This window comes from Micromonospora sp. WMMA1923, assembly GCF_049179195.1.
GTDB classification, from domain to species: domain Bacteria; phylum Actinomycetota; class Actinomycetes; order Mycobacteriales; family Micromonosporaceae; genus Micromonospora; species Micromonospora yangpuensis.
In genome coordinates, this window is the sequence record NZ_JBMHLZ010000001.1 from 1198140 (window position 1) to 1255810 (window position 57671).

At 72.7% G+C, this 57671-nt stretch carries 41 protein-coding genes, 5 tRNA genes and 2 pseudogenes (2 of these 48 cut by a window edge); 24 read left to right on the plus strand and 24 right to left on the minus strand.

All coding sequences use genetic code 11. The features are described from left to right. Positions 1-714, plus strand: partial view of a hypothetical protein gene (locus ACN28G_RS05455; RefSeq protein WP_421478578.1) — the 3' portion only. Its footprint begins 159 nt before the window's first position; only the last 714 of its 873 coding nucleotides appear in the window; its start codon lies beyond the left edge, outside the window; its stop codon occupies positions 712-714. 105 nt (positions 715-819) lie between these two features. Here ACN28G_RS05455 and ACN28G_RS05460 read toward each other — a convergent pair whose 3' ends face one another. Beyond that, complete coding sequence (locus tag ACN28G_RS05460) at positions 820-3765, minus strand: M36 family metallopeptidase (protein WP_421478579.1); 2946 nt, start codon at positions 3763-3765, stop codon at positions 820-822. A 178-nt stretch (positions 3766-3943) separates the two neighbouring features. Next, the gene (locus tag ACN28G_RS05465) at positions 3944-4546 is read right to left on the minus strand and encodes a TetR/AcrR family transcriptional regulator (protein WP_091446193.1); all 603 of its coding nucleotides are present in this window, start codon (positions 4544-4546) and stop codon (positions 3944-3946) included. A 277-nt stretch (positions 4547-4823) separates the two neighbouring features. Here ACN28G_RS05465 and ACN28G_RS05470 point away from each other — a divergent pair. From ACN28G_RS05470 to ACN28G_RS05485, 4 genes are all read left to right on the plus strand, one after another. Next, a tRNA-Gly gene (locus tag ACN28G_RS05470) sits at positions 4824-4896 on the plus strand. Between the two features lie 33 nt (positions 4897-4929). Then, positions 4930-5000, plus strand: a tRNA-Cys gene (locus ACN28G_RS05475). Between the two features lie 12 nt (positions 5001-5012). Next, positions 5013-5087 (plus strand) — tRNA-Val (locus ACN28G_RS05480). 280 nt (positions 5088-5367) lie between these two features. Further along, positions 5368-7467, plus strand: coding sequence for a family 43 glycosylhydrolase (locus ACN28G_RS05485; RefSeq protein ID WP_421478580.1), 2100 nt, complete (start codon positions 5368-5370; stop codon positions 7465-7467). Positions 7468-7734: 267 nt separating this feature from the next. On the opposite strand, the pseudogene smpB reads toward ACN28G_RS05485, so the two are convergent. Continuing rightward, positions 7735-8208, minus strand: a pseudogene (smpB, locus tag ACN28G_RS05490) (SsrA-binding protein SmpB); the annotation flags it as partial. Positions 8209-8480: 272 nt separating this feature from the next. Beyond that, positions 8481-8726 (minus strand): DUF6458 family protein, encoded by a 246-nt coding sequence (locus ACN28G_RS05495; RefSeq protein WP_091435775.1) that lies wholly within the window; start codon positions 8724-8726, stop codon positions 8481-8483. A 148-nt stretch (positions 8727-8874) separates the two neighbouring features. Between ACN28G_RS05495 and ACN28G_RS05500 the strand changes: the two genes are divergently transcribed. The 6 genes from ACN28G_RS05500 (at position 8875) to ACN28G_RS05525 (ending at position 11885) form a co-directional block, all read left to right on the plus strand. After that, positions 8875-8947 (plus strand) — tRNA-Gly (locus tag ACN28G_RS05500). 66 nt (positions 8948-9013) lie between these two features. Continuing rightward, positions 9014-9085: transfer RNA gene (locus ACN28G_RS05505), tRNA-Val, on the plus strand. Between the two features lie 162 nt (positions 9086-9247). After that, complete coding sequence (locus tag ACN28G_RS05510) at positions 9248-9406, plus strand: lasso RiPP family leader peptide-containing protein (RefSeq protein WP_139135629.1); 159 nt, start codon at positions 9248-9250, stop codon at positions 9404-9406. 55 nt (positions 9407-9461) lie between these two features. Further along, on the plus strand, positions 9462-10418 hold the full coding sequence (locus ACN28G_RS05515) for an ABC transporter permease (protein WP_421478582.1): 957 nt from the start codon (positions 9462-9464) through the stop codon (positions 10416-10418). Continuing rightward, positions 10411-11607 (plus strand): asparagine synthase-related protein, encoded by a 1197-nt coding sequence (locus ACN28G_RS05520; RefSeq protein ID WP_421478584.1) that lies wholly within the window; start codon positions 10411-10413, stop codon positions 11605-11607. Before ACN28G_RS05515 ends, ACN28G_RS05520 begins: the two co-directional genes overlap by 8 nt. After that, positions 11604-11885, plus strand: a complete 282-nt coding sequence (locus tag ACN28G_RS05525; protein WP_421478585.1) for a PqqD family protein — start codon at positions 11604-11606, stop codon at positions 11883-11885. The genes ACN28G_RS05520 and ACN28G_RS05525 overlap by 4 nt, the downstream gene beginning before the upstream one ends. A 105-nt stretch (positions 11886-11990) precedes the next feature. Here the strand turns inward: ACN28G_RS05525 and ACN28G_RS05530 are convergent, their stop codons facing one another. The 4 genes from ACN28G_RS05530 to ACN28G_RS05545 form a co-directional block, all read right to left on the minus strand. Beyond that, positions 11991-12965 carry a nucleotidyltransferase family protein gene (locus ACN28G_RS05530; protein ID WP_421478587.1) on the minus strand — a complete coding sequence of 325 codons (975 nt, stop codon included), beginning with the start codon at positions 12963-12965 and terminating at the stop codon, positions 11991-11993. Between the two features lie 41 nt (positions 12966-13006). After that, the gene (locus tag ACN28G_RS05535) at positions 13007-13837 is read right to left on the minus strand and encodes a hypothetical protein (RefSeq protein WP_175440486.1); all 831 of its coding nucleotides are present in this window, start codon (positions 13835-13837) and stop codon (positions 13007-13009) included. Between the two features lie 83 nt (positions 13838-13920). Further along, positions 13921-16677 (minus strand): fibronectin type III domain-containing protein, encoded by a 2757-nt coding sequence (locus tag ACN28G_RS05540; RefSeq protein ID WP_421478589.1) that lies wholly within the window; start codon positions 16675-16677, stop codon positions 13921-13923. 258 nt (positions 16678-16935) lie between these two features. After that, positions 16936-17910: an Acg family FMN-binding oxidoreductase gene (locus tag ACN28G_RS05545; RefSeq protein WP_091435789.1), complete on the minus strand. Its 975-nt coding sequence runs from the start codon at positions 17908-17910 to the stop codon at positions 16936-16938. Positions 17911-18234: 324 nt separating this feature from the next. Between ACN28G_RS05545 and ACN28G_RS05550 the strand changes: the two genes are divergently transcribed. Then, positions 18235-18873, plus strand: a complete 639-nt coding sequence (locus ACN28G_RS05550) for a response regulator (protein WP_091435792.1) — start codon at positions 18235-18237, stop codon at positions 18871-18873. A 50-nt stretch (positions 18874-18923) separates the two neighbouring features. On the opposite strand, the gene ACN28G_RS05555 is transcribed toward ACN28G_RS05550, so the two are convergent. Then, a complete protein-coding gene (locus ACN28G_RS05555; protein ID WP_421480864.1) occupies positions 18924-20552 on the minus strand; it encodes a GAF domain-containing protein in 1629 nt (542 codons plus the stop codon). A gap of 222 nt (positions 20553-20774) precedes the next feature. Next, positions 20775-21782, minus strand: a complete 1008-nt coding sequence (locus ACN28G_RS05560; protein ID WP_421478591.1) for an Acg family FMN-binding oxidoreductase — start codon at positions 21780-21782, stop codon at positions 20775-20777. Positions 21783-22025: 243 nt separating this feature from the next. Between ACN28G_RS05560 and ACN28G_RS05565 the strand changes: the two genes are divergently transcribed. Next, positions 22026-23927, plus strand: coding sequence for a heavy metal translocating P-type ATPase (locus ACN28G_RS05565; RefSeq protein WP_091435797.1), 1902 nt, complete (start codon positions 22026-22028; stop codon positions 23925-23927). A 39-nt stretch (positions 23928-23966) separates the two neighbouring features. On the opposite strand, the gene ACN28G_RS05570 is transcribed toward ACN28G_RS05565, so the two are convergent. The 3 genes from ACN28G_RS05570 to ACN28G_RS05580 all read right to left on the minus strand — a co-directional run bounded on the left by ACN28G_RS05570 (position 23967) and on the right by ACN28G_RS05580 (position 28250). After that, positions 23967-24866: a universal stress protein gene (locus ACN28G_RS05570; protein WP_421478594.1), complete on the minus strand. Its 900-nt coding sequence runs from the start codon at positions 24864-24866 to the stop codon at positions 23967-23969. Between the two features lie 5 nt (positions 24867-24871). After that, positions 24872-27265 carry a phosphoketolase family protein gene (locus ACN28G_RS05575; RefSeq protein ID WP_421478596.1) on the minus strand — a complete coding sequence of 798 codons (2394 nt, stop codon included), beginning with the start codon at positions 27263-27265 and terminating at the stop codon, positions 24872-24874. Between the two features lie 157 nt (positions 27266-27422). Then, on the minus strand, positions 27423-28250 hold the full coding sequence (locus ACN28G_RS05580; protein ID WP_421478598.1) for a universal stress protein: 828 nt from the start codon (positions 28248-28250) through the stop codon (positions 27423-27425). A gap of 148 nt (positions 28251-28398) precedes the next feature. On the opposite strand from ACN28G_RS05580, the gene ACN28G_RS05585 reads away from it, so the two are divergent. The 4 genes from ACN28G_RS05585 (at position 28399) to ACN28G_RS05600 (ending at position 32835) form a co-directional block, all read left to right on the plus strand. Beyond that, positions 28399-29427 (plus strand): diacylglycerol/lipid kinase family protein, encoded by a 1029-nt coding sequence (locus ACN28G_RS05585; RefSeq protein ID WP_091435806.1) that lies wholly within the window; start codon positions 28399-28401, stop codon positions 29425-29427. Next, complete coding sequence (locus ACN28G_RS05590; RefSeq protein WP_421478601.1) at positions 29420-30421, plus strand: YihY/virulence factor BrkB family protein; 1002 nt, start codon at positions 29420-29422, stop codon at positions 30419-30421. Before ACN28G_RS05585 ends, ACN28G_RS05590 begins: the two co-directional genes overlap by 8 nt. 77 nt (positions 30422-30498) lie before the next feature. Next, positions 30499-31989: a phosphatase PAP2 family protein gene (locus tag ACN28G_RS05595; protein ID WP_421478603.1), complete on the plus strand. Its 1491-nt coding sequence runs from the start codon at positions 30499-30501 to the stop codon at positions 31987-31989. Between the two features lie 18 nt (positions 31990-32007). Beyond that, positions 32008-32835, plus strand: coding sequence for an endonuclease/exonuclease/phosphatase family protein (locus ACN28G_RS05600; protein ID WP_421478604.1), 828 nt, complete (start codon positions 32008-32010; stop codon positions 32833-32835). A gap of 57 nt (positions 32836-32892) precedes the next feature. On the opposite strand, the gene ACN28G_RS05605 is transcribed toward ACN28G_RS05600, so the two are convergent. Beyond that, positions 32893-33855, minus strand: a complete 963-nt coding sequence (locus ACN28G_RS05605; RefSeq protein WP_421478605.1) for a TIGR03557 family F420-dependent LLM class oxidoreductase — start codon at positions 33853-33855, stop codon at positions 32893-32895. 400 nt (positions 33856-34255) lie between these two features. Between ACN28G_RS05605 and ACN28G_RS05610 the strand changes: the two genes are divergently transcribed. Beyond that, positions 34256-35623 (plus strand): cellulase family glycosylhydrolase, encoded by a 1368-nt coding sequence (locus ACN28G_RS05610; protein WP_421478606.1) that lies wholly within the window; start codon positions 34256-34258, stop codon positions 35621-35623. A 103-nt stretch (positions 35624-35726) separates the two neighbouring features. Further along, complete coding sequence (locus ACN28G_RS05615) at positions 35727-37793, plus strand: beta-galactosidase (RefSeq protein ID WP_421478607.1); 2067 nt, start codon at positions 35727-35729, stop codon at positions 37791-37793. A gap of 389 nt (positions 37794-38182) precedes the next feature. On the opposite strand, the gene ACN28G_RS05620 is transcribed toward ACN28G_RS05615, so the two are convergent. Both ACN28G_RS05620 and ACN28G_RS05625 read right to left on the minus strand, forming a co-directional pair. After that, on the minus strand, positions 38183-38344 hold the full coding sequence (locus ACN28G_RS05620; RefSeq protein WP_421478608.1) for a hypothetical protein: 162 nt from the start codon (positions 38342-38344) through the stop codon (positions 38183-38185). Between the two features lie 630 nt (positions 38345-38974). Further along, a complete protein-coding gene (locus ACN28G_RS05625; protein ID WP_421478609.1) occupies positions 38975-39562 on the minus strand; it encodes a hypothetical protein in 588 nt (195 codons plus the stop codon). 144 nt (positions 39563-39706) lie between these two features. On the opposite strand from ACN28G_RS05625, the gene ACN28G_RS05630 reads away from it, so the two are divergent. Together ACN28G_RS05630 and ACN28G_RS05635 are read left to right on the plus strand one after the other, a co-directional pair. Beyond that, positions 39707-40303 (plus strand): hypothetical protein, encoded by a 597-nt coding sequence (locus ACN28G_RS05630; RefSeq protein WP_421478610.1) that lies wholly within the window; start codon positions 39707-39709, stop codon positions 40301-40303. A gap of 150 nt (positions 40304-40453) precedes the next feature. Further along, entirely contained in the window at positions 40454-41557 is a 1104-nt protein-coding gene (locus ACN28G_RS05635; RefSeq protein ID WP_091435828.1) for a sporulation protein, read from the plus strand. Between the two features lie 158 nt (positions 41558-41715). Here the strand turns inward: ACN28G_RS05635 and ACN28G_RS05640 are convergent, their stop codons facing one another. The 4 genes from ACN28G_RS05640 to ACN28G_RS05655 form a co-directional block, all read right to left on the minus strand. Continuing rightward, positions 41716-42114, minus strand: coding sequence for a hypothetical protein (locus ACN28G_RS05640; RefSeq protein ID WP_091435830.1), 399 nt, complete (start codon positions 42112-42114; stop codon positions 41716-41718). 232 nt (positions 42115-42346) lie between these two features. After that, complete coding sequence (locus ACN28G_RS05645) at positions 42347-43744, minus strand: RICIN domain-containing protein (protein ID WP_421478611.1); 1398 nt, start codon at positions 43742-43744, stop codon at positions 42347-42349. Positions 43745-43794: 50 nt separating this feature from the next. Next, positions 43795-45606: a family 43 glycosylhydrolase gene (locus ACN28G_RS05650; RefSeq protein WP_421478612.1), complete on the minus strand. Its 1812-nt coding sequence runs from the start codon at positions 45604-45606 to the stop codon at positions 43795-43797. Positions 45607-45691: 85 nt separating this feature from the next. After that, positions 45692-47086 carry a glycoside hydrolase family 43 protein gene (locus ACN28G_RS05655; RefSeq protein ID WP_091435835.1) on the minus strand — a complete coding sequence of 465 codons (1395 nt, stop codon included), beginning with the start codon at positions 47084-47086 and terminating at the stop codon, positions 45692-45694. 591 nt (positions 47087-47677) lie between these two features. Between ACN28G_RS05655 and ACN28G_RS05660 the strand changes: the two genes are divergently transcribed. Continuing rightward, positions 47678-48085 carry a hypothetical protein gene (locus ACN28G_RS05660; RefSeq protein ID WP_091446199.1) on the plus strand — a complete coding sequence of 136 codons (408 nt, stop codon included), beginning with the start codon at positions 47678-47680 and terminating at the stop codon, positions 48083-48085. A 280-nt stretch (positions 48086-48365) separates the two neighbouring features. Here the strand turns inward: ACN28G_RS05660 and ACN28G_RS05665 are convergent, their stop codons facing one another. After that, entirely contained in the window at positions 48366-50579 is a 2214-nt protein-coding gene (locus tag ACN28G_RS05665; RefSeq protein WP_091446201.1) for a HelD family protein, read from the minus strand. 549 nt (positions 50580-51128) lie between these two features. Beyond that, positions 51129-52232, minus strand: a complete 1104-nt coding sequence (locus ACN28G_RS05670) for a LolA family protein (protein WP_091435837.1) — start codon at positions 52230-52232, stop codon at positions 51129-51131. A 95-nt stretch (positions 52233-52327) separates the two neighbouring features. Between ACN28G_RS05670 and ACN28G_RS05675 the strand changes: the two genes are divergently transcribed. Both ACN28G_RS05675 and ACN28G_RS05680 read left to right on the plus strand, forming a co-directional pair. Continuing rightward, positions 52328-52987 (plus strand): response regulator transcription factor, encoded by a 660-nt coding sequence (locus ACN28G_RS05675; RefSeq protein ID WP_091435839.1) that lies wholly within the window; start codon positions 52328-52330, stop codon positions 52985-52987. 80 nt (positions 52988-53067) lie between these two features. Then, positions 53068-54573: pseudogene (locus ACN28G_RS05680) on the plus strand (ATP-binding protein); the annotation flags it as partial. Positions 54574-55262: 689 nt separating this feature from the next. On the opposite strand, the gene ACN28G_RS05685 reads toward ACN28G_RS05680, so the two are convergent. Together ACN28G_RS05685 and ACN28G_RS05690 are read right to left on the minus strand one after the other, a co-directional pair. After that, positions 55263-57179: a tetratricopeptide repeat protein gene (locus ACN28G_RS05685; protein ID WP_421478613.1), complete on the minus strand. Its 1917-nt coding sequence runs from the start codon at positions 57177-57179 to the stop codon at positions 55263-55265. A gap of 97 nt (positions 57180-57276) precedes the next feature. After that, positions 57277-57671, minus strand: the 3' portion of a protein-coding gene (locus ACN28G_RS05690; protein ID WP_091435842.1) for a MarR family winged helix-turn-helix transcriptional regulator. 58 nt of this gene lie beyond the right edge of the window; the window shows 395 of its 453 coding nt (coding positions 59-453); its start codon lies off the right edge, out of view — the gene reads right to left on this strand; it ends in the stop codon at positions 57277-57279.

Here is a 57671-nt window from a genome sequence, read left to right on the forward strand (position 1 = left end):
GCTGTGGTGTCCCGCAGCGACAACGGTGGGTGCCAGAAGGTGCGCTGGTCGATGCTGGTCCAGGTGCGGGGTCTCGGGCTGGACCAGGTGCGGATCGACCGGGTGGAGGAGACCGGTTCCTTCCCGGTGCAGGTGAGCACCGAGGGGGGTGCCACGGCCCGGCTGACCGACCGGCAGCTCGACCCGGGCACGCTCTGCCGGGACCGGACGGTCACCGCGCAGTACCGGGTGGCCTTCGTCGGTGACGTGGGCGAGGGGCGGGTCACCCTGGCCGCCGAGGCGTACGACGTGAACAACCGGCTGCTGGCCCGGCAGACCGCTACCCGGTCGGTGGTGGGTGAGCGGGCGGCCCCGCCGGCGCCACCGGCGCCGGAGCCGACCGCCGAGTCGACGCCCGAGTCGACGCCTGAGCCGAGCTTGGAGCCCACGGTCGAGGCGGAGATTCCGGTGGAGGAGCCGGTCGAGTCGACCGAGCCGGCGGTGGCCGAGGCCGGGGCGAACCGGCCGGTGGCCCAGTCCGGCGGGTTCGGCATGGTGCACGCCGCCTTCCTGCTCGGCGGGCTGCTGCTCTTCCTCGGGGTCAGCCTCCTGCTGCGGCTGCGGCACCTGATCCGCCCGGCGGCGGCGACCGACGCCGCGGCCGAGGAGCTGTCGCCGCACGAGCGGTGGGAACGACCGGTCAGCGCCCGGCGCTGGCGACCGGCCCGACGCTGACCACCGCCGACCGCCGGGCGGCTGTGGTCCGGCGGACGACCAATGCCTGACGGGTGACCGGCCCCGTCGGGGAGGAGCCTCCTCCCCGACGGGGCCGGACCGGTGTTACCGGGTGAACGCCTGGAACTCGGCGATCCGTACCTGGTCACGCGCCGGGCTGGCGGTGGCGCAGTCGGTGGTGGTGGCCGGGTCGTCGTCGCGCTCACCGGCGTAGTCCGGGCCGCCGGTGCACTGGCTGGTCAGCACCTCCAGCCGCAGGTGGGTGGCGACCGTGGTGGGCAGGGTGAACGACCGCAGGTTGATCTCCGGCACGTACGGGCGGTACGCGCCGCCCGGGAAGGCGTCGGGCCTGCTGGTGAAGACCCGCCTGAACCGGGTCGGGTCGGCGCAGTCGGTGGTCCTGGCGTTGCACGCCCAGACCGCGAAGGAGCGCAGCGAGGTGAGCGCGTTCTGCGCCCCGGCGTCCGCGTCCCCGGTGATCGTGGGACGCAGCATCGCGCTGACGTTGATCCGCTTCACCGCCTGCGGCCGGTCCCCGGCCAGGTCCACGGTGACCTGCCGACCGGCCACCCCGTCCCGGGACGCCCAGTTGGTCGCCTCGCTGTCGTCGGCGATCCGGTCCAGGTTGACCCCGTCACCGGAGACCGTGGCGCCGGCGGCCACCGAGGCCACGTTGGGCGGCAACCGCAGGTTGACGGTGCTGGTCCGACCCGCCCGGACGGTCACCGTCGACCGCTGGTGGCCGAAGCCGGGGGCCACCGCCAACAGGTCGTACGTCCCCGGCACCAGCTCGACGGTGTCCGGCAGGTCGGTGCCCGGGTCGGTGTCGGCGACCGGGGTGGCCCGCGCCTCGTACGCCCCGACGTACACCCGGATCGGCGCGTCGGCGCTCTCGCCCTTCGGGGCGAGGGTGAGCGTGGCGTTGCCGCCGTCGGGGTGGGCGAAGCTCGGCGTCGGGTCGGTGTCCGCCGAGCCCTGGGTGGCCGCGTCGCGACCCATGCCGGAGCGGGCGAACTCGGTCCAGAGCAGGTCCTGGTTGGCCCCGTCGAAGCGGAGCAGGTCGGCGGTGAGCAGGTTGTCCCGCATGTCCAGCATGCTGACCTGGCTGGCCGCCTGCAGCAGGAACGAGTCGAAGACCAGCTGCGCCCAGCGCCGGTTGCCGGGGCAGGCGTCGGCGGGCCGGGCCCCCCGCGCGCACTCCAGCTGCCGGGTGGCGTTGCCGGCGCCGTACCGCTTCATCATGGCCGCGCGGATCCGGAAGTTGGTGGCGCTCCAGATCTCCCCGTCGGCGTGCACCGCCGGCCCGCCGGTGTTGTAGCCGACGTCGGAGTAGTTCAGCGGGCTGCGGCTGAAGTCGTGGTTGCGGATGCCGCTCACCAGGTTGCCGGTGACGTACCCGCCGGTGACGAAGGGGGTACGACCGGGCGCGCGCAGCCCGTGCTGGAAGAGGTACTCGGCGGCGAGCAGGTCGCTCCACGACTCACCCATCGAGCCGCCCTGGTGGCCGCTGATGCCCGAGTCCGGGCCGGCGATCATCCGGTTGGTGATGGCGTGGGTGTACTCGTGCCCGATCACCGTCATGTCGTAGTCGCCGTCCACACAGGGCGGGTACGGGCCACCGGCCTGCGGCTGCCACAGGTACATGTTGGTGGTCGGGGCCAGGCCGTCGCGCGGGGTGGACTGGTTGGCGTTGTTGCGGTTGCCGGAGAGCGCGCCCTGCTGGGCGCGGCCCTGCTCGGCGTCGCCGCCGAGGCCCTGCCCGCTCAGGTTGACCGCCTGCAGGTTCCAGGTGGCCTCGGTGAAGCCCAGGTGCCAGGCCCAGTCGTGCATCCGGTTGTGCATGGCGAACAGGTTCGACACCGCCGCGTCGGCGTCGTTGCGCTGCGTCGAGGCGTACACCTCGGGGTTGCAGCGGGCCTGCCGCCACTGGTCGGTGAAGGGGTACTCGTAGCCGCGCTGCGGGCTCGGCGTGGCCGGCACCGCCGGGGTGCCGCCGCCCCAGGAGAGCACCGTGTTCGCCGAGTTGCCCCGGCTGGTGCCGGTCGGCTCGCCGGTGGCCACGTCGACGTCCCAGGCCCCTCCGGTGGCCGGGTCGCGGAAGGCCGCCTGGCAGTCCGGTGCGGGGTCGCCGCACCAGCGGAGGCGGGGGTCGGTGCCGGCGGGCAGGTCGGTCGGCGGGGCGGCCGGGAAGACCGCCCAGCTCGGGTTCTCCGAGTCGAAGTCGACCAGGTCCTGCCGGAGGAGCACCGCGCCGGTGATCCCGTCGACGTAGGTGGTGTACGCGGCGGGGTGGTCGGTGTCCGCGCCGAGCAGGGTCACCTCGTAGGCGGCCCGGGGCCCGTCCAGCGGGGTGGGCACCGCCACCTCGCGGACCCGGTGGCTGCTCACCTGGGCGGCGGTCAGTCCGGCGTCGGCGAGCGCCGCCGCGTACGCCTGCTGCCGGTCGAGGGTGGCCGCCGCCGGCGCGGAGGTGTCCCGCGACAGCGACGAGCTGACCGCCAGCACCTTCCCGCCGGTGACGGCCAGGGTGACCAGCCCGTCGTGTCCGGCGGGCAGGTCACCGAAGCGCTGCCGCAGGGTGACCACCGCGCCGCTGCCGATCGGGCGGACCAGCAGCCGGTCCATGCCGGCCACCGCGTCGGCGGTCAGCCCGAACAGGTCGGTCTGTTCGGTCAGGTACCGCCGGGCCGCCGCCTCCGGGTCGGTGGGCAGGCCGGTGGCCAGGGGAGTCGCGCCGGGGCCCAGCGCGTGCGGGGTGCCGAGGCGGTTCCACCGGACGTCCGGGTCGGCCCGCCGGGCCAGTCCGCGTTGCCGGGCGTCGGGTGCGGCCGTACCCGGGCGGTTGTCGACGTCGTCGTGCCGGTGGCCCTCGCCGGCGTCGGCGAACGGGCCGGAGGTACGCGCGGCGGCTGGGGCCGGCGCGGGGGTCTCGGGGGCGGCGGAGGTGGGAACGGCGGGCAGCAGGGCGGTGACCACCGCGGCGGCCGCCAGAACGGGAACGAGCCGGCGACGTCGCCGGCTCGTCCGAGGTGTCCACTCCGGTCGTGGCACAGATCCTCCTGGTGGGAGCGGGGGTGGGCCGACGATCGGCCGGCCCGGCGCAGGCGAGGTAATGCATGCGCATCTGTGAATATCAGTCGGATCCGTCCAGGGCAAGGTCCACCGACCGACCGTTCGGGTCGGCGGCACCAGGCGCCCGGCCGGCGGTAGCGGGTGCGGGCGGGCCGCGTCAGTCGAGCTGGGCGGGGTCCAGGCCCAGCTCGCGGGCGGTGACCAGGCGGGTCCACTCGGCGTACTGCCGGCGGGAGATCACCCGGTCGTGCACGGCGAACTGCACGGCGAGGCCGTCCATCACCGCGTTGATCCGCCAGGCGGCGCCGGCCGGGTCGGTGCACTGGAAGGTGCCGTCGGCCACCCCGGCGGAGATGACCGCGGCCAGGTCCGTGCGCCAGCGCAGGTCCAACCGGCGGGAGACCTTCTCCAACTCCGGGGTACGCAGTGACTCCGACCAGCCGTCGATCCACATCGCCCAGGGGATGGACCGGCCGGACGGCGGGGCGAGTCGCAGGATCCGCCTGAGCTTGACCAGGGGGGTGGCGGTGGAGCGCAGCACCGCGTCGAGCCGGGCCAGATCCTGCTCGACGGCGTACTCGAAGGCCCGCGCGAGCAGGCGTTCCTTGCTGGTGAAGTGGTAGAAGACCAGCGCCTGGCTGACCCCGGCGGCCTGGGCCACGTCGGCCGTGCGGGTGTTGGCCAGGCCGCGTTCGGCGATCACGTCGCAGGCGGTGCGCAGCAGGGAATCCAGGCGGATCTCGACCGCACGTCTCGTCACGGCGCTACCGTAGCCCATCCGTTCGTGCACAAACAGTTACCGCTCCGGGTGATGTGGCCGGGGACAGTCGGAAGCCGGACAGCGGTGCGGGCTTGCCCTGTGCCATGGACAGGCGTTGTCGCTGGCAGACGGCCCGAAGAGGTAAGTCAGGTTCCTAGGAAGCTATACGCGGGGTGACCCGAACCGCGGGCGCCGCGCCGAGCGGGGCCCCGAGTTGGCAACTCTTCCGGGGGTCGGCTAAAGTTCTCATCCGTCACCCGGGAACGCCGGGTGACACGCGGACGTAGCGCAGCTGGTAGCGCATCACCTTGCCAAGGTGAGGGTCGCGGGTTCGAATCCCGTCGTCCGCTCGGAGACATGCCGCCACCAATTGGGGCAAGCTCGGTGGAGTGGCCGAGAGGCGAGGCAACGGCCTGCAAAGCCGTGTACACGGGTTCAAATCCCGTCTCCACCTCGGCACCGACGAGGGCGATTGGCGCAGTGGGAGCGCGCTTCCTTGACACGGAAGAGGTCACTGGTTCAAACCCAGTATCGCCCACCAGATTGACACAGGCAAAAGCCTGCCACCGTACTCGGTGGCAGGCTTTTCTGCTTCTCGGGCCCGTCGGCACGCGTCGGGCATGGTCCTTCCCGGCTCTGGGTTGCCTGCTTGTTACGCCTTGACTAACAGCATGTTATCGCTCACAGTCGATGGACGGCGCGGGCCGCACGTCCTCGGGCGGGTACCTGTGTTAACGATCCCAGCGCTGTGCCGTGGGCCGGCGTGCCTGGTGCCGGGCGGCGGCTCAGCCGAGTGAATCCGCTCCGGTCTAAGGAGGATCATGGTCACCATCGGTGGGCCCACCCGGGTCGTACCACGGCGTCGCGGGCGGTTGTTCCGGCTCGCTGCCGTCGCGGTCGCGACGCTGGTGGGCGGTGCGCTCGTGGGGGTGGCCCCGACGCCGGCCCTGGCCGCGACGGTCGACACCAACGCCTGGTACGTCCTGGTCAACCGCAACAGCGGCAAAGCTCTGGACGTCTACAACTCCGCCACCAACGACGGCGCGCGGATCACCCAGTGGACCCGCAACAACGGCAACCAACAACAGTGGCAGTTCGTCGACTCCGGCGGCGGCTACTACCGGCTCAAGTCCCGACTGTCCAACAAGGTCCTCGACGTCTACAACTTCTCCACCGCCAACGGCGCCAGCATCGTCCAGTGGACCGACGGCAACGGCACCAACCAGCAGTTCCGCCTCGCCGACTCCGACGGCGGCCACGTCCGCCTGATCAACCGCAACAGCAACAAGGCCATCGAGGTACAGAACGCCTCCACCGCCGACGGCGGCAACATCGTCCAGTACGACGACTGGGGCGGCACCAACCAACAGTGGCAACTCGTCCGCGTCGACGGCGGAGGCGACCCGGGTAACCCGGGCAACCCGTCGGGGAGTTTCACGAATCCGGTGGTGTGGCAGGACTTCGCGGATGTGGACATCATCCGGGTCGGGGACGTGTACTACATGTCGGCCTCCACCATGCACTACTCCCCGGGTGCGCCCGTCCTGCGTTCCTACGATCTGGTGAACTGGGAGTTCGCCGGGCACTCGGTGCCCCGGCTGGACTTCGGCACCAAATACGACCTACCCGGCAACGCGCATGCCTACGTCGACGGGATCTGGGCCTCGACCCTGAACTACCGGCCGTCGAATCGGACGTTCTACTGGGCCGGGTGTATCGACTTCGCCCAGACCCACATCTACACCGCCACCGCCGTGGACGGCACCTGGAACAAACACACCACCATCCCGAACTGCTACTACGACGCCGGGATGCTCATCGACGACGACGACACCATGTACGTCGCCTACGGCAACGGCCGCATCAGCGTCGCCCAACTCTCCGCCGACGGCCGCACCCAGGTCCGCAACCAGCAGGTCTACCAAACCCCCACGAACATCGGCACCCTGGAAGGCGCCCGCTTCTACAAACGAAACGGCGCCTACTACATCTGGCTCACCCGACCCGCCAACGGCCAGTACGTCCTCAAATCCACCAACGGACCCTTCGGCCCCTACGAACAACGCCAGGTCCTACTCGACCTACCCGGCCCCATCACCGGCGGCGGCGTCCCCCACCAAGGCGGCCTCGTCCAAACCCAGACCGGCGCCTGGTACTACATGGCCTTCACCGACGCCTACCCCGGCGGACGCATGCCCACCCTCGCCCCCATCACCTGGACCACAGACGGCTGGCCCCAAGTCCAAACCGTCAACGGACGCTGGGCCACCACCTACCCCAACCCCCTACCACTACGCCCCGTCAAACCCCTCACCGGCACCGACACCTTCACCGGCACCACCCTCGGCCCCCAATACGAATGGAACCACAACCCCGACAACACCCGCTGGAGGGTCAACAACGGCCTCCACCTCACCACCGCCACCGTCACCAGCGACCTCTACAAAGCCCGCAACACCCTCACCCACCGCATCCAAGGCCCCACCTCCACCGCCACCATCGAACTCGACCACACCGGCATGCGCGACGGCGACCGCACCGGCCTCGCCGTCCTACGCGACACCTCCGCCCACATCGGCCTCAAACGCGACAACGGCACCACCAGAATCGTCATGACCAACGGCCTGACCATGAACACCAACTGGGACACCACCAACACCGGCACCGAACAAGCCAGCGCCCCCATCACCGGCACCCGCATCTGGCTACGCGCCACCGCCGACATCCGACCCGGCACCGGCCGACAAGCCCGCTTCTCCTACAGCACCAACGGCACCACCTACACCCCCCTCGGCAACGCCCTCACCCTCAACAACAACTGGCAATTCTTCATGGGCTACCGCTACGCCATCTACCACCACACCACCGGCCAACTCGGCGGCCAAGTCACCATCCGACAATTCACCCAAACCACCCCCTGACCGAACGACGCACGGCCCCCGGGATTCCCATCCCGGGGGCCACCCCACGCCCACCCCACCCCGCGCCCACCTCTGGGAGATTCGGGGGCGCAGTTTCCTGGTTACGGTGGCCTCGGCGCGGATTCAAGGCGCAATTTCCCTGTTCTTGCCGAACATTTGTGACGGCAATTCCCCGCGCGGCCACGGAGGCGTCACACCAGGGGCGCCGGGTGGCATCGCGCCGGCGGGGGTGAGTGGTATCTGGTGGTGTGGTCGGCCGGGGGTGAGTCAGCGGCGGCGGCCCTTGAGATGCTGGCCGAAGGCACGGGCGATCTCCCGGTTGGCGTCCCGTTCGGCCAGCGCCTGCCGCTTGTCGTAGGAGCGCCGTCCCTGGGCCAGGGCCAGCTCCACCTTTGCCCAGCCGTTGGCGAAGTACATCGACAGGGGCACCAGGGTCAGCCCGCCGTCGCGTAGCCGCTCCAGGATCCGGTCGATCTCCACCCGGCGCAGCAGCAACTTCCGGGTACGGCGGGGCTGGTGGTTGGTCCAGCTGCCGTAGCCGTACTCGGCGATGTGCAGGCCGTGCAGCAGCAGCTCGCCGTCGCGTTCCTGGGCGAAGGCGTCGACAAGCGACACCCGTCCCGCGCGCAGCGACTTGACCTCGGTGCCGGCGAGCACGAGGCCCGCCTCGTACGTCTTCAGGATGGTGTAGTCGTGTCGCGCCCTGCGGTTGGTCGCGACAAGCTGCTGACCGGTCTGCCTGGCCGCGACGACCTCCTACGGTGCGTGCCGACGAGCGGCGCCTGCCGGTGCGTGCCGGCGACCGGTGTGTGCCGGTGGTTCGGTGCCCGTCGACGGTGCGGTGCATGCCGACGGTGCGAGGTGCAGGATACCGCCGACGACCGGCGCTGTGCGTTGGTCGTCGGCGGGTCCGGCGGGTCCGGCGGGTCCGGCGGGTCCGGCGGGTCCGGCGGGTCCGGCGGGCGGCGAAGGCGACCGGCGGTACGGGCCGCCGCCCTCGGGGACGAACCCGGTCAGCGCGGCGGGACGATGTCCCGACGCTCCTCGACCCGGTACTCCACCGGCTCGGCGGCGGGAGCGGTGGCGACCGTCTGGCGGCGGCGGCCCCAGACCGCCGCGGTCATGATCAGGCCGAGTACGCCGGCGGCCATCAGGATCCAGCCGACGATGTCCAGGTCGACACCGCCGACGCTGGCGTTGACGGCGAAGGTGAGGATCGCGCCGACCGCGAGAAGGAAAATGCTCGTTCCGATGCCCACGACAGCCTCCTTCGAGGGGGTGATGTGCTGTCGGGGAGTTCAACTACCCCGCCGGTGAGCTGGGCAACCATCCGGGTGCGGGGGTGGCCGTCGGCTGATCTTGTCGTCGGGTAGAGTTCGCAACGTCGCTGGCGCTGGCCGGTGACGTGCGGACGTAGCGCAGCTGGTAGCGCATCACCTTGCCAAGGTGAGGGTCGCGGGTTCGAATCCCGTCGTCCGCTCGTGGTCTGCCCCTGACCGGGGTGACCGTTGCCGAGCGCGGCCGTCGTCGCCGGGTCGGTGCCCACGGGCGATTGGCGCAGTGGGAGCGCGCTTCCTTGACACGGAAGAGGTCACTGGTTCAAACCCAGTATCGCCCACCGGTAAGTGAATGCCGTGTCGGCGGATCCGAACATTTCTTCTCTTTCTCGTTCTGTCAGTGTGCTCCGCGTGTCGCGCGGGCTCGGTGTGGTGAAACGCCCAACGGGACGCCCGGATCAATTACGATTCGCCTAGTCCGTTTTATGCGTATGGGGGTTTTCGTGAATGTTTCTCCGGATTCGACGAATGACAGCGCGCCTGTCGCCGACTACCAGCGGCCGCATCTGCGTCGCCTCGGCACCCTGGCCGAGCTGACCCAGGGCGGTTTCCCCGGGGTGACCGACGCGGACGGCCAGTCCGGCGTCCTGGGCTCGATCTGAGCCGACGACCCCACCAGCGGCGGTCTGCTGTGGGTGTCGACCTGTCGGTGCACCGATGAGCAGCGACCTCCGCGCGGCACCGGCACACCCGCCGCCGGAACCGTCACCGGCCGGCCCGCTCGCCGTCGGGCCGGCCGGTACGGCATCGCGGTGGGCCGGTACGGCATCGCGGTCGGCTGGTGTGGGATCGCGGTGGGCCGGTGCGGCGTCGGCGTGGGCCGGTGGCCGTACGGTGCTGACGTTGCTGCGTCGGGACCTGTCCGAGCACCGCGGTCTCGGGCCACCGTTCCTGCTCGACCTGGCCTTCGGGTTGGTCAACCTGCTGGTGTTCCGCTTCGTCTCGCAGGTGGTCACGCTGGGCCCCGACGCCGACTTCACCCGCTCGACGAGCTACTTCGACTTCGTCGCGGTGGGCATCGTCTTCCTGCTGGTGCTCCAGGCCGGCACCGTCCAGGTGGTGACCCGGCTGGCCGGCGAGCAGCGGGCCGGCACCCTGGAGTTGCTGACCGCGCAGCCGGTGCCACGGTGGGCGCTGGGCCTGGGCCTGGCCGGGTACCCGTTCGTCTTCGCCCTGCTGCGGGCCGGGCTCTACCTCGCGGTGCTCGGGACCTTCTTCGGCCTGCACATCGGGCGGGCCGACTGGGGAGGGGTGGTCGTGGTCGCAGCCCTGGGCGCGCTCTGCACCCTGCCGTTCGGGCTCGCGTTGGCCGGCCTCGCGGTGGCCTTCGGCGCCGGGGAGCCGGTGGCCCGCCTGCTGGTGGTGGCGCTGTCCTTCCTCTCCGGCACGTATTTTCCGGTCTCGGCGCTGCCGGTGGCGGTACGGGCGTTCGCCGAACCACTGCCCACCCGGATCGCCCTGGACGGGCTGCGGCACGCGTTGACCGGCGGTGGTTGGTCGACGGCGGCGCTGGCCCTGACCGGGGCTGCCGCCGTACTGCTGCCGTTGTCGGCCTGGATCTTCGACCGCGCGCTGTGGCTCGCCCGGCGCAGGGGGGTGCTCACCCGTGACTGACCTTTCTCTTGCCCGGCCCACCGCGCAGGACGTGGCCTGCGGCATCGTGCTGGGCCAGGACCCGGCGGCCGGCCCGCTCACGGCCCGGCTGTCGGCTGCCGGCCCGCCCGCTGCCGGCCCGCCCGTGGTGCGGCCCGGCCCGGTGCCGGCCCCGCTGGTCGCCCTGGAACAGGCGGTGCTGCCGGCGTTGTGCCGGCCGCCCTGCCTGGTGAGCTTCTCCGGTGGGGTGGACTCCGCACTGGTGCTGGCCATCGCCGCCCGGGTCGCCCGGCGCGAGGGGCTGCCCGATCCGGTGCCGGTGACCTGGCGGTTCACCGACGCGCCCCGGGCACAGGAGTCGGACTGGCAGGACCGGGTGATCGCCGAGCTGGGGCTGGGCCGACACTGGCGGATCCTGTCCGCCGGTGAGGACCTGGACCTGGTCGGTCCGGTCGCCGCCCGGCTGCTCGACCGGTACGGGCAGCTGCATCCGCCGAACCGGCACCTGCACCTGCCGATCATCGAGCTGGCCCGGGGCGGGGCGCTGTTGACCGGGGTGGGCGGTGACCAGATCCTGGCCGGCTGGCGGCGTCGTCCCGGCTCGCTGCGCGCCCGGTTGAGCCGGCTGCGCCACAGCGTCGGGCGGCGGGCCGCCCGGGAGCCGGACCCGTTCCCCTGGTTGCGTCCCCGGGTGGCCCGGGAGCTGCGCCGACGGTTCCGGGCCGAGCAGCGGGCCGAGCCGCACCGGTTGGCCGGGCGGGTCGCCTGGCACCTGGGCCGGCGTGACCTGACCATGACCCGGGCCAGCCTGACCGCGGTCGCCGCCGACCACGACGTGCTCGCGGTGACCCCGCTGCTGGACGAGGGGTTCGCCGTCGCCCTGGCCACCCACCGGGGCCGGTGGCGGTCCCCGTCGCGGCGGGAGCTGCTGGCCGACCTGGCCGACGCCGACCTGCCGCCGTTGGTCGTCGCGCCCCGCCGCAAGGCCACCTTCGACGAGGTGTTCTTCCGCGCCGGGACCCGGGAGTTCGTACACGGCTGGGACGGCACCGGCGTGGACGAGACGTTGGTGGACCCAGCCGCGCTGCGTCGGGAGTGGACCGCCTGGCCGGTCTGCCCCCGCACGGCGGCCCTGGTGCACCAGGTCTGGCTGGCCTCCCGGCCGGCCGGTACGGGCCCGGCACAACCGATCATGGAGGTACCGAGGTGAACACCGAGACCACGACCGTGTACCAGGTCGACGCCGAGCGGGTGGCCTGGCGGACCGTCGGGGACGAGGCGGTGCTGCTGGACGTCCGTAACTCCGTCTACTTCGCCCTGGACAGCTGGGCGGTGTTGCTCTGGCCGCACCTGGTGACCGGGGCGACCGCCGCCGACCTGACCGCCGTGCTGGCCGCGCACGCCCCGGTCGACCCGGAGCGGGCCGCCGCCGACGTGCGCTCCTTCCTGGCCGAGCTGGACACCGCCGACCTGCTAAACCGCCACTGACCGTTCGACCGCCACTGGCTGTTCGACCGCCACTGGCTGTTCGACCGCCACTGGCTGTTCGACCGCCACTGGCTGTTCGACCGCCACTGACCACGGCCGTGCCGCTCAGCCCTCGGGGTGGCGTCGGGCCGCGCGCAGCTCCCGCAGCGCCCGGGGCAGCGCGCGGGCGTGCCGGCGGTACCGGCGCAGGTGGGCCAGGAACAGCGTGCCCGCGCCGTGCCCGGCGAGCGGGTCGGCCAGCCGGAGGCGGTCGGGGGTGGGCAGGGCGAGCGTGGCGAGTCGGCGCAGCCGCCGCCACCGGGAAAGCTCGTCGAGGTCGGCGAGGTTGATCGCGAGCGGGCTGGCCCGCTGCGCGGCGAGCTGGTACGACCGTCCGCCGGTCGCGGGCAGCCCGAGGCCGGCTGCCACCGCCGCGCCCACCGGCAGCAGCCGGAGCCCGACGGTGAAGGCGGACAGCGCCGCGCACCGCTCGGCCAGGGCGGCCGCCGCCGGCCAGACCCGCAGCGGCAGCACGTCGAGGGCACGGGCCAGGTCGGCGAGGGGCCTGGCGGAGCCGCCGGGGCTGGCCGCGTGCAGGGCGACCAGTAGGGCGCAGCCCGCCTCGTCGGGCACCAGTACGGTGCCGCCGGCCAGGGTGACCGGTTCGGCCCCGGAGTACAGCACGGTCCACAGTTCGTCGGCGTCGCCTACCCGCGCGAAACCACGGTGCAGGTCCAGCACGAACGGCACCGGGCCGGGGACCGACCAGGTCTGCTCGTGCCAGAGCCCCCACCGTCGGTGCAGGGCGGTGTCCTCCCGGGGTCGGTAGCCGGCGGCGGCGAGCGCGGTCTGCGCGGCGGCGAAGCTGGCCGGCGCGACCAACAGGTCCACGTCGCCGTAGAGGCGCTCGACGCCGAGCCGGTGGGCCAGGCCGGCGCCCTTGAGCAGCACGCTCGGCACTCCCGCCTGGCGCAGCAGGTCGCTGGTGGCCAGCGCGGCGCTGTCCAGGGCGAGGCAGCGCAGCGCCAGACCGGCGGAGGCCGCGCCGCCGCTCGCCGCGCCGCCGCTCGCCGCGCTGCCGCTCGCCGCGTTGGCGGTCACCGGGCCATCGGCCGGCGGGAGGGGCCCGCCGGTGCCGGCGGTCACCGGGCCGCCCCGACCGGGGTGAGGGTGGCTGTCAGCAGCCGGTGGGTGGCGTCCAGGGCGGTCCAGTCGCGGGGGCGGGTGAGTTCGTACGCGGGGACGCCGGCCAGGCCGAGCAGCCGGGTCGCGTCGGAGGGCAGCTCCGGCAGGGAACGCAGGGCGGCGAGCCGGGCCAGCAGCTCGGTCGGGCCCAGCGGCGTCAACGCCGGCCCGTCGCCCCAGCGCAGGAAGAGCCAGCCGCCCAGGGGCAGCCGGTGCGGCCCGGCGGGCAGGGCGATCCGCAGCCGGCTGCCGTCGCGCACGCCGCGGGTGGGCAGCGCCACGCCGGGCACCGGCTCCCGCAGGTCCACGCAGCGCGGCCCGGCGAGCACCTGGTCACCGTCGAGGACGGCGATGTCGTCGGTGAGCACCGGTACGCCCCGGGCGGCCAGCGCCGCGAGCAGGCTGCTCTTGCCGGCGGTACGCCCACCGGGCACCACCCAGGCCCGGCCGTCGAGCCCGAACGCCCCGGCGTGGAAGGTCTCCCGCCCCGCCCAGCGGTTGCAGATCACCGCCACCGGGGCGAGGTAGGGGTGGGCCAGCACCGCCGGGTCCAGCGGCGGGCCGTAGAAGGTCGCGGTGCGCAGCCGCCGGTCCAGCTCCAGGGTGCGCCCGTCGGTGAGCGGGCGGACCACCCGGTCGGCGTCCAGCGGCACCGGCTCCGGTGCCTCGGTGTCGCGTTGCCGCACGGTCACCGGTCGGCTTCCGGCCGGCGGGTACGCGGTGGCGGTCAGCTCGGTGACCCCGTCCAGGCCCCGGATGTGCAGCCCGTAGGCGGATCTGACTGGCATGCTCGTTCCTCACCTGGCTCTCGGTGGACAGCACCGGGTGGGGGCACGTCGGCCCCCACCCGGTGGTCAGCTGGTCGGACGGGTCAGCGGGTGCTGCCCCGTACGTTGGTCAGCTGTTGGCTCTTCGCCCGCTGCGCGGCGGCCTTCTTGGCCGCCTTCTGCGTCTTCGGGGTCACCGCAGCCGTGGCGGCGAGACCCGGCGGGGTGACGGGGCCACCACCGATGGCCTCGACGTCCCAGCCGACCCAGAAGGTGCCACCCTTGTCCACCTCGAAGACGAGGGCGATGTAGACGGTCCCACCGGGCGGCAGGCCGCCCAGCGGCAGTTGCGCGGTCAGCGTGCTGGAGAGCCCGCCGCCCGGCGGATCCACCGACGGCGGGTCCAGGTCGAGGTTCTGCACGGTCACCGTCCGTCCACCGACGGTGAACGTCTCGGTGGGCGTGGTCGGGTTGACCGCCCGCAACTCCGCCGGGTTGGGCGGGGTGGGGGTGCCCGGGATGGGCGCGCCGTTGACCTGGCTGAGCGTGGAGATGCGCAGCCGGACCAGGGTCGCCGGGGTGACGCCCCGGTTGGTGATCGCGCGTCGGATGATCAGCCGTTTGGGGCTGGTCGGGGTGGCGTCGATGATCTGCTGGTTCGGGGCCGCGTTGGAGGCCTTGGTCGGGTCGAGCAGGGTGGTCTGCAGGATGTTGCTCTGCTCGAACGGCCCGAACTGGCGCAGCGGCGACGGCGAGCCGAGCGTGGACGGCACCCCGTTGACCGGTCCGATCACGTTGGCGACCAGCCGGAAGTCGGTCCGGTTGTCGCGGGTGTCCTGCGGCGTGCCGGAGACCCGCAGTCGTACCCAGGCGTTCTGGACCGTCGGCGGGCTGGTGAACGCCGGCAGCGGCGTGCCGGTGGACCAGCCGGGTGTGCTGCCGGCCGCGTCGGTGATGGTGCCGGCGGCGTCGGGCACCCGCAGCCGCAGGCCGGTGCCGCCGGTGTTAGGCACCGGCCCGAGGGTCGGCACCAGCAGGTCCGCCGGGATGGTCGGGAAGGCGACGTTGTACCGCGCCGTGCCGATCAGGTAACCGACCCGGGGGCCGATGGTGGTCGCGGTGTTCGGGATCTCGATCACCACGCCGCCGGGGGCCTCCACCTTGATCCCGGGCAGCTGCATCGGGATCGAGGTGTTGTTGTAGAGCACCACGTACTGGTCGAACTGGCTGGGCGTGTTGGCGATGCCGGACTGCCGGAACTGGTCGATGAGCAACTGCCCCGGCACCCCGTTGACCTGCACCGACACCGTGTTGGAGATGGCCACGGCGTTGGTGTTTGTGGAGTCGTACTGGACGAAGATCTGGTTGAGGCCGAAGGCGGGCAGCTTCAGGGTGAAGCTGGCCCGGCTGAACGCCACGGTCTGGGTGCCCAGGTTGACGGTGACCCCGGTGCGCTGCCGGTCGAAGATGGTCACCGTGCCCTCGACCTCACCCGGGCCGAGGTTGGCGGTGAGGGTGACCGGGCTGTCGAAGTTCACCGAGCTGGCGCTGGCGGTCAGGGTGACCACCGTCGGCGGCTGGATCACGATCCGGACCTGCTGCACGTCGCTGAGCCCGGCGGCGTCGGTCACCCGCAGGTCGACGCCGAAGGTGCCGGCGGTGGTGGGCCGGCCGCTGAGCTCGCCGGTGTTCGGGTCGAGGGTCAGCCCGGGTGGGACCACCCCGGCGGCGATCGACCAGGTGTACGGGGCCACCCCGCCGACCACGGTGGGTCGCAGCGAGTAGGGCGCGTTGACCTCACCCAGCGGGACGGCGGGAATGACGATGTTCGGCGCTGGGGTGACCGAGATGGTGATCAGCCGGCTGCCGATCCCGCCGGCGCTGCCGACCACCCGGACCACGAAGGCGAAGCTGCCCGCCGTGGTGGGGATGCCGGCGATGACGCCGGTGTTCGGGTTGAGCGTCAACCCGGGTGGCAGGGCGCCGTAGGTGATGGAGAACGTCCACGGTGCCTGTCCCCGGGAGACGCCGACGTTCTGGCTGTAGGCCACGCCGACCTCGGCGTTGTTGCCGTTCCAGAAGACCCACGGCGACTCGTTCGGGACGACCGGGTGCGACGGCGCGGACTCCGGGCCGAGGCCCTGGGAGGTCAGCGCGGCGATGGTGAAGGTGTAGGTGATCCCGGCGGTCAGACCGCCCACGGTGGCGGTCAGCGGCGAGGCCGGCACCGTCTGCGACGCCTGCTTCACCCCACCGATGTACGGGAAGATGAGGTAGTTGGTGATCGGGGAGCCGCCGTCGGAGGCCGGAGGGCTCCAGCTGATCACCGCGGTGGTGACGTCGGCGGTCACCGCCCGGATGGTCGGCGCGCTGGGCAGGGCGAGTAGCTTCGGTGGGGCGGAGCGCTTGCTGGCCGGGCCGACGCCGGCCGTGTTCTTCGCCGCCACGGTGAACGTCCAGGCACCCTTGGCCGACGGCAGGGTCAGCTTCCGGCTGGTCTGCTTGGCGTCGAAGGCCTTCGTCGCCGCCTTCCGGCCGTCGCGGTACGAGGTGACGACGTACTCGGTGATCTTGTTGCCGTTGTCCTTCGGGGCCTTCCAGGTCACCACGGCGGTGGTGCCCTTCTTGGCGGCCTTCGGCCTCGCCGGGGCGGCCGGCTTGACCGGCTTGGCCTTCTCCACCAGCGGGGCCGGCGCTGCCGCGGCCTGTGGTGGGGCCGCCTGCGGTGGGGCGGCCTGTGGTGGGGCCGCCTGCTGCGCGGCCACCGGGGACGTGCGGCCGGGTGACCGGGCTGCGGCGTTGGTCGGGGTGGTGATCGCCGAGGCGACGAGCGAACCGGCGATCACCCCCGCTACCAGCATGCGTAAACGGGACGTTCGGGGCATCCAGTGCCTACCTCTCGGGAGCTGGGGGTGGTGGCGGTGCAGAGTCGTCGGCGGGCGGCGGCGTCGGCGCACGCCGAACTGCTCGGCCGGTGGCCGAGTCGATGTGGGGAGAAAGCGAATGATATTCGCCCAGATCGATCTAAACCTGACTCTGTTCCCAGCTCAATGGGGGTATGGCGGGTGCCGGATTTTCATCCGACGCCGACTCCGCCCGGGACGGCCCGCCGGCCCTGACTACCGCCGGCGCACCGGCAGGTCGAGAAACTCCTCGACGTCACGGCGACCGACCGGCCACCCCGGCTGGCCGTACCCGACCCGCAGCACCATCTGCGGGGTGCCGAACCGCCCCAGCGACAACCGGAGCGCCTCCCGCGCCGCCGGCACCTCGATCGGCTGGGAGAGCAGCGACACGGCCAGCCCGGCGTCGGTGGCGGTGAGCAGCACCCGCTGCAACGCCTGCCCGGCGACCACCTGGTCGGTGGCGGTGTTCCCGGCGGCACCGAGCACCGCCACCAGCGGCTCCGGCTCGAAGTCCCGGCCGGGCGCGCGTTCCCGGACCCCGAAGGCCCGGCTGGGCAGCAGATCCTGCGGCTGCGCCACCGGCCCACCGGCGGCAGCCGGCACCCCGTCGGGGGCGGGACCGCCGCGTACCCAACCGGCCAGCTCGTCCCGGTAGGCCCGGTCCCGGTCCAGCACCCGGTGGGCGCTCTGCGCCAGCGCGGCGAAGGCGTTCACCGCGCTCACCCCGATCACCAGCTCCAGCCAACCCTGCTCGGCCCGCGCCGCCTCCACCAACCGCCAACGCGCCTCGGCCGGCACCGGATTCGGCCAGAACGGCGCCCGGTGACTGAACCGGCGGGCCACGGCCGCGTGCAGACTCCGCTGCGCAGGAGTGGGCGCCCGGGGCACGTCCGGCACCAGCCGGGCCAGCACGTCCGGCTCACCCGGGTACGGCCGCAACCGCACCCGGGCCGGGGTACCGGCCACCGCCAACGACAACCGCAGGTTGAACAGCGCCGCCCCACCGGCGATCCGCGCCGCCCAGCCCGAGGGGTCGGCCGCCGGCAACCGCCGGTCCGGATCGACCGCCACCTCGATCCCGCCCTCGCGCAGCCGGAACCGCCACGGCTGACTGTTGTGCATCGACGGCGCGCGGACCGCATCCCGGGCGGCGGCCCGCAACTGCCCGACCCCGAACCCACTCTCCATGACCCCGCCCCCTCCCGACCTACCACCCACCCTCCCCCCACCCCCCGCCCCCCGTCAGGGCCCAACGACCTGAAAGGAAGGGCCCCCTGTTAACGCTTTCGGTATAGAAGGGCCCCCTTCTCACCACCCCGATGGAGCGGGGCCGGCCCCACGCCGGGGGAGCGGGCCGGCCTCACCCCGGGGGGAGTGGGGCCCATCCCGGGAGAGCGGGGCCCATCCCGGGAGAGTGGGGCCCGCCCCGGGGGAGCGGGGCACGACCACGGTCGGTGGGTGACGGGACCTTCGGCCCTGCGGCGATCCGGGGCGAGGGGGTAGAAACGAGGGATGATCCGGGTGTTCCTTCTCGACGACCACGAGGTCGTCCGCCGTGGCCTTGCCGACCTGCTCACCTCCGGTGGCGACATCGAGGTGGTGGGGGAGTCCGGGTCGGCGACGGAGGCCACCCGCCGCATCCCCGCGCTCCGGCCGGACGTGGCGATCCTCGACGCCCGGCTGCCCGACGGCAACGGCATCGACGTGTGCCGGGACGTCCGGGCCGTCGACTCGTCGATCCGGGGCCTGATCCTCACCTCCTACGAGGACGACGAGGCGCTCTTCGCCGCGATCATGGCCGGTGCCGCCGGGTACGTGCTCAAGCAGATCCGGGGCACCGACCTGGTCGACGCGGTCCGCCGGGTCGCCGCCGGGCAGTCGCTGCTCGACCCGGCGATCACCACCCGGGTGCTGGACCGCATCCGCAGCGGCGTCGAGCAGCCCCGGGAGCTGCAGTCACTGACCGAGCAGGAACGCCGGATCCTGGAGTACGTCGCCGAGGGGCTCACCAACCGGGAGATCGCCGGCCGGATGTTCCTGGCCGAGAAGACCGTGAAGAACTACGTCTCCAGCGTGCTGGCCAAGCTCGGCCTGGAACGGCGTACCCAGGCCGCCGTCCTCGCCACCCGCCTGCTCGGCAAACGTCCCTGAGCTGCCCGGTCACCGCCTGACCGGCGGCAGACGCCCACTGAGCTGCCCGGTCAGGCCGACAGCGGGACGCTCCAGCGCAGGCTGGTGCCGTGCGGGGTGACCGGGTCGATGGTGAACTCGCCGCCGTGGCGGTGCGCCCGTTGCCGCAGGTTGACCAGGCCACTGCGGGCGGCGGCGGGATCCATGCCGGTGCCGTCGTCGCTGACCGTGACCGTCAACCGGCCGGCGGCCACCGACACCGCCACCGTCAGCCGGGTGCACCGCGCGTGGCGTACCGCGTTGGTGAGGGCCTCGCGCAGCACGGCGGTGAGGTCGGGTCGGACCTCGTCCGGCACGGCGCTGTCGATCGGTCCGGTCAGCTCCACGACCGGGCGGTGGCCCAGCAGCGCGGCGGCCTCCGCCACCGCCTCCCGGATCTCGGTACGCAGCGCCGCGCTCATCGGGGTACGCAGCTCGAAGATGGTCCGGCGGATGTCCCGGATGGTGGCGTCCAGGTCGTCGACGGCGGCGTTGATCCGGGTGGCCACCTCGGGGCGGGTGCTGATCGGCACGGCGCTCTGCAGGTGCAGGCCGGTGGCGAAGAGCCGCTGGATCACCACGTCGTGCAGGTCCCGGGCGATGCGTTCGCGGTCCTCCAGGACCACCAGCAGCTCCCGTTCCTCCTGGCCCCGGGCACGTTCCATGGCCAGCGCCGCCTGACCGGCGAAGCTGCCCAGCAGGGCCACGTCGTCGTCGGTGGCGCCACCGTGGTCGGGGGCGTGGGCGATCAGCAGCACCCCGTGCAGGGTGTCGGCGGCGGCCAGCGGGGAGAGCACGGCCGGGCCGGCGGCGACCGGCACCGGCCAGGGTGCCGCCTCGGCCAGGTTGGCCAGCTGCGCGTGGCGGCGTTCGGTGACCGGGCCGGCGAAGGTGGTCTCGGCGGCCGGCAGCACCGCCCCGACCAGCGCGCGGGCCTGCTCGTCGGCGCCGTCGACCACCTCCACGGTGAACTGCTGGGCGTCCTCGTCGTAGAGCAGCACCACCGCCAGTTCGGCCTCGGCGACCTCCCGGGCCCGCCGGGCGACCAGGGTCAACGCGTCGGTACGCCGGACCTCGCCGAGCAGCACCGAGGTGATCTCGGCGGTGGCGGCCAGCCAGCGTTCCCGGCGGTGGGCCAGCGCGTACAGCCGGGCGTTCTCGATGGCCACCCCGGCGGCGGCGGCCAACGCCACCACGATCTCCTCGTCGTCCTCGGTGAACTCCGCCGCACCCTGCTTCTCGGCCAGGTACAGGTTGCCGAAGACCTGGTCACGGATGCGGACCGGCACGCCGAGGAAGCTGTGCATCGGCGGGTGGTGCGCCGGGAACCCGTACGACCCGGGGTGTCGGGTGATGTCCGGCATCCGCAGCGGGCGGGGCTCGTCGATGAGCAGCCCCAGCACGCCCCGGCCGTGCGGCAGGTCGCCGATCCGGGCGTGCAGCTCGGGGTCGATGCCGTGGGTGATGAAGTCGTGCAGTGACCGGTCACCGCCGATCACCCCGAGTGCGCCGTAGCGGGCCCCGACCAGCTCACAGGCCGATCCGACGATCCGTTGCAGGGTGCTGCGCAGGTCCAGGTCGGTGCCGATGCCGACCACCGCGTCCAGCAGGGCCCGCAGCCGCTCCCGGCTGGTCACCACCTCGCCTACCCGGTCCAGCATCTCCTGGAGCAGCTCGTCGAGGCGTACCCGCGACAGCGGACTCAGCCCGAGCGAGGGGATCGTCTGGTCGTTGCCGGAACGGGGTGCGCTGGCGGCCACCCGCCGAATGCTACCGCCCACCGCCGGCCCGTCGCGGCCCGCCCGAGCGACGGCGTCGCCGGTCCGGGCCGCATGGCGGGGCGTCGCCGGTCCGGGCCGCGTGACGGGCGACGCCGGTCCGGTTCAACGCTGCGCGTCGCGTACCGCCGAGGTGTCGACGGTCTGTTCCACGGCGAGCCGGGGGGTGTGCGGCGGCCCGGCGTGCGCCGGGTCCGCCAGACCCAACCGCAGCACCAGGTACGGGTAGCCGAGGCCGGCCAGGAGCTGACGCAGGATCTGCCGGGTGCCCGGCACCTCCACCACGCCCGACAGCGGCACCACCGACACCCCGAGCCGGGTCGCGGCCAGCCAGGCGGCCGAGAGCGCCTCACCGGCCCGCAGCCAGCTCTCCGGCTCGTCCTCATCCCCGAAGAGCAGCGCGTACGCGGCCGCCCGGTCGTGCCCCGGCCCGACCGGCAGGGTGCCGGGGCGGCCGAAGTCGCGGCCCGGCACGGTGGTCTGCGGCGCCTGGTCGGGCAGCACCTCCGGCGGCAGCCCGGCACCGGAGGTACGGCTGGTCCAGTAGGCCAGCTCCTCCCGCAGCTGCGGATCGTCGGCCTCGACCGTGCCGGCGTGCGAGGCGGTCGCCGCCAACTCCAGGACCTGGTCCCGGTCCAGCAGCTGCAACCGGGCGCCCTCCCCGGAGGCGGCCTGGACGATCTCGGTGAGCTGGTCGGCCGGCACCGGATCCGCGCTGACCGGCCGCCGGTCGGTGTGCCGGACCTGCATGCACTGCACCAGGCGCATGGCCGGCGGGTCGGCCGCGCCGCGTCGCAGGTCGGTCAGCCGGGCCAGCAGCTCCGGATCGGCCGGATCGGGGTTGCGCTGCACCACCGACGTCCAGCCCTCGGCGCGCAACGCCACCCGGGCGTGGTGCAGGGCCGCTCCGCAGCTCAACGCCAGCAGCCGCCCCTCCGGGTCGGTGGCGGCCAGTCGCCGTTGCGAGGCGGTACGCAGCTCCAGGGCGTCCGGCAGCACCCGCCACCGCCACGGCTGGGTGTTGTGCACCGACGGGGCGTGCCCGGCCATCGCGGCGGCCTCGGCGAGCGCGATGGTCAACGGGCGCTGGGTGGCCGGCGTCTGAGGGCTCATCAGTCTGTGACCTCTCCGTTTCTCTCATCGTGCCCCAGCCGGGACCTGCCGGGGGCGGGGTTGCCCATCCATGGTCGGTCGGCGGGGCCGCCGACCGACACGGGCACAGGTCCGCCCCACCCGGGCCCTTCGGCCCCCGCCCGGTGTGCCGGTCCGTCGCCCGGTGTGCCGGGACGCCGTGCTGGCCTGCCCGGTGTGCCGGTTTACCGCACGCGAGGCCCGGGGCGCTGGGACGATCCGCAGGTGGGGGCCGGACCTACCGAGTGCGTGCCGCAGCGGCCGGCACGGCGCGACGACACGCCCCGGCGACGGTGGTCACGCTGGCGGCAGTGGGTGCCGCTGGCCGGGTTGACCGTGGCGGTGCTGGTCGGCGCGGCGCTGGTGCTGACCGGCCGGCGCGGGGCAGGTGACCTGCTCTGGGCCGGGGTGACGCTGGCCGCGCTGCTGCCCGCCGCCTGGGCGATGCTGCGCCAGCTCTGGCACCGGCGGTTCGGGGTGGACGTGATCGCCGTGCTGGCCCTGGCCGGCGCGCTCGTGGTCGGTGAGTACCTGGCCGGGGCGGTGATCGCGGTGATGGTGGCCACCGGACGCGCCCTGGAGGCGTACGCCCAGCGTCGGGCCACCCGCGACCTGCGGGCGCTGCTGGAACACGCCCCCCGGACCGCCCGGCGACGTACCGCCGCCGGTGGCATCGAGCAGGTGGCCCTGGACCGGGTCGTGGTGGGTGACCGGTTGCTGGTCGGCCCGGGTGACGTGGTGCCGGTGGACGGCACGGCCGAGCAGCCGGCCACCCTGGACGAGTCGGTGGTCACCGGCGAGTCGCAGCTGGTCTCGCGGGCCGCGGGACAGCAGGTGGCCAGCGGGGTGGTCAACGCCGGTGCCGGTTTCGGGCTGCGGGCCACCAGCGACGCGGCGCGCAGCACGTACGCCGGCATCGTGCGGCTGGCCGAGGAGGCCACCGCCCGCAAGGCCCCGATGGTCCGCCTCGCCGACCGGTACGCCGCCGTGTTCGTGCCGTTCACGCTGCTGCTGGCCGGGCTGGGCTGGCTGCTCTCCGGCGATGTGGTGCGGGCGGTGGCGGTGCTGGTGGTGGCCACCCCGTGCCCGCTGCTGCTGGCCACCCCGATCGCGATCGTCTCCGGGCTGTCCCGGGTCGCCCGGCGGGGGGTGCTGGTGCGTGACGGCGGTTCGCTGGAGCTGCTGGGCCGGGCCCGTACCCTGCTGTTGGACAAGACCGGGACGCTCACCGCCGGCCGGCCCCGGGCCGCCGAGACGGTCGTGGCCCCCGGCGGTGACCGCGACGAGGTGCTGCGGCTGGCCGCCTCGGTCGAGCAGCTCTCCCCGCACGTGTTGGCGGCGGCGCTGGTCGGGCAGGCCCACGAGCGGGGGTTGGCGCTCACCGAGCCGACCGGGGTGACCGAGGAGCCGGGGCGGGGCGTCAGCGGACGGGTCGGGGGGCGGCTGGTCCGGGTCGGCCAGCTCGACGGTGAGCTGCCGGAGTGGGCCGCGCGGGTCCGCGACCGCGCCGAGTCCGCCGGCAACTCGACGGTCTGGGTGAGCGACGACACCGGACCGATCGGCGCGGTCCTGCTGGAGGATCCGGTACGCCCCGACGCCGCCCAGACCCTGGACCGGCTGCGGCAGGCCGGGCTGACCCGGCTGGTGATGCTCACCGGTGACCGCCCCGGCACCGCCGACCGGGTGGCCCGCGCCGTCGGCGTCGACGAGGCGCTGGCCCGCTGCACCCCGGCGGAGAAGGTACAGCGGGTCCAGGCCGAGGCGCGACGGGCGACCACCGTGATGGTCGGCGACGGGGTCAACGACGCCCCGGCGCTGGCCGAGGCGCACGTCGGGGTGGCGATGGGCGCCACCGGGGCGACCGCCTCGGCCGACGTCGCCGACGCGGTGCTCACCGTCGACCGGCTGGACCGGCTGGCCGACGCGGTGGAGATCGCCAGGTACGCCCGTCGGATCGCGGTGCAGAGCGCCACCGTCGGCATGGGGTTGGCCGTGCTGGCGATGCTGGTCGCCGCCGCCGGCCGGCTGCCCCCGGTGGCCGGTGCGTTCCTGCAGGAAGGCATCGACGTGGTGGTGATCCTCAACGCGCTCCGCGCGCTGCGCGGTGGCCTGCGCCACCAGGAGTGAGCCCGCCCCGCCCGACCCGGGGGCCGGCCGGGGCGCGGTTCAGCGTTGCCGGATCACCGCCACCGGGCTGGCGGCGTGCTGGATGAGCTGCTGGCTGACCGAGCCGAGCAGCATCCCCCGCAGCCCGCCGCGGCCCCGGGTGCCGACCACCACCAGTTGGGCGTCCCGGCTGGCCGCCAGCAGCAGTGACTGGGGGCTCTGAGTGGCCACCTCGACGTCGACCGGTACCGCCGGGAAGGTCTCCCGCCACGGGGCCAGCGCGTCGGCGACCGCCGTCTGCTCGGTGGCCGCCGCCTCGTCGGCGTCGAAGCCCTGGGACCGGTACTGCGCGGGCGACCGGGCCCGGACGACCCGCAGTGGTACCCCCCGTTGCGCCGCCCGCTCCACGGCCCAGCCCAGGGCCAGCAGCGACGAGTCGGAGCCGTCCACCCCGACGACCACCGGCCCGGACCGCCGACCCGGCACCACCGCGTCCCCGGCTCCCGCACCACCGCCGCCAGTGTCGGTGCGGACGATGACCACCGGGCAGTGGGCGTGGGCGCTCACCGAGACCGCCGTCGAGCCGACCAACAGGCCGGCGAAGCCACCGTGACCCCGGCTGCCCAGCACCAGCAGACCGGCCTGCGCGGAGCGTTCCTGCAACACCAACGAGGGTGGGCCGTCGAAGACCTCCCCGTGCACGGTCAGCCCGGGGTGCCGGGCGGCGGCGTCCCCGGCCGCCTGCTGGACCAGCTCCTCGACCTGCCGGCGGGCGGTGTCGTCCGGCCACATGCCGGGGGCGACGCCGGGGCCGATCCAACCGGCCACGGTCAGCCACTCGAAGACGTACGCCAGGCGGACCGGCCGGCCGCTGTGGGTCGCCTCGTCCAGGGCCCAGGCCAGCGCCACGTCGGCGTCGGCCGAGCCGTCGTAGCCGACCAGGATCTCCTCGTCACTCATCGTCGTCAGCTGTTCGTCGGGTCGGTTTCACGGATCCAGCGCCACTCGGCGACGCGGGGGTCGTCCTCGCCGTACCGGCGGGTGTGGTCCCGGCAGGCCTGCCGGGCGTCGACCATCTCCTGCCGCAGGTGCGCGGCCCGACCGGCCAGTCCGGGCACCCGGTCGATCACGTCGATGACCAGGTGGAAGCGGTCCAGGTCGTTGAGCATCACCATGTCGAACGGTGTGGTGGTGGTGCCCTCCTCCTTGTACCCGCGCACGTGGAGGTTGCCGTGGTTGGTCCGGCGGTAGGTGAGCCGGTGGATCAACCACGGGTAGCCGTGGTAGGCGAAGATGACCGGCCGGTCGCGGGTGAAGATGGTGTCGAACTCGTTGTCCGGCAGGCCGTGCGGGTGCTCCGAGGGGGGTTGCAGCCGCATCAGGTCGACCACGTTGACCACCCGTACCCGCAGCTGCGGCAGCCGCTGGCGGAGCAGGTCGGCGGCGGCCAGGGTCTCCAGGGTGGGTACGTCCCCGGCGCAGGCCAGCACCACGTCCGGCTCGTCACCGTCGTCGGTGCTGGCCCAGTCCCAGATGCCGAGGCCGCGCCGGCAGTGCTGGATCGCCTCGTCGATGGTCAACCAGTTCGGGGCGGCCTGCTTGCCGGCCACCACCACGTTGACGTACTGCCGGCTGCGCAGACAGTGGTCCATCGTGGAGAGCAGGGTGTTGGCGTCCGGCGGCAGGTACACCCGGACCACCTCGGCCTTCTTGTTGACCACGTGGTCGATGAAGCCGGGATCCTGGTGGGAGAAACCGTTGTGGTCCTGCCGCCACACGTGGCTGGAGAGCAGGTAGTTCAGCGAGGCCACCGGCTGCCGCCAGCCGATGCCCCGGGTGGTCTTCAGCCACTTGGCATGCTGGTTGACCATCGAGTCGACGATGTGGATGAACGCCTCGTAGCTGGTGAAGATGCCGTGCCGGCCGGTCAGCAGGTAACCCTCCAGCCAGCCCTGGCACAGGTGCTCGGAGAGCACCTCCATCACCCGGCCGTCGGCCGACAGGTGGTCGTCGTCGGCGGTGGTCGTACCGACGAACGCCCGGTCGGTGACCTCGAAGGCCGCCCCGAGCCGGTTGGAGGCGACCTCGTCGGGGCCGAACAGCCGGAAGGTCTGCGGGTTGGCGGTGATCACGTCGCGGACCCAGGGGCCGAGCACCCCGGTCGCGCCGGTCACCGGCTCGCCGGGGCGGGGCACGTCCACCGCGTACGCCCGGAAGTCCGGCAGCTCCAGGTCGCGCAGCACGCTGCCGCCGTTGGCCACCGGGTTGGCGCTCATCCGGCGCGCTCCGCGCGGTGGCAGGGCGGCCAGCTCGGCCACCGGCGCGCCGGTGGCGTCGAAGAGCTCCTCCGGACGGTAGCCGCGCAGCCAGCGTTCCAGCTCGGCCAGGTGCTCCGGGTTGTCGCGGACCTCGGAGATCGGCACCTGGTGGGCGCGGTAGGTCCCCTCGACCTGCTTGCCGTCGACCCGCTGCGGGCCGGTCCACCCCTTCGGGGTACGCAGGATGATCATCGGCCAGCGGGGCCGCTCGACCGGGCCGCCGGAGCGGGCCCGTCGCTGGATGGCGGCGATCTCGTCGACCGCCCGGTCCAGGGTCGCGGCGAGCAGCTGGTGCACGGTGGCCGGGTCGTCCCCCTCGACCAGGTACGGCTGGTAGCCGAAGCCGCGCATCATGTCGCGCAGGTCGGCGGGGGGAATCCGGTCCAGCACCGTCGGGTTGGCGATCTTGTAGCCGTTGAGGTGCAGGATGGGCAGCACCGCGCCGTCGCGGGCCGGGTTCAGGAAGACGTTGGACAGCCAGCTGCCGGCCAGCGGCCCGGTCTCCGCCTCACCGTCGCCGATCACGCAGGCGACCAGCAGGTCCGGGTTGTCGAACGCGGCGCCGTAGGCGTGGCTGAGGGCGTACCCCAGCTCGCCGCCCTCGTGGATCGAACCCGGCACCTCCGGTGCGACGTGGCTCGGGATGCCGCCGGGGAAGGAGAACTGCCGGAACAGCCGGGCCATGCCGGCCTCGTCCCGGCCGATCGAGTGGTACAGCTCGCTGTAGGTGCCCTCCAGCCAGGTGTTCGCCACCAGCGCCGGGCCGCCGTGCCCCGGCCCGGTGACGAAGATGGCGCTCAGGTCGCGGGCCACGATCACCCGGTTGAGGTGGGCGTAGAGCAGGTTCAGCCCCGGGCTGGTGCCCCAGTGGCCGAGCAGCCGCGGCTTGACGTGCTCCGGGCGCAGCGGCTCCCGCAGCAGCGGGTTGTCCAGCAGGTAGATCTGCCCGACGGTCAGGTAGTTGGCCGCCCGCCAGTACGCGTCCAGCCGGCGCAACTCGTCGTCGGTCAGCGGAGCATCCAGGTCCACAGCGGTGTCCATATGGTCTCAGCCTCTCGCGGGTGGGGGAGTTCTGCATCCGGAAGGGACGTGCGGTCCGGCGCTTTCGAGGGTGCCGGGCGGCCCGGGGCGGCGGGCAGGGCCATTGGTCCCGGTCGAACCGGACGGCAAGACCCGCCACCGTGCCGGCGTCCCGGCATCACGCCGTGGGCGTCTCGGCCAGGCCCCGCACCACCAGCACCGGCGCCGGCGAGTGGTACAGCAGGGACTGGCTGACCGCGCCGAGCAGTCCCCGCCACGGCTCGTCCCCGCGCGCCGCGACCACGGCCAGCTGCGCCGAGCGGGACTGGTCCAGCAGGACGGTGCCGGGATCGCCGTGGATGGTGTGGCACTCCGCGCCCACCGACGGGTACCGCCGACCGCAGTCGGCCACCGCCTCGGTGAGGTGGGCGGTGGCGTCCGCGTCGGGGCGGTCCGGCTCGATCACCCGGACCGCCAGCACCCGCGCGGACCGACGGGCCGCGCAGTCGAAGGCGAAGTCCAACGCGGTACGGGAGCTGGCCGAGCCGTCCAACCCGACCAGGACCGGCCCCGGCGGGGGCGGCTCCCGGCGGACCACCAGCACCGGGGACTCGGCCCGGGCGGCCACCTGGACCGCCGGCGCGTCGGCGGGTACGCAGTCCGGGCAGTGGGCCATCCCACCGTCGCCGAGGACGGTCAGGAAGGCCGACGCCGACCGGCGGATCAGCGCGTCGACGGCACCGCCCTCGACCAGGTCGCCGCTGACCGGGACCACCGGGGCCACCTCGTGGGCGATCCCGGTGGCCTCCTCGATGAGCAGCTCGGCCTCGGCGCGGGGGCCGATCGGGGAGGGCGACTCCAGGGCCGCCGCCCAGTTGAAGGCGTGCAGCAGGCGCAGGGGTCGGCCGTGCGCGGCGGCCTCCCGGGCGGCCAGCTGGACCACTGTCGGGTTCGCCGTCGCCGAGCCGAGCCCGGCCACCACCGCCGACGGCTGCGGTGCGGTCATCCGGCACCACCTTTCGGCGTCGCTGCCTTGCTGACGAGGGTAGTCGCGGCACCCACCCGACGGGGCCGGTTCGCCCGCCCCGGCACCTACCGGGTTGAAACCTCCCTGTGGTCATCTTTACCCCGGTCGGCGTCGGGTCGCCGAACCGATGCGGGTGCTGCACACTGACGCCGTGACAGGTGCAGAGCACAGCCGCCCAGCGGTGGCCGGGAGCGGGCCGCGCTCGGCCGTGGTGGTCAACCCGGTGAAGGTCGACGATCTCGACGAGCTGCGGCAGACGGTCGACGCCGCGCTCACCACCGCCGGCTGGCCGGCCCCGAGGTGGTTCGAGACCACCCCGGAGGACCCCGGCCGGGGCCAGACCGAGCAGGCGGTACGCGACGGCGCCGAGGTCGTCTTCGCCTGCGGCGGCGACGGTACGGTGATGGCCTGCGTCAGTGGCCTGGTCGGCACCGACGCGGCGCTGGCCGTGCTGCCCCAGGGCACCGGCAACCTGCTCGCCGCCAACCTGGGCCTCTCCGTCGACGTCGCCGCCGCGCTGCAGGTGGCCGTCGAGCGGGGCCGCCGCCAGCTCGACGTCGGCGCGGTCGAGGACCACTACTTCGCGGTGATGGCCGGGATGGGTTTCGACGCCCAGATGCTCGCCGACACCTCCGAGACGACCAAGGCCCGCATCGGCTGGCCGGCGTACGTGATGGGGGCCGCCCGGCACCTGCGGGACCGGCCGATGCGGGTGACCGTACGCATCGACGACCGGCCGCCGATGCGCCGCCGGGCCCGCTCGGTGCTGATCGCCAACGTGGGCCGGCTCCAGGGCGGGGTACGTCTGCTCGCCGAGGCGGAGCCCGACGACGGCTGCCTAGACGTGGCCGTGCTCACCCCCCGCAACCTGCGGCACTGGGTCGCCCTGGGCTGGGCCGTGCTCCGCAGGCGGGACCGGATCCCCCGGCTGGAGGTGCACCGGGGCCGGCGCATCGAGGTCACCAGCAACCGGGAGCAGCCCCGGGAACTCGACGGCGACCTGATCACGCCCGGCCGGACGCTGCTGGCCGAGGTCCGGCCCGGCGCGCTCTGGCTCTGCGTGCCGCAGCCGGAGGAGGCACCCGACCTGACCGTGGACGCCGAGGGCGCCAGTGAGCGGGGTGAGGAACTGATCGAGGAGGCCCGCCGTGAGTAGCACCCGGCTGGTGCCGGAGACCCGGCTGATGGCCGACGAGCAGCTGTCGGCCGACGACGCCTGGCACGCGTTGCGCCGCCACGGCGGCTGGCGGCTGCTGCACGACGCCTTCGTCCGGTTCCGCTACGGCGACGGGTTCAGCCACGCCCGGGCCTTCGCCTTCCAGCTCTGCCTGGCCGTGGTGCCGTTCCTGATCGCGCTGACCGGGCTGATCACCGAACTCGGCGTACGGGAGGGCGGTGAGGTCGTCGCCGACACGGTGCTGGCGCTGACCCCCGGTGCCAGCGAGACGATGGTCAAGGAGCTGCTCGGCGAGGGTGAGCGCACCGAACGGGTCGGCGAGTGGGCGCTGAGCCTGGGACTGTTGACCGGGCTGTTCGCGCTGACCAGCACGATGGCCCAGATCGAGCGGGGCGCCAACCGGATCTACGGGGTCGAGCGGGACCGCCCCGCGTTGTGGAAGTACCTGCGGGCCGCCGTGCTGGCCGTCGCCGCCGGTCTGCCGGCGCTCTTCGGCTTCCTGATCCTGGTCGCCGGCGGGCCGATGGGGGACTCGGTGCAGCGGCACTACCGCTGGGGTGCCGGCGTCGACGCCGGCTGGGACGTGGTCCGCTGGCCGGTCAGCCTCGGCCTGACCGTCGTGGCCGTCGCGGTGCTGTTCCGGCACGCTCCCCGACGCAAACAGCCCGGACTGTCCTGGCTGTTCTTCGGCGCCGGCATCGCCACCGTGCTCTGGTGGGTGGCCAGCCTGCTGCTGGCGGCGTACGTGGCGTTCGCCGAGGGTTTCGGGCAGACCTACGGCGCACTGACCGGGATGATGGCGTTGCTGCTCTGGGCCAACCTGACCGGCATCGCGCTCTTCGGCGGGCTGGCCTTCGCCGCCCAACTGGAGGCGCAGCGGATCGGGGTGCGGGACCCGGCCCAGCCGGACCTGTGGGAGCCCGAGGCGCGTCGGTCCAGTCTCGACGACACCGGGGAAATGACCTCGTTGTGACCTCCGAGTGCCCGGTTGCGTGTACCGCGACCGGGGATCGGGTAGAAGCGGCACGCCAGAGCGAGAGGGAGGCTGCCGTGACCGGGGTCAAAGAGGTACTGCGACGACCACTGGGTCATTTCACCCAACGGAGCCTCGCCGGACTGGCGCTGCTGCTCGCCGCCGGGGTCGCGTTCGCGCTGCTGCTGGTGCTGGTCCGGGTGGAGTGGACCCCGCTGTACGACGTCGACCACGGCATCGCGGCCTGGCTCAACGACCAGATCGCACCGATCGGCCCGCTGGTCACGGTGCTCACCGCGATCACCGACCTCGGTGGCCGACCGGTGATCATGTGGCTGGTCAGCGTGGCCGTGGTGGGCCTGCTGATCCGCAAGCAGGGCCGGCTGGCGGTCTACGTGATCGTCACCGGGCTCGGCGCGCTGATCCTCGACCCCTCGCTGAAGACGCTCGTCGACCGGCTGCGCCCGGAGGTGGACGTGCCGATCGGCACGTACGCCGGGCAGAGCTTCCCCAGTGGGCACGCGCTGGGCTCGATGGTGGCCTACGGCGCGATCCTGCTGGTCTTCCTGCCCGCCATCGCACCCCGCTGGCGCAAGCTGGCGATCGCGCTGGTGGGTGTGGTGGTGTTCCTGATCGGCTTCACCCGGGTCGCCCTCGGCGTGCACTTCGTCTCCGACGTGCTCGGTGCCTGGCTGCTCGGCGCGGCCTGGCTGGGCATCACCGCGTACGCCTTCCGGTTGTGGCGGTTGGAGCGGGGCCGACCGGTGGCGGCGCTGACCGAGGGGTTGGAGCCGGAGGCCGCACACGAGGTGGCTCCCGCCCCGGACGAGGGCAAGCTGCTGCCGCACGCCCGCGCCGGCATCGCCGAACTGGTCGTCGGCTGGGTGCTGATCTTCGGCGTGCTCTACGGTTTCGGCACCTACGTCAGCTACCACGCCGACGGGACCTTCTTCGCCACCCTCGACACCGCCGTGCCGAACTGGTTCGACGAGCACCGCACCCCGTGGCGTGACGACTTCAGCTACTGGTGGAGCAAGGTCGGCGACACCCACGCGATCCTGCTGATCGGGGTGGTCTCCTGCCCGCTGGTGCTGGCCGTCTGGCGGCGCTGGCGACCGGTGCTCTTCGTGGCGCTGACCATGTTCGGCGAGCTGAGCCTCTTCCTCGCCTCGGCCGCCGCGGTGGACCGGCCCCGTCCGCCGATCGAGAACCTGGACGGGCCGATGCCCACCTCGTCCTTCCCGTCCGGCCACATCGCCGCGACCCTCTGCATCTGGGTGGCCGTCGCGGTCGTGATCTTCCCGCGTACCGACCGGTGGTGGCGGTGGGTGTTCGTGGCGCTGGCCGTGGTCATGCCGGTCGGGGTGGCGGTCTCCCGGATGTACCGGGGCATGCACCACCCGACCGACTTCATGGGCGCGATCATGCTCACCGCGCTCTGGATCGGGCTGCTCTACTGGGTGGTCCGCCCCAACGCCGACGTGTACGAGGGCAACCAGCCGAGCATCGAGTCCGAGGACGTGGACACCCTCGACGACGAGTTGGCCAAGGCGTCCCGGGCGGAGTGATCCCCGGTGCTGCGGGTGATGACCTGGAACATCCGGACCGGCGGGCGGGACGCCGATGGTGGCGACCGGCTGGCCCTGGTGCGCCGGGTCGTCACCACGCAGCGACCGGACCTGCTCGCGTTGCAGGAGCTGCGCGGCTTCGACCGGCCCGGTGTGCTGGCCCGGTTCGCCGCCGGGGTCGGGATGCGGCCGTACCTGGCCCGGAGCCGGTGGGGTCAGCCGGTGGCGGTGCTGGTCCGTCCGCCGCTGCGCATCCTGGCCGCCGCCGGGGTGCGCCGTCCGTTCCACCACGGCGCGCAGCGGGTCACCGTGGCCACCTCGGCCGGCCCGTTGGCGCTGACCGGCACCCACCTCTGCCCGTTCTCGGGCACCCGCCGGCTGATCGAGGCGGGCTGGCTGGCCGCCGCCGTCCGCCGCGCCAGCGGCAGCGTGGTCGGTGCCGGGGGCGGGGCTGACGACGGGCCGTTGGTACTGGTGGCGGGGGACCTGAACACTCTGGAGCCGGGGGTCGACCACCGGGACCGGATCGCGCGGCTGCCGGCGGCGTACCGGCGGCGGCACCTGCGGCGCGACGGTCGGGTGGACACCCGGGCGGTCGGTCGGCTGCTCGCCGCCGGCTTGGTCGACCTCCAGCTCACGGCGGGCCGGCCGGGCGACGACGGGGCGACCGCGCCCACCCGGTACGGCGGCGGGGTCGAGTTCTCCGGCATGCGCCTGGACTACCTGCTCGCCACCACCGGGCTCGCCGCCGTGGCGCGGGACTGCCGGGTGGTGCGCGACGACGACACCGACCGGGCCTCGGACCACTACCCGGTCCTGGTCGACCTGGCGATCGGGGCCACCTGAGCCCGGCCCGCCCGAGCGCGGGCCCCGCCTGAGCGGAGCCCGTCTTCGGGATCGGTGTCAGAGCCGGCGCAGCCGGGGGAGCAGTTCCTCCCGGGCCCAGTCCAGGAACATCGGCTGGGTCTCCCCGCCGACCTGGACGATCGCCACGTGGGTGAAACCGGCGTCGACGAACTGCCGGAACGCCTCGACGTGCCGCTCCACGTCCGGCCCGCAGGGGATGCCCTCGGCGACGTCGTCCTCCCGGACGAACTGGGTGGCGGCGGCGAACGAGTCGGGGCCGGGCAGGTCCGCGTTGACCTTCCAGCCCATGCCGAACCAGCGGAACTGGTCGTGCACGATCTTGCGGCACTCCGCCTCGTCGGGGCCGTAGCAGATGGCGACCTGGCCGAACCTCGGCTGGCCACTGCCACCGGCGTTGTCGTACAGCTCGATGATGTGCGGGTCGGGCTCGGTGGCGACGATGCCGTCGGCGTACTCGGCGGCCAGCGCGGCCGACGACGGCCCGGAGGCGGCGACGGCCATCGGCACCGGCGTGGCCGGCCGGTCGTAGAGGTAGGCGTCCGGCACGTCGAAGTGGTTGCCGGAGAAGGTGAGCGTCTCGCCGTTGAGTAGCGGCCGGATGATCTGCAGCGCCTCCTCGAACATCTCGTGCCGCTGCTGCACGTGCGGCCAGCCGCCGACCACGTGCTCGTTGAGGTTCTCCCCGGCGCCGAGCCCGAGGGTGAACCGGCCGTCGGAGAGCGCCCCGATGGTGCTGGCCTTCTGCGCCACCACCGCCGGGTGGTACCGCCGGATCGGGCAGGTGACGAAGGACATCAGCTCGGCCCGGTTGGTCGCGTGGGCGACCGCGCCCAGCACCGACCAGGCGTACGGGGAGTGGCCCTGCGAGTCCAGCCACGGGTAGTAGTGGTCGGAGATCACCAGCTGGTCGAAGCCGGCCGCCTCCGCCCGTACCGCATAGTCGACCAGTTGTTTCGGGCCGGCCTGCTCGGACATCAGGGTGTAGCCGACGGTGACCATCGCGGATCTCTCCTTGCGCCGTTTCGCAGATGGGGAACGTCGATCGGATACCCCGCCGTGGGCCGGTCAATCCCACCGGCACCGTTCGTCCCGTCCGCCCCCGGCGCTTGACGTGACGGTCATCGATGGTTACTGTCGCAGCTTAACCGGTTCAGCCGGGTTGAGCGGGCATCCTGTGGTGGGGATGACGCACCTGTGGTGGCCCACGGCAACGTGGGCCACCACAGGTCTCGCCGGCTGCCAGGTGGGTGGAGCTGAACCGGTTGCCGCGCCACGACATCGCCGCACACCGATGCCGTGTCGCCGGGAGCCGAACGGCGGTTGTCGGGCTGCGACCGCCACCCCTGTCACCGCCGCACCCCCACCTGGGCACGGGGGCATCTCGATGCTGAGGAATGCCATGAAGAAACGACTCTCCACCGCCGGGGCGGCCCTGCTCGCGCTGGTGGTCGCCCTGCTCGCCTTCGGGCAGCCGGTCCACGCCGCCACCGGCTTCTACGTCGCCGACGGCAAGCTGTACGACGCCAACGGCACCGAGTTCATCGCCCGGGGCGTCAACCACGCCCACACCTGGTACCCGCAGCAGACCAGCTCGTTCGCCAACATCAAGGCGCTCGGGGCGAACAGCGTCCGGGTGGTGCTCTCCAGCGGTGACCGGTGGACCAAGAACGACACCGCCGACGTCACCAACGTCATCAACCTGTGCAAGGCCAACCGGCTGATCTGCATGCTGGAGGTGCACGACACCACCGGCTACGGCGAGCAGAGCGGCGCGATCACCCTGGACCGGGCGGTCGACTACTGGCTGAGCATCAAGAGCGCGCTGGTCGGCCAGGAGCGCTACGTCCTGGTCAACATCGGCAACGAGCCGTACGGCAACCAGGGTTACGCCACCTGGGCCACCGACAGCGGCAACGCCATCAAGCGGCTGCGCGCCGGCGGACTGACCCACACCATCGTGGTGGACGCGCCGAACTGGGGCCAGGACTGGTCGTTCACCATGCGCGACAACGCCGCCTCGGTCTTCGCCGCCGACCCGCAGAAGAACACCGTCTTCTCCGTGCACATGTACGGCGTCTTCGACACCGCCGCCGAGATCAGCGACTACCTGGGCCGGTTCCGCACCGTCAAGCTGCCGATCATGGTGGGCGAGTTCGGCCACAACCACTCCGACGGCAACCCCGACGAGGACACCATCCTGTCGTACACCCGGGCCAACGGGATCGGCTGGCTGGGCTGGTCGTGGAGCGGCAACAGCGGTGGCGTCGAGTACCTCGACCTGGCCGTCAACTTCAACCCGAACAACCTCAGCAGCTGGGGTCAGCGGCTCTTCAACGGCGCGAACGGCATCAAGCAGACCGCCCGCGAGGCGACGGTCTTCACCGGCACCCCGCCCACCACGCCGCCGACGACCCCGCCCACCACGCCGCCCACCACCCCGCCGACGACTCCACCGACCAGCCCGCCGGTGGGCATCGGGTGCAGCGCGACGTACTCGGTGACCAACCAGTGGCAGGGCGGCTTCCAGGCCGACGTCAAGGTCACCGCCGGGGTGTCGGCGATCAGCGCCTGGACGGTCCGCTGGACCTACGCCGGCGGACAGACCGTCAGCCAGGCGTGGAACGCCGCCGTGACCAGCAGCGGTTCCACCGTGACCGCCACCAACGTGTCGTACAACGGCCGGCTGGCCGCCGGGGCGAGCACCAGCTTCGGATTCATCGGCACCGGCGGCACCGCCGTACCCACGCTCAGCTGCACCGCCAGCTGACCGCACGCCTGGCGTAGGGCCGGGGGCCCGGGTCGACACGCACCCGGGCCACCGGCGTGGCCGCGATTGACGGCGGTCGGTGACGGTGCCAGGCTCTGCGCACATGGGAACGTGGCAGGGCGAGATCCACGGGACGTGGCAGGGTGACCGGGGCCACGGGACGTGGCAGGGTGACCGGGGCCACGGGACGTGGCAGGGCGACCGGATCGCCTTCGGGGCGGACTACAACCCGGAGCAGTGGCCCGAGCAGACCTGGGCCACCGACGTGGAGCTGATGCGCCGGGCTGGGGTCAACCTGGTCTCCGTCGGCATCTTCAGCTGGGCGCTGCTGGAGCCCACCCCCGGCCGGTACGAGTTCGGCTGGCTGGACCGGGTGCTGGCGCTGCTGCACGACGGCGGCATCGACGTGGACCTGGCCACCGCCACCGCCAGCCCGCCACCGTGGCTGGCCCACAGGCACCCCGGGACCCTGCCCCGCCGCGCCGACCAGACGGTCCTCTGGCCGGGTGCCCGGCAGGCGTACTGTCCCAGCTCACCGGTCTTCCGGCAGCACTCGCTGGCGCTGGTGGAGGCGGTCGCGACCCGCTACACCGACCATCCGGCGGTGGTGATGTGGCACGTCGGCAACGAGTTGGGTTGTCACAACGCGCACTGCTACTGCGACGTCAGCGCCGAGGCGTTCCGGGGCTGGCTGCTGGCCCGCTACGGCGACCTGGACTCGCTCAACGACGCCTGGGGCACCGCCTTCTGGAGCCAGCGGTACCACGACTGGGCCGAGATCAACCCGCCGCGTACCGCCCCGACCTTCGTCAACCCCACCCAGCAGCTGGACTTCGCCCGGTTCAGCTCCGACGAGCACCGGGCCCAGCTGCGCGCCGAACGCTCCGTGCTGGACCGCCTGGTCCGCCAGCCGGTCACCACCAACTTCATGATCGGTACCGGCAGCAAGTACCTCGACTACCACTCCTGGGCCGACGACGTGGACCTGGTCGCCAACGACCACTACCTGACCGCCGCCGACCCGGAGTCACACGTCGGGCTGGCGCTCGCCGCCGACCAGACCCGCGGCGTCGCCCGGGGCGCGCCGTGGCTGCTGATGGAACACTCCACGAGCGCGGTCAACTGGCAGCCGCGCAACCTGGCCAAGGCCCCCGGCCAGCTCCGCCGCAACAGCCTGGCGCACCTCGCCCGGGGCGCCGACGGGATCCTGTTCTTCCAGTGGCGGGCCTCGCTGGCCGGTGCGGAGAAGTTCCACTCGGCGATGCTGCCGCACGCCGGACCGGAGACCAAGGTCTTCCGCGAGGTCTGCCGGCTCGGTGCCGACCTGCGCGCGCTGGCCGAGGTACGCGGCAGCCGGGTCGACGCCGAGGTGGCGATCCTGTTCGACTGGGAGGCCTGGTGGGGTGCCGAACTCGACGCCCACCCGAGCGTCGACGTCGACTACGGCGACCGGCTGCGGGCCTGCTATGACGCGCTGTGGCGGGCCGGGGTCACCGCCGACGTGGTGCACCCGTCGACCGATCTCGCCGGCTACCGGCTTGTCCTGGTACCCACCCTCTACCTGGTCCGCGACGCCGACGCCGAAGCCCTGCACCGGTACGTCGAGCGGGGCGGCACCACGCTGGTGACGTACTTCAGTGGGATCGTCGACGAGCACGACCACGTCCGACCCGGCGGCTACCCGGGGGCCTTCCGGGACCTGCTCGGGGTCCGCACCGAGGAGTTCTTCCCGCTGGCCGTCGGCGAACGGGTGAACCTCGACGACGGCGGCACGGCCGACGTCTGGACCGAACTGCTGCACCCGCTCGGCGCGGAGGTGCTCGCCGGCTACGCTGACGGACCGCTGCCCGGCGTACCGGCGATCACCCGCCACCAGCTAGGCGACGGTGCCGCCTGGTACGTCGGCACCCGCCTGGACCGCGCCGCCACCACCCGGCTGCTGACCCGCCTGCTCACCGACGCCGGGGTCCGCCCCGCCGCCGACGCCCCGCCCGGCGTGGAGGTGGTCCGCCGTCGCCGCGACGAACAGAGCTGGCTCTTCGTCGTCAACCACACCGACGAGGCGGCCACCCTCGCCGGCACCGGCACCGAACTGCTCACCGGGCACCCCTGCACCGGCGAGCTGACCGTCGCCCCGGGTGAAGTGGCGGTCCTGCGCGAACACCCCTGATGCGGCTCAGGCTCACGCCGTCGACGTTGATCGACTCGGTTGGGCTGATATGGCTGGGTCGAACGGCCGTGGACCCCGCCATTTCAGCCCAACCGAGTCGATCACGCCTCGCCCCATCGATGGGGTCAGGTGGGGCGAGGGTCGGCGGCGCACGGGTCGAGGTGGTCTACCCGCAGCAGGCAGCGCCGCCGACCGGAGAGCGGCCGGTCGCAGTACACCCAGTGCTGCACGCTCTGGTCGTCCTCGGCGGAGACCGTGGCACCGGCCGCGTCTACACCCGGTGCTGCGGGCTCTGGTCGTCCTCGGCGGAGACCGTGGCACCGGCCGCGTCTACACCCGGTGCTGCGGGCTCTGGTCGTCCTCGGCGGAGACCGTGGCACCGGCCGCGTCTACACCCGGTGCTGCACGCTCTGGTCGTCCTCGGCGGAGACCGTGGCACCGGCCGCGTCTACACCCGGCACGGACCCCAACGACCGGGTCACCGTGTACGCCAGGCCGAGCGCCTCGGTCAGGTCCGCCACCGCCACCGGCAGGTGGATGACGTGGCGCACCGGCTGCGGGCGTGTGCTGGCGTTGATCGACTCGGTTGGGTTGTTATGGCTGGGTCGAATGGCATTGGACCCCACCATTTCAGCCCAACCGAGTCGATCAAGCCCCGCCCGGCCCGGTCCTGCGGCTGCCCCCCGGCCACCGCTAGCTGGTACCCGGGTGGGGTTCGGGATGTCGAGGTGCGGGTCGTCGGTCAAGGCGGTGATGGCGGCCCGGCCGGCGTCGCTGACGCCACCTGACCTCCCGCCCGGGGAGGTGCTCGCGTTGATCGACTCGGTTGGGCTGAAATAGCGGGGTCCGGGGCCCTCCGACACAGCCATTTCAGCCCAACCGAGTCGATCATGCCGCCCCGCCCCGCCCACCGCCCCGCCCCGCCCACCGCCCCGCCGCGCCCACCGCCCCGCCGCGCCCACCGCCCCGTGCCGGGCCGCGCCGGGCCGCCCCGTGCCGCGCCGGGCCGCCCCGTGCCGCGCCGGGCCGCCCCGTGCCGCGCCGGGCCGCCCCGTGCCGCGCCGTGCCGGGTCGTGCCGCGCCGGGTCGTGTCGCGCCGGGTCGTGTCGCGCCGTGCCGTGCCGGGCCGCGCCCACCGCCCCGCACCGCCGCGCCGGCCAGGTCGACCCGGGCCAGGTCGGTCAGCGGTACCAGGGTTGGGGTTGGGTGGGGTCGGCGGGGACGACGTCCAGGTGCGGGTCGTCGGTCAGGGCGGTGATGGCGGCCCGGTCGGCGCCGATGCCGGCCCAGTGCGGGTCGACGTCGCTGACGAAACACCAGCGGCGGTCGGTGGGCCAGACCAGGGCCGGTGGGGCGATCGTCCCGCCGTCGCCGAGGTCGTCCGCCCAGGTGTCGATCGCGGACAGCGGGCCGCGCAGCAACGCGTACCGGCGGTGGGGCAGCTCCACGAGCGGGCCGCGCCGTACCGTCGGTGGTAGCGCAATGTCGGAGTAGCCGTCCCAGACGCAGAAGAAGCACTCTTGCGGCGTGGCGGTGAACCGGGCGAGCAGGTGCAGCGCCCGGCGGGCCTGGTCGAGGTCGAAGGGGTGGTCGTCGGGCAGGTCGGCGTCGGCCTCGTCCTGCCCGGGTGCGGTGGGGTCGGGGATGAACCGGAGCCGCCCGTACGCCTCGAAGCCCGCCGGGCCGAAGGTGATCAACCGCATCGGGGACGCCGCGGAGCGGAGCAGCCAGTCAGCCGCCGTCAGGTCGGTGCAGTAGGTCGACCTCATCGGCACCTCCGTCGCTCGTCGGGCCGACGCTACCTGACGGGTGGGAGGCGACACATCGCTGTCCGTGAACCGGAGGCGGCGGCGTTCGTAATACCGCCACGGTAGGCCGTGGACCGGCTGCGGCCTCGCCCGACGGGAGACGTGATGACCCACTCGAAGAGCGGCAGCCAGCAGACCTACGACGGACCGAGCCACAACTACGGCAACTACGTTCAGCAGGAGGGCGAGGCCGCACCCCTCGGAGGCGACCCGTCCCAGACCCAACTGCCCTCGTACACGGCCAGCCAGCAGGACCTGCAGATGAGCACGCTCTACCAGCAGGCCTTCACCCGGCCGGCTCCGCAGACCCGGACCTCCGAGACCCGGGTACCGAACTACGACCACGTCGAGTTCGAGAAGAAGGAGATGGAGCGCCGTACCACCGGAAACCTGCACTGGACGGACCCCCGCCGGCAGATCACCGTCGACGTGCCGAGCCGCACCCTGACGGACAGCCCGGCGCCGATGAGCGCGAGCAGTGATCAGAACCCGTACGCCAGCTACGCCGGCATGCGGGTGCCCACCGGCAGCGGCACCCCCACCACCGGTTCGTACGCCTCCGCCCGCAGCAGCGCCAACAGTTTCCACACGGCGTACTCCCACTACTCGGAGGCCTCCCTGCCGTCCCAGTCCTCCCGGGCCGCGCAGCCTCCGCAGAACCCGCAGGGCGGCAACCAGCAACGGCCGGCCGGCCGTCGGTAGCCGTCCGCCCCGCGCCGGAATCCGAGGCACACACTCGTTTCCGGCGCGCCGGGCGTGCTCACAGGCACTTCACAGGGGTTCCGGTTAGGGTGCTGCGGGTCAGCGACCAGCTCCACGATGGAGCCTGGCGTCCGTTCCACAGGAGTTTCGATGGTCTTCAAGAAGATGCTCAGCGCGTTCGGGGTGGGCGGTCCGAGTGTGGACACCGTCCTGACCAACCCGAACACCCGACCCGGGCTCAGCCTCGACGGCCACGTCAACCTGATCGGCGGGGACGCCGCCGCCGACATCGAGCACATCTCCCTCGGCCTGGTCACCCGGGTCGAGGTGGAGAGCGGCGACAGCGAGTACGCCGGCACCATGGAGTTCCACCGGATGCAGGTGAGCGGGCCGCTGCAGCTCGCCCCGAAGCAGCAGCTCAGCATCCCGTTCCGGATGCCGGTGCCGTGGGAGACCCCGATCACCGACGTGTACGGCCAGCGCCTGCACGGCATGACCATGGGGCTGCGTACCGAGCTGGCGATCGCCCGGGCCGTGGACAAGGGCGACCTCGACCAGGTCGCGGTGCATCCGATGCCGGTGCACGAGGGGATCCTCGGTGCCTTCCAGCAGCTCGGCTTCCGGTTCAAGAACGCCGACCTGGAGCGCGGTCACATCCGTGGGGTGAACCAGACGCTGCCGTTCTACCAGGAGATCGAGTTCTTCGCCGCACCGCAGTACGCGCAGAGCATCACCGAGGTCGAGCTGACCTTCGTGACCAACCCGCACGGCGTCGACGTGATCCTGGAGTGCGACAAGCGGGGCGGTTTCCTCAGCTCCGGGCACGACGTTTTCGGCCGGTACTCCGTCGGCCACGCCGACGCCGAGCGGACCAACTGGGTACAGCTGGTCGACGGCTGGCTGCGCGAGACCACCTCGCAGTACGGCAACCTGCGCGCCCAGGGCTTCGGCGCGCCCGGCGGTTACGGCGCACCCGGCTACGGCGCCCCGCAGGGGTACGGCGCCCCCCAGGGGTACGGCGCCCCGCAGGGGTACGGTGCCCCGCAGGGTTACGGCGCGCCGGGCTACGGTGCCCCGTCGCACGGGTACCCGATGCAGCCGTCGCGGGGCCGGGGCGGCGTCGGGATGGGTGGCGTGGTGGCCGGCGCGGCGCTCGGCGCGGTAGGTGGCATGGTCGCCGGCGAGATGATCAGCGACGCCTTCGAGGGCGACGACGACGGCGGCGACGAGGACTTCGGCGGCGACGAGGAGTAGCAACCGGTCGACGGTGACCGCCTCGACGGCGGTCCCGACGGCCCTCGGCACGACGGCGACCCCCCGGGCACGGTCCCCGGCGGTCGCGTGAACGACGGCGGTGGCCCCCGGGGAAGACTCCCCGGGGGCCACCGCTGCTCGGTGCCGACCTGGTGTGGTCAGTGCCGGGCCTTGCGCTCCCGACCGCTGCGGAAGTTGCTGCCGGCCTTGGCCAGACCCCGGCTACCCAGGTAACCGATGGTCAGCAGCGTGATGAAGAACCAGGCCTGCGGGGCGCGGAAGATGTCCACGCCGGCCGCGTTCTGGCCGACCAGCTGCGAGGCGACCAGTACGCCGACCACCGCCGCGACGTAGACCCAGAACTCCGTGGTCGCGAAGGCCTGCTTGGTCTCCGTACCCGGAGAGACCATCGGCTGGCGGTGACCATCGTGCATCGCCGGCATCTGATGGGTCTGGGTCTCCTGCATGGCACGGTTCTGCTGCCCCGTGTCCATCCGGTTCGGCGCGGTCTGCATGGACCGGTTCGACGGCCTCGTGGATGCAGCCTGTGTGCTCATCTTGTCCTCCTCAGGATGCGATGAGTCCTGCGATCCCTCGCCCCGCTGCCGCGTCCCTGCCACGGCACGGTTGACCTGCTCTGGCCAGGGCACCCGGCGTCTACCCGGTGCCCTGGCCGAGGTAACCCCGCAGCCGGGGCGAAAATCTGGCCGCGCCTCCGCTGACCTTCGTGCCGCCCGCTCATTGGACATTCGAAACGAAGGGGTCGTTACGGACGGTGCGGTCCCGACGTCACTGGAACTGGGTGAAGAAGTTCCACGCCAGGGCGGGGACCCAGGTCCGGGGCCCGCTGTCGCCGGGGGCGCCGTCCTGCGGAGCCGCGATGTGGCCCCCGTCGAAGGCGGCCCACGCCACCGGGAAGCCGGAGCGGCAGCCCGAGTAGGTGGTGACGACGTGGGTCAGGCTGCCGGCTGCCGGTTCGCGCGGGCTCTGCGCGGTGCAGCCGTTGTTCCGGACGAACCGGTCGCGCATCGCGCGTCCGTTGGCGATCCCGTCGCTGATGCCGTGCACCCCCAGGTACGCCACGGCCTGGGTGCCGCCGCTGCATCCGCTGAGTTCACGCGGGGCGGACTGGACGACGACCGCCCGGAAGACGTCCGGCCGGGCGCAGGCGAGGGCGTAGCTCATCGCGCCGCCGTAGCTGAACCCGATGGAGAAGCGCTGGCGCGGGTTGACACAGAGGGCGGACTGGACCCGGTTGAGTACGTCGTCGATGAAGGTGACGTCCTCACCCCCGGTGTTGGCCCAACCGTTGCCGAGGCCCTGGGGCGCGACGAAGATCGTCGTGTTGTTGGCCAACCGCTGGAGCCCGTAGTAGGACCAGGTGTTGCGGTCCACGGTCTGCCCGGTGTCCACGTCCACCGCGGTGCCACCCAACCAGTGCAGACCGAAGACCAGCCGGTACGGGTTGTTCTGCTGGTAGTTGGCGGGGATCCGCAGGATGAAGTTCCGGCTCTTGCCGTTGCTGGTGATGGTGTGCGTACCACTGGCGATGCCGGGGGCCTTGCCGCACCCCGAGGTGCCGCTGCCCGGCGGCGGCGTGGTCGGCGGGGTTCCGCCGTCGACGCGGACGAGTTGCCACTGTTGGTTGGTGCCGCCCCAGTCGTCGTACTGGACGATGTTGCCGCCGTCGGCGGTGGAGGCGTTCTGTACCTCGATGGCCTTGTTGCTGTTGCGGTTGATCAGGCGGACGTGGCCGCCGTCGGAGTCGGCGAGGCGGAACTGCTGGTTGGTGCCGTTGCCGTCGCTCCACTGGACGATGCTGGCGCCGTTGGCGGTGGAGAAGTTGTAGACGTCGAGGACCTTGTTGGACAGTCGGGACTTGAGTCGGTAGTAGCCGCCGCCGGAGTCGACGAACTGCCACTGTTGTTGGTTGCCGTTGTTGCGGGTCCACTGGGTGATCCGCGCGCCGTCGTTGGTGGCGGAGTTGTAGACGTCCAGGGCCTTGCCGCTGTTGCGGTTGACCAGGACGTACCAGGCGCTGGTGTCGACCGTCGCGGCCGCGGCGGGCGAGGCCTGCACGACGGCGAGCCCGGTGGCCGCCAGCACCGCCGCGACCACCGCGGCCAGCGCCGGCCACCGGCGTCGTCGTGCCACGGAGGCGGGACGGGCCTCCTGCTTGGCTGTCATGGATCCACTCCTTCTGGTGGTACGGGGTGGTGGAGGTGCCGGCTCAGGCCTCAGGCCCGGGACCACTGCATGCTGGTCGCGGAGCCGCAGGTCCGCTGCTCCAGGGCAGCGCCCGCGGTGGTCGAGCCGCCGACCACGTTCAGGCACTTGTTGCTGTTGACGTTGACCAGGTTGTAGTAGTCACCGCCAGCCGACCGCCAGGTGAACACCTGGTTGAGACCGTTGTGGCAGGTGTACTGCACGACCTGCGCCCCGTCGGCGGTGGAACTGTTGAGGATGTCGACGCACTTGCTGCTGTTGACGCTCTGCAGCCGGACGTTGCCGTTGCCGGCGTCGAGGAAGCGCCACTGCTGCCAGGTCGCGCCGTTGCTGCTCCACTGCCCGATCACGGCCAGGTCCTGCAGGTTGGGCTGCTGGACGTCGATGACCTGGCCGCTGTTGCGGTTGGTGATCCGGTACGCCGTCGGGGTGGTGCCGCCGCCGGTGAACTGCCACCAGTCGACGTTGAACAGGAAACCCGACCCGCCGGTGAAGCGCAGGTACAGGTCCCGGGTTCCGGTTGCCCCGCTGACCGCGCAGGTGGTGTTGGTCCAGCTCTGCCAGCCGCCCGTACCGGCCACCCGGCAGGTGCCGACCAGCGGTCCGGTCGCGCTGTCCAGGCGCAGCTCCAGGTTGCCGCCGGAGGCGGCCGAGGCGACCCGGGCGGTGAAGGAACTCGCGCCGGTACCAAACGCGACCCCCCTGACCTTGATCCAGTCCCCGTTCTCCAGTGCCGAGACGTTGACGCCGCCGCCGGTGGTGGCCTCGGTCTCGATGCCCGAGCCCCAGGCGATGGTCTCGGCCTCCTGCCGGACGTACGGGTTCAGGGTGCCGACCTGCGGCACACCGGCGGTGGTCATGTTCATCGAGGGGATCGTGCCGTCGCTGCGGTAGGTGAACTTCTCCACCGCCACCGAGCGGGTGAAGCCGCCGCCGCCGGGCAGCGCCCCGTTGTGGTAGAAGAAGTACGACCCGCCGTTGAAGTCGACGATGCCTGGGTGGTTGGTGAAGCTTGAGCCCTGCCGGGGCATGACCGTGCCGCGGTAGGTCCACGGGCCGGTGGGGCCGGGGGCGGTGGAGTAGGCGATGAACTCCCCGCAGCACTCGGCGGCGAAGATCATGTAGTAGGTGCCGTTACGTTTGTAGACCCACGGCCCCTCCTCGTACAGGGTGGGTCGGCTGGGGTTGCCGGTGCGGGTGCCGAAACCGGCGGTGGTCAGCGGGATCTGCGTCGCGGCACCGGAGAAGGAGATCATGTCCGCGTTCAGGCGCACGTACCAGAGGTTGGGGTTGCCCCAGTACAGGTAGGCCTGTCCGGTGTCGTCGATGAAGGCGTGCGGGTCGATCTCGCCGTTCTCCAGCAGCGGGCGCCCGATGGCGTCCCGGAACGGGCCGGTGGGGCTGCTCGACACGCCGACGCCGATGGCCATCCGGCCGGTGGCCCGGTTCTTCACCGGCACGTACCAGTAGAACTGGTTGTTGCGGGCCACGACGTGACCGGCCCAGGCGTCCGCGCTGGCCCAGCTGAAGGTGGCCACGTTCATCGGTACGCCGTGGTCGGTCCAGTTCACCATGTCCGCCGAGGAGAAGACCCGCCACTCCTTCATGGTGAAGTAGGTCGAGCCGTCCTCGTCCCGCCCGGTGTAGAGGTACACCCGACCGTTGTGCACAAGCGGGGCCGGGTCAGCGGTGTAGATGTGTTGCACGACCGGGTTGTCGGCCTTGGCGACGGTGGCCGGCACCACCGCCACGATCGCGCAGATGCCCATCAGCAGGGTGAGCAGCCCGCCGCCGATTCGGCGGCCACTCAGGGTTCGGTTCATGGATGTCGTTTCTCCCTCGTCCGTACCAGGGGGTGGGTGTCCGGGTGGTGCCGGCGGGGTGACCGAACCCCGCCGGCGACGACGGCTACGAGGTGAGACGGAAGGTCGCGTCCTGCCGGTCGTTGGCGCTGGACGACGAGCTGAGCGGGTCGATGCGCAGGACCTGGCCGGCGTGCCGCAGATACCGGTCCGGGAAGTTGTACGACCGCAGCGAGGTCCACGCGGAGTCGGCCAGCCCGGCGGTACGGTAGAACGTCGCGTCGGCGCGGAAGGTCGCGCTCCCGTCGTTCACACCGAGCTGCGCGACGTAACCGCTGTGCCGGATGAAGTAGCCGGGGCGGTTGACCGACTCGAAGGACACCGCCGCCGAGTCGGCGAGACCCGGCACCATCCGCCACAGCTGGTCCTGGTGCGGATCGAACGGGTAGGGGTCGATGCGCACCGCGTTGTTGGAGTGCCGCACGTAGTAGTCGGGCAGGTTGGACGACTTCAGCCGGACCCAGTTCGGCAGACCCCACCGGTTGACCGCGGCGTTGTACTCGGCTTCGGTGATGCCGACCACCGAACCGTGCTTGGAGTTGATCGGCGGGGTGTAGTCGCGCTGGTTCAGCACCGACCACGAGTTGGCACCCACATTGTTGGTGGTCCACATGTACATGTCGTTGTTGATCGGGCCGAACGAGTCGCCCCAGAGCCACCACCCGCCACCGTCGTTGCGCGGGACCAGGTGCGACCCCTCGATCGCGGTGCCCTGCCGCAGCCCGCTGGTGTAGGTGGTGAAGCTGTTCGGGGCGCCGGTGTTGGAGCGGGCACCGTAGATGTTGCCGTTCGCCAGGTTCTTGTAGTACATGTACGTCACCCCGCCACTGACCCGGATGTCGGCGTCGAGGATGGGAAAGCCGGGGCTGAAGTAGGTCTGCGGTGGACCCACGGTGCGGAAGTCGGACGTGTAGTTCACCAGGAACAGGTCCGTGGTGGTGTTGGCGGAGTAGACGATCCCGTACTGACCGCGGCTGGCGTCCCAGAAGACCGTCGGCGCCCAGGTGTGCACGCTGCTGCCGTACGTGTGCATCTGGATCCGCCGGTAACCGGTGAAGCTGGACAGGTCCACCGAGTCCCACACGTGCAGGTACTGGCTGGTCAGCCCGAAGTTGAGACCCTTGAGGTCGGTGGCGACGACCACGAAGGTGCCGTCCTGCTTGCGGTAGATGTACGGATCGCGCAGCCCCAACTGGCCGGCGGTCGGGGTGACGACCGGGTTGTTCTGGTTGAGCGGGCTCCAGTTCAGACCGTCCCGACTCACCGCGAGATGCAGACCGTAGTTGGCCGCCGACTGGTTCGGTGATTCGGTGAAGTAGGTCATCAGGTACGCCGTGTTCGTCGCGGCCAGGGCCGGGCCCTGGCTGAGCCCGAGGCCGGTCATGGTGAACGCGGTGGTGGCGAGCGTACTCAGGGTGAACTGCCGACGGGTCAGTCCCATGGTCGTGACCTTTCTGGCCGCAGGGCTGCGGCCGAGTTCGGGGACGGGTTGGGCGGGAGACTCTTTTCGGATCGGGGTCGGTAGAGTTTCATGCCGGTAAATGTGAACGCTAACATAGTCCACGGTCTACAGCCTCGGCAAGAGGTAAAAGCCGGCCAAGAACGAACCCCGCTGGCGGCGGTTGGCCGGTTCCTCGTCAGCGCGGGGACTCGGCCGGACGTACGGGCGCTCCGGACCGCCGCTCCGTGTGCTCGGGGCGTCCGCTCCGTGTGCTCGGGGCGTCCGCTCCGCGTGCGCCAGACCGCCGTTGGACCGCCGTCCTCGTGCCCCAGGCCGCCGTCGTCGTGGTCCGCGTCGTGCTTTGGACCGCCGTCCGCGTGCGCAGGCTGCCGTCCGCGTGCCCAGGCCGTCGTCCGGTGCCTCAAGCCGCCGTCCGCGTGCCCGGATCGCCGGCCGGGCAGACCGCGAACGTGCATGCCTTGATCGCCGACGGTCCCGCCTGGGGCGAGGGATACTCGTTTCGCAGTCAGCGCGCCTGACCCTGGGTTACGGTGACGATCACCCGACCGACACGTCAGCGAGGTGATCGCGATGCGCGAGAACGACGCGGACCAGCCCCGGACCCGCCAGGCCGCGGAACGGCTGATCGGGGACGAGTACGGCGACGGGGCGCTCGACGAGGTCACCGAGCCGCCGACCGACGTACAGCGGGTGATTCAGGACGACGACCCCGACGACCCCGCCGACGTACCGGTCGACCCGCAGGTGTTGCGCGACGGCGGCCCGACCCGGGGCCAGGGCGCGGTCACCACCACCGGCGGCACCGCCGGCCCGGCGAGCGCCCGGCGGGTGGCCCGCCAGCCGGAACGGCATCCCGGCAAGGTCGCGCCGACCACCACCGGTGACGCCACCACCGGCGGCATGAGTACGCCCGCCGGCGGCTCGACCAGCGACCAGTCCTCGTCGGCCAGCCAGATCGGCGGCTTCACCGACGACTGATCCACCGGTCCCCGCGCTCGTCGCGTCCCGGCGTGCCTCGCCGCCTCCTACGCGCGCCGCCGTCGTCTCCTGCGTGCGGCCGTCGCCCCTGTGCGCCGTCGTCGTCCCTGCGCGCGTCGCCGTGCCCTGCGTCGCCGCCGTCGTCTCCTGTGCGCCGCCGTCGTCCCTGCGCGCCTTGCCGTCCCTGCGCGCGCCATCACCCCGTGCGTGCCGCGCCTCCCGTGCGGTGGTGTGAGAGGGGTACCCCGCTATACCGAATGCGTTAACAGGGGGCCCTTCCTTACACCTGGAGGGTGGTTAGGCGTTGGGTGGCTCGGGTGAGGGCGACGTAGAGGTCGCTGCGTCCCCGGGGTGACTCGGCGACGATGCCGTCGGGATCGACCACCAGCACCGAGTCGAACTCCAGCCCCTTGGCCTGGGCGACGGTCAGCACCACGACCCGGCTCTCCAACTCCGGGCGGTCGCCGACGGCGGCCTCGGGCAGCTCCGCGACGAGCGCGGCACCCAGTTCGGTGAGCCGGCCGGCGGGCAGGATGATGCCGAGTCGTCCCTCGTCGAGGTCGGCCGCCGCCCGGGTGGCCGTGGCGACCAGTTCCGCGGCCAACCGGTCGGCGGAGACCCGACGGTCGACCGGTGGGTGGCCGCTCTGCCGAACCGAGCGGGGCGGGCTCAGGTCGGGGTCGATGTCGGCCAGCACCTCGGCCGCCTTCGCCATGATCTCGGCCGGGGTGCGGTAGCTGACGGTCAGCTCCTCCAGCCGCCACCGTTGCGCCACGTACGGCTCCAGCGCGTCGCCCCAGCTCGGCGTACCGGCCAGTGCCCCGGTCTGGGCCACGTCCCCGACGATGGTCATCGACCTGCTCGGGCAGCGGCGCATGAGTAGCCGCCAGGCCATCGGGGACAGCTCCTGGGCCTCGTCGACGATGACGTGCCCGAAGGCCCACTTCCGGTCGGCGGCGGCGCGTTGGGCGGTGGTGAGCCGGTCCTCCTCGGCCTGCCGGTCCAGCAGCCGGTCCGCGTCGATCAGGTCGGTGACGCCGAGGATCTCACCGCCGTCGTCCTCGTCCTCGACGTCGATCGAGCGGGAGCCCTGCCAGATCTCCAGCACCCCTTCGGCGTACTCGCGTTGCAGCACGCGCAGCCGTTCCACCCGGGCGGCGGCGGCCCGTTCGTCCTCGCCGAGCAGTTCGGCCGCCTCGTCGAGCAGCGGTACGTCGGCCGGGGTCCACCCACCGGGCTGCCGGTGCAGCAGGGCGCGTTCGTCCGCGGTGAGCTGGGGCGCGGCGGCGGCGATCCGGTCGGTGTCGGCGTACAGGTCGGCCAGCAGCCGCTGCGGGGTGAGCACCGGCCAGAGCCGATCCAGCGCCGCCTGTACCTCGGGCTCCTCCCGCAGCTCCCGACGGATCTCGGCGACGTCGGCCTCGGCGAGCAGGTTCTCCCCGCCCAGCGGGTCCGCGCCGATCCGTTCGGCCACCTGGGCGGCGAGCGCGTGGACGATCTCCAGGTCGAACAGCGGCCGGGCCAGGTTGTGCGGCCGGCCGGAGCGCCGCGCCCGGTCCCGGGCCTGCCGGCAGGTCTCCGGGTCGAGCCGGATCACCTCCCGCTCCACCTCGATCTCCAGCGGCTCGTCGGGCACCCACTGCCGGTCACGGACGGCGGCGGCGAGCACCTCGGTCATCACCGAGCGGCCCTTGACCGCCGCGGCCCGCGCGGACTCCGCCCGCCGCGCGCTGACTCCGGGAAAAAGGTCCCCCGGGGTACGCAGCAGCACGCCGGTCTCGGCCAGCGCCGGCAGGACCTGCGAGATGTAGCGCAGGAAGGTGGCGTTCGGGCCGACCAGCAACACGCCCCGGGTGGCCAGCTCCCGGCGGTGGGTGTAGAGCAGGTACGCCGCCCGGTGCAGTGCCACGGCGGTCTTGCCGGTGCCCGGCCCGCCCTGCACCACCAGCACTCCGGGCAGGTCGGCGCGGATGACCCGGTCCTGTTCGGCCTGGATGGTCTCCACGATGTCGCGCATCCGGCCGGTCCGTCCGGCGTTCAACGCGGCCAGCAGGGAGGCCTCGCCGGTCAGCTCCTCGTGCCCGCCCGGCGTGGCGGTGGCGAGGTCGAGCACCTCGTCGTCGATCCCGGTGACCTTGCGCTGCCGGGTGCGCAGGTGTCGTCGACGCCGTACGCCCTGCGGGTTGGCGGCGGTGGCCAGGTAGAACGGGCGGGCGGCGGGGGCCCGCCAGTCCATCAGCAGCGGGTCGTAGTCGTCGCTGGTATCGAAGATCCCGATCCGGCCGATGTAGTGGCGGGCCGCGTCGTCGGTGTCCAACCGGCCGAACGCGAGGCCGTTCTCCACCGCGGAGAAGCGTTCGACCTGGTCGGCGTACATCCGGACCGAGCTGTCCCGCTGGGAGCGGTCCTGCTGGGTGCCGCCGGTGCTGCGCAGCGCCTCGGTGAGCCGCTCGGCGGCCTGCTCCCGCATCCGGTCCAGCCGGTCGTAGAGCATCGAGACGTACTCCTGCTCGGGGCCGATCTCGTCGGGCAGTTGCGGTTCACCGGGACCACCGGAGTGCCTTGACAAGCTGTCTCCTCGAAAGATAGAATCCCAGCAGGAGCGGCCACTGGTGCCGTTCCTTTTCGTGTTTCAGAGCTGATGCGTGTCTCTGAACTGAGAAACATACCGCGCCCCGCCGCACCGGACCAAGCTTTCCCACCCACCGCACCGACGGGCCAACTTTCCCGCTCGCCGCGCCCAGTCTCGTGGCCCCGGACACTCCGCAGGGCCGCTTCCACCGCGTCCCCGGACGCACCGCGCCCCGGTCTCCGGACGCACCGCCCCCCGTCTCCGGACGCACCGCCCCCCGTCTCCGGACGCACCGCCCCCCGTCCCCGGACACACCGCGGCCCCGGACACGACGCAGCCCCGGACACACCGCGGGGCCGGACCAGCTCACGCCGGCCCGGCCCCCTGCTGCGATCTGGCTGCGATCGGCCCGCCACGACCTCGCACGACGAGGTCGGTCAGCCCTTGGCGACCTCGTCGTGCGAGGTCGGTCTAGCCCTTTGCCGCTTGGAAGAGGCGTTCCGGGGTCACCGCGCCGGCCAACATCCGGCCGTCGTCGGTGAACAGCACGTTCACCAGGTTCGTGCTGAACAGGCGGCCCTTGCCCCAGTCCCCGCTGACCTCGGGCAGCACACCGTCCAGGTTCGGCCCGGCCGTCGTACCCGGCTTCGCCTCGGCGTCACCGGCGGCCTTGTCCTTCTCGGTGCCGGTCTGGGTGATCACGACGGTGGTCCAGCCCTCGCCGACCGTACGCGTCTTGTCGTGCTCGGGCCGTTCGCCCGGAGCGACCGCGGCCTTCTCGGCATCCAGGTTCTCGGTGACCGTACCCGGCGGGGGGTTGAAGGTGAACTGGTCGGCGTCGGGCCGCTGGTAGTCGATCTGCGTGAAGGCCATCTCGAAGGCCGGGCGGTCGGCGGCGTCGGCGAACACCTCGAACCGTAGCGGCACGTACTCCTTGGCGTCGATGGCCACCCGTACCTGGTCGATCAGGGACGCCTCGTCCCGCGGACGCAGCACCAGCTCGTACGCGTCGCGCCCGGCGACGGTGGCCGAACGGCCGACGCTCACCTCGGTGCTCGGCTCGACGGCCTGCAACGCCAGCTTCGCCGCCTCCTGCGGGGTCGCCGGCAGGTCGGGCGCGCCCGCCGGCCTGCCCTCCGCCGAACCGCCGGCCGGCAGGGTGCGGTGGGTGGCGGTGTTGGTCCGGCTGTCCCAGGCCCACACGTCCCGACCGTTGCGGATCAGGTTCCGTTCGCCGAGGGTGTCGACCAGGGCGATCCGCTGCTTGTCCGGTCCGGAGTGCCAGACCCGCAGGGTGTGCGTACCGGTGAGCAGGGCGGTCAGGTCGTCGCCCCCGCCGAGCAGGCCGGCAGCCGGCGGCAGCCCCAGGTCGGAGCGCTGGACGACGGTGCCGGACAGCCCGTCCAGCCGGGCGGTCTGCAGATCGACCAGGAGCTGGGCGGCGCTGCGCGGCGGCAGGCTCGGCTCGGCGTCGGCGGCGAACGTGCCGACGGCGGCACCACCGCCGACCACGGTCACTGCGGCGGCCACCGGGACCAGCCAGCGAAGGACGGGACGGCTCTTCAACACGGACATGCGTGACACCTCCTGCGCCCATGGTGCGCCACGGTGGCTGTGAGCAGGCTGAGGATGACCATCTGTCCGCCCCGGCAGGTGGCACCCTTGAGGCTGTGCGGTTGCTGGTGGTGGAGGACGAGGCGCGGTTGGCCGCCGCCCTGCAGCGGGGCCTGCAGGCCGAGGGGTTCGCCGTCGACGTGGCGGCCACCGGGCCGGCCGGCCTCGACGCGGCCCGCCACGGTGGCTACGACGCGATGGTGCTGGACGTGATGCTGCCCGGCCTCTCCGGGTACGAGCTGGTCCGCCGGCTGCGCGCCGAGCAGGTCTGGCTGCCGGTGCTGATGCTCTCGGCCAAGGACGGCGAGTACGACCAGGCCGACGGGCTGGACTGCGGGGCCGACGACTACCTCACCAAACCCTTCTCGTACGTGGTGCTGCTGGCCAGGCTGCGAGCCCTGCTGCGCCGCGGCGCACCCGAACGCCCGACCGTGCTCAGCCTGGGTGACCTGCGCCTGGACCCGGCCCGCCGCCGGGTCACCAGGGCCGACGCCGAGGTGGCGCTGACCGCCCGCGAGTACGCCCTGCTGGACTATTTGATCCGCCGCCCCGGTCAGGTCGTCTCCAAGACCGAGCTGCTCGACCACGTCTGGGACGCCAGCCTGGAGACCGCCCCGAACGCGGTGGAGGTGTACGTCGGCTACCTGCGCCGCAAGATCGGCCGGGAACGCCTGGAGACCGTCCGCGGCGCCGGCTACCGCCTAACCACCCCATGACCCTGCAAGGAAGGGCCCCCTTTTATCGCTTCCGGTATAGGAAGGGTCCCTTCCTAACGCTCGGGCTGCGCGCCCGGCTGATGATCATCGGTGTGCTCGGGCTCACCGCGGGGTTGGCCGCCGGCGGGCTGATCCTCTTCGGCGCGCTCGGGTACACCCTGCAACGCTCCATCGACACGGAGGCGCTGCGTACCGCGGACACCATCGTCCGCCTCGCCGAGCAGGACGCCCTGCCCGACCCGCTGCCGGTCGCCGGGGGCCAGTCCCGGGTCCAGGTGATCGACGACCAGGGCCGGGTGCTCGCCGCCTCGATCGACGCCGACCGCCTCGTCCCGATGCTTCCGCGCGACCAGCTCAACCAGCGCGACCGGGGCGATGACCGGGGCGATGATCAGGGCGACCAGCGCGACCGGGGCGGGCAGCAGCGCACCTTCGTACCGGGGCAGCGGCTCGGCCTCGACGGACCGGTCCGGGTGGTGGCCGTACCGGCCGGCACGCCTACCGAGCCGCTCACCGTGCTGGTAGGCAAGTCGATGGCGGACGTGAGTCACAGCATGCGGGTGGTCCAGACCATGCTGCTGATCGCCTTTCCGCTGCTGGTCGCCGGGATCGCCGTGGTGGCCTGGCGGGTGCTCGGGGCCACCCTGCGTCCGGTGGAACAGCTGCGGCGCGGCGCGGCCGAGATCACCGGGGGCGCCAGCAGCGGCCGGCTGCCGGTACCGGCGTCGCGGGACGAGATCCACCGGCTGGCGGTCACCCTCAACGACATGCTCGACCGCCTCGCCGACGCCCGGGACCGGCAACGGGCCTTCGTCGCCGACGCCGCGCACGAGCTCCGTAGCCCGCTGACCAACATGCGTACCGAGTTGGAGGTGGCGCAACGCCTGGCGGACCGGACCGACTGGCCGGCGGTGGCCGGCAACCTGCTGACCGACACCGAACGGCTCAGCCGGCTCGTCGACGACCTGCTGCTGCTGGCCCGCCTCGACGAGACCGGCCCGGCCGGCGGCCCCTTCCCGGCGGCCGGGAGTGCCGGCCCGGTCGGTGGTTCCTTTCCGGCGGCCGGGAGTGCCGGCCCGGTCGGTGGTTCCTTTCCGGCGGGCGGGAGTGCCGGCCCGGTCGGTGCCAGCGCCGGCTGGGGACGCGGTGTGGCCGGACCGGTCGAGCTGGGCGCGCTGCTGACGGCCGTCGCCCGTCGCTACCCCACCCCACCGGTACGGGTCGCGCCGGTGCCCGAGCCGCTGTGGACCCTCGGCGACCCCGACGACCTGACCCGGATCCTGGCGAACCTGATCGACAACGCGGTCCGGCACGCGCACCGCGAGGTGGTGCTGGCCGCCGTACCCGCGGACAGCGTCGACGCCAACACCGGTCGGGCGGCCACCGTCGGGTCGGGGGCGTACCACCTGGTGACGGTGACCGACGACGGGCCGGGCATCCCGGAGGCGGACCGGGGACGGGTCTTCGACCGCTTCACCAGGCGTGACGACGCGCGGGCGCGGGATGCGGGTGGCGCCGGGCTGGGGCTGGCCATCGTCCGTGAACTGGTCCGCCGCAGCGGCGGCACGATCGAACTCACCACCGCCGGTCCCACCCGTGCGCCCGCCCCGGACGCCGCCGCCCCGGACGCCGCCGCCCCGGACGCCGCCGCCCCGGACGCCGCCGCCCCGGACGCCGCCGGTCCGGACGACCCCGGTCCAGACGCCGCCGGTCCGGGGGTGGATGGTCCGGGGGCTGATGGTCCGGGCGGCGTGGGACCGGGGCTGCAGGTCCGACTGTTCGTGCCGGTGCTGCCCGATCCAGACCTCGATGGTTAGACCACCCGCCCACCCGAACACCCCGAGCCAGACCCCCCGTCGCCGCCAAAGCGCTCCCCGAGGTGAATCTTGGACACTTACCGTTCTATTTGGACGGTAAGTGTCCAAGATCTACACCGCATTCGGGTACGGAGAGAGTGAGGTGCCTCGGCTGCGGAGGAGGGTGGGAGCGGGGGGCGTGCAGACGTGAGGAGCGGTGCACGGTGGTTCGGGTTTGCGGTCAGGGCCCTGGGGCGGTCAACCGGGTCGGTGTCCGAGCGGTTGTCGGAGGGCTCCGATCCACACCAGGCGGAGCGGCCCACCCGAGCAGCCCCGTCCAGAAGATCTTGGAGGATTTCGGCCCCTCCGGGGGCTGTTCAGCCCCTCCGGGGGCACAATTCTTCCAAGATCTTTCAGTAGCTGCTCGGGTTGGTCCAGGTGCACCGACGGCGGGGCGGTCGTTGCGGGTCCGGCAGGGGTCAGCCGCGTTCGGTGCAGACCGGGCGGGACCGGCCGATCTTCTCGGTCGACCAGACGACGGCGACGGTGAAGCAGAAGTCGACGTCCCGGTCCAGACCGTAGACCGTGTACGTCTCCGTCCCCGCCGGTAGCTCGGTGAAGGCACGCGGATCCTGCCCGGTCGGGCCACCGGCGACCACCACCGGCCCCTCCGCGCCCGCCGGATAGCGCCACCGCAGCAGTACGTCGTTACGGTTGTCGCGCAGGACCACCGATCCGGGCGGGGTACCGGGGGTCGCCGCCGGTGCCGGGGGAGCGCTGGCGCTGGGGGAGGGGCCGGCGGGCACCGGCTGGTCGTCGCGGGAGTCGTCGACGCGGGACACCCCGGCGATCACCGCCGCCGCGCCGAGCAGCACGACGAGCACCCCCGCCACCACCACCGGTACCAGCCGGTTGGGTCGAGGCGGCGGCGGCCGGTGCACCACGACGGGGAGCAGCCGCGACGGTGGCTCCGGCTCCGGCTCGGGCGGCTGCCGCACCCGGCGTACCCCGGGGCTTTCCTCGCCGCTGCGGGCGAGCGCCATCACCGCCGGCGGCACCGGGCTCTCGGCCGGCGTGCCCCACTCGGACGGGGACGCCGGCCCGAACGGGGTGGCGCGCTGCCCGGCCGCGTCGATGGGCGCTGTCGCGTCGGCCGGCTGGGTCCGGTCGGCCGGCGGCCGGTCGAAGGGGTACGCCGCATCGGCGTGGTGGTCACCCTCCTCCGGGGGCCACCAGTCGGCGTCGGGGTCGTCGGCCGGGAGCCGGGGCGCGGGCACCGCCGACGGAGCCGAGGCCGTCGCGGCGGTGGCCGCGCTGTCCGGGTACGGTGCCGGCGTCCGTTCGGCCGCCGTCGGACCACCCGGCTCCGCCCGCCCCTCGTCGACGGATGGTTCCCGGGCCGCCGGCACGCTGACCCCGCCCGACACCGCTGGACCGCCCGACGTCGCTGGCCCACCCGACCATGCTGGCCCGCCCGACACCGCTGGACCGCCCGACGTCGCTGGCCCACCCGACCAGGCTGGACTGCCCGACGTCGCAGCTCCATGCGCCAGCGCTGGCCCGTCCGATGTCGCTGGCCCGTCCGACAACTCGGGTTCGCCTGACGTTGCCGGTCCGGTTACGGGCTCGGCTGAACTCATCGGCCCGGCTGAGCTCGTGGGCTCGGCTGAAGTCGTGGGCTCGGTTGGGGTCGTCGGTTCGGCTGAGGTCGCGGGCTCGGCCGGGGTCGTGGGTTCGGCGTCGGGGCAGACGTGTTGCGGGTTGGCCACCGCCCTGGCCAGCTTTGCCACCTGCGCGGCGAGCGGATCGCCCGGGGGGAGGTGCTGACGGCAGAGCTCGTCGGCGTACGTCAGGTTCTCCTGCGCGTCGGTGAAGCGTCCACAGTCGCGCTGCATCGAACCGAGCCGGGCGAGCATCTTGATGCCGCTGGGATGGCCGTCGCCGTAGACCTCCCGGTGCAGCTCCCAGGCGTCCTGCAGGCGGTCCCGGGCCACCGTGCACTGGCCCCGGGCGTACTCCACGGTGGCCAGATCGGCGTGGGCGGCGAGCACCCGCAGCGACTCGGGGCCGTCGGTGGCGGTCAGTTCGATGATGACGTCGGCGTAGAGCCGGGCGGCCCGCGCATCGCTGCCCACCCGGTGCAGCACCGCGGCGAGGGTGGCCGCCGCGGAGATGGTCTGCGGATCGGAGCGTCCGTACAGGCGGGTGGCCACCGCGTACGCGAAGGCGGCCCAGCCCCGCGCGGAGTGCGGCTCACCGAGCGCGACCAGGACCCGCGCCTGCAGCCCGGCGGCCTCGGCCAGCTCGGGGGAGGCGTACGCCGGGCGGGGGTCGGCATCGGCCAACGCGTCGGCGAGCAGCCGTCGCGCACCGTGCAGGTCACCATCGGACACCATCTGGTGTGCGTGGACAGTCAGTTCAGCCAGCCCCGAAGACACGCCCCATCGTGCTCGCCCCGCGACAATATGTACAACCCCTGGCGCGGGTGTTTGGTCAGGAAACGCCCAGGTGATCCCGTAACGTCTCGCTGATCCGGCGCAACTGTTCCACCTGCTCGGGGCTGAGCGCGTCGAACAGATGGCGACGTACCCCCGCCACGTGGCCGGGGGCGGCGGCCTGGAGGGTCGCGAAACCGGAGTCGGTGAGCACCGCGAGCTGACCCCGACGGTCGGTCGGGCAGTCCTCGCGGCGGATCCAGCCGGCGGCCTCCAACCGCGCCGCCGCATGGGACAACCGGCTGCGCGACGAGGTGGTCAGGGTGGCCAGCTCGCTCATCCGCATCCGCCGCTGCGGGGCCTCGGAGAGCCGGACCAGGATCTCGTAGTACGCGTGCGGCATGCCGGCGTCGCGTTGCAGGTCCCGGTCGAGGGTCTCCATCAAGGCCCGGG

Bases quoted from the DNA above. Each gene is read 5' to 3' on its own strand.
- ACN28G_RS05610 (WP_421478606.1), top strand. From the start codon at position 34,256: ATGAAGAAACGACTCTCCACCGCCGGGGCGGCCCTGCTCGCGCTGGTG.
- ACN28G_RS05570 (WP_421478594.1), bottom strand. From the start codon at position 24,866: ATGAGTGACGAGGAGATCCTGGTCGGCTACGACGGCTCGGCCGACGCC.
- ACN28G_RS05580 (WP_421478598.1), bottom strand. From the start codon at position 28,250: ATGACCGCACCGCAGCCGTCGGCGGTGGTGGCCGGGCTCGGCTCGGCG.
- ACN28G_RS05625 (WP_421478609.1), bottom strand. From the start codon at position 39,562: ATGAGGTCGACCTACTGCACCGACCTGACGGCGGCTGACTGGCTGCTC.
- ACN28G_RS05560 (WP_421478591.1), bottom strand. From the start codon at position 21,782: ATGAGCCCTCAGACGCCGGCCACCCAGCGCCCGTTGACCATCGCGCTC.
- ACN28G_RS05615 (WP_421478607.1), top strand. From the start codon at position 35,727: ATGGGAACGTGGCAGGGCGAGATCCACGGGACGTGGCAGGGTGACCGG.
- ACN28G_RS05485 (WP_421478580.1), top strand. From the start codon at position 5,368: ATGGTCACCATCGGTGGGCCCACCCGGGTCGTACCACGGCGTCGCGGG.
- ACN28G_RS05630 (WP_421478610.1), top strand. From the start codon at position 39,707: ATGACCCACTCGAAGAGCGGCAGCCAGCAGACCTACGACGGACCGAGC.
- ACN28G_RS05545 (WP_091435789.1), bottom strand. From the start codon at position 17,910: ATGGAGAGTGGGTTCGGGGTCGGGCAGTTGCGGGCCGCCGCCCGGGAT.
- ACN28G_RS05575 (WP_421478596.1), bottom strand. From the start codon at position 27,265: ATGGACACCGCTGTGGACCTGGATGCTCCGCTGACCGACGACGAGTTG.
- ACN28G_RS05550 (WP_091435792.1), top strand. From the start codon at position 18,235: ATGATCCGGGTGTTCCTTCTCGACGACCACGAGGTCGTCCGCCGTGGC.
- ACN28G_RS05645 (WP_421478611.1), bottom strand. From the start codon at position 43,744: ATGACAGCCAAGCAGGAGGCCCGTCCCGCCTCCGTGGCACGACGACGC.
- ACN28G_RS05585 (WP_091435806.1), top strand. From the start codon at position 28,399: ATGCGGGTGCTGCACACTGACGCCGTGACAGGTGCAGAGCACAGCCGC.
- ACN28G_RS05640 (WP_091435830.1), bottom strand. From the start codon at position 42,114: ATGAGCACACAGGCTGCATCCACGAGGCCGTCGAACCGGTCCATGCAG.
- ACN28G_RS05535 (WP_175440486.1), bottom strand. From the start codon at position 13,837: ATGCCAGTCAGATCCGCCTACGGGCTGCACATCCGGGGCCTGGACGGG.
- ACN28G_RS05600 (WP_421478604.1), top strand. From the start codon at position 32,008: ATGACCTGGAACATCCGGACCGGCGGGCGGGACGCCGATGGTGGCGAC.
- ACN28G_RS05670 (WP_091435837.1), bottom strand. From the start codon at position 52,232: ATGTCCGTGTTGAAGAGCCGTCCCGTCCTTCGCTGGCTGGTCCCGGTG.
- ACN28G_RS05555 (WP_421480864.1), bottom strand. From the start codon at position 20,552: ATGCTGGACCGGGTAGGCGAGGTGGTGACCAGCCGGGAGCGGCTGCGG.
- ACN28G_RS05605 (WP_421478605.1), bottom strand. From the start codon at position 33,855: ATGGTCACCGTCGGCTACACCCTGATGTCCGAGCAGGCCGGCCCGAAA.
- ACN28G_RS05540 (WP_421478589.1), bottom strand. From the start codon at position 16,677: ATGCTGGTAGCGGGGGTGATCGCCGGTTCGCTCGTCGCCTCGGCGATC.
- ACN28G_RS05685 (WP_421478613.1), bottom strand. From the start codon at position 57,179: ATGGTGTCCGATGGTGACCTGCACGGTGCGCGACGGCTGCTCGCCGAC.
- ACN28G_RS05515 (WP_421478582.1), top strand. From the start codon at position 9,462: ATGAGCAGCGACCTCCGCGCGGCACCGGCACACCCGCCGCCGGAACCG.
- ACN28G_RS05655 (WP_091435835.1), bottom strand. From the start codon at position 47,086: ATGGGACTGACCCGTCGGCAGTTCACCCTGAGTACGCTCGCCACCACC.
- ACN28G_RS05650 (WP_421478612.1), bottom strand. From the start codon at position 45,606: ATGAACCGAACCCTGAGTGGCCGCCGAATCGGCGGCGGGCTGCTCACC.
- ACN28G_RS05635 (WP_091435828.1), top strand. From the start codon at position 40,454: ATGGTCTTCAAGAAGATGCTCAGCGCGTTCGGGGTGGGCGGTCCGAGT.
- ACN28G_RS05660 (WP_091446199.1), top strand. From the start codon at position 47,678: ATGCGCGAGAACGACGCGGACCAGCCCCGGACCCGCCAGGCCGCGGAA.
- ACN28G_RS05665 (WP_091446201.1), bottom strand. From the start codon at position 50,579: ATGCTCTACGACCGGCTGGACCGGATGCGGGAGCAGGCCGCCGAGCGG.